This is a genomic window from Neokomagataea anthophila, from assembly GCF_018122595.1.
Classification (GTDB): Bacteria; Pseudomonadota; Alphaproteobacteria; order Acetobacterales; family Acetobacteraceae; genus Gluconobacter; species Gluconobacter anthophilus.
This window is the reverse complement of the sequence record NZ_JAGRQH010000002.1, coordinates 459,189-501,573: the sequence shown is the minus strand read 5'-3', so window position 1 is coordinate 501,573 and position 42,385 is coordinate 459,189. Positions and strand designations below refer to the sequence as shown.

At 54.4% G+C, this 42,385-nt stretch carries 43 protein-coding genes and 1 tRNA gene; 29 read left to right on the top strand and 15 right to left on the bottom strand.

The features are described 5' to 3' along the window. Positions 1–70: 70 nt before the first annotated feature. A tRNA-Arg gene (locus tag KB213_RS05185) sits at positions 71–147 on the bottom strand. A gap of 81 nt (positions 148–228) precedes the next feature. Further along, the gene (locus KB213_RS05180) at positions 229–606 is read right to left on the bottom strand and encodes a hypothetical protein (protein WP_211680914.1); all 378 of its coding nucleotides are present in this window, start codon (positions 604–606) and stop codon (positions 229–231) included. 134 nt (positions 607–740) lie between these two features. Here KB213_RS05180 and guaA point away from each other — a divergent pair, with 134 nt between their 5' ends. Next, the gene (gene guaA, locus KB213_RS05175) at positions 741–2,336 is read left to right on the top strand and encodes a glutamine-hydrolyzing GMP synthase (RefSeq protein ID WP_068172999.1); all 1,596 of its coding nucleotides are present in this window, start codon (positions 741–743) and stop codon (positions 2,334–2,336) included. 80 nt (positions 2,337–2,416) lie between these two features. Here the strand turns inward: guaA and KB213_RS05170 are convergent, their stop codons facing one another. Together KB213_RS05170 and KB213_RS05165 are read right to left on the bottom strand one after the other, a co-directional pair. After that, entirely contained in the window at positions 2,417–2,914 is a 498-nt protein-coding gene (locus KB213_RS05170; protein WP_211680913.1) for a P-loop NTPase family protein, read from the bottom strand. Between the two features lie 36 nt (positions 2,915–2,950). Further along, positions 2,951–3,523: an HNH endonuclease gene (locus KB213_RS05165; protein WP_068172975.1), complete on the bottom strand. Its 573-nt coding sequence runs from the start codon at positions 3,521–3,523 to the stop codon at positions 2,951–2,953. Between the two features lie 150 nt (positions 3,524–3,673). Between KB213_RS05165 and gluQRS the strand changes: the two genes are divergently transcribed. The 3 genes from gluQRS (at position 3,674) to KB213_RS05150 (ending at position 5,886) form a co-directional block, all read left to right on the top strand. Beyond that, positions 3,674–4,540 (top strand): tRNA glutamyl-Q(34) synthetase GluQRS, encoded by an 867-nt coding sequence (gene gluQRS / locus KB213_RS05160; RefSeq protein ID WP_211680912.1) that lies wholly within the window; start codon positions 3,674–3,676, stop codon positions 4,538–4,540. A gap of 71 nt (positions 4,541–4,611) precedes the next feature. Beyond that, positions 4,612–5,511: a GIY-YIG nuclease family protein gene (locus tag KB213_RS05155; protein ID WP_211680911.1), complete on the top strand. Its 900-nt coding sequence runs from the start codon at positions 4,612–4,614 to the stop codon at positions 5,509–5,511. Positions 5,512–5,541: 30 nt separating this feature from the next. Further along, complete coding sequence (locus KB213_RS05150; protein ID WP_068172962.1) at positions 5,542–5,886, top strand: gamma-glutamylcyclotransferase family protein; 345 nt, start codon at positions 5,542–5,544, stop codon at positions 5,884–5,886. Between the two features lie 50 nt (positions 5,887–5,936). Here the strand turns inward: KB213_RS05150 and KB213_RS05145 are convergent, their stop codons facing one another. Both KB213_RS05145 and argH read right to left on the bottom strand, forming a co-directional pair. Next, positions 5,937–6,074, bottom strand: coding sequence for a hypothetical protein (locus KB213_RS05145; RefSeq protein ID WP_169802066.1), 138 nt, complete (start codon positions 6,072–6,074; stop codon positions 5,937–5,939). Continuing rightward, a complete protein-coding gene (gene argH, locus KB213_RS05140) occupies positions 6,071–7,507 on the bottom strand; it encodes an argininosuccinate lyase (RefSeq protein ID WP_068172960.1) in 1,437 nt (478 codons plus the stop codon). The genes KB213_RS05145 and argH overlap by 4 nt, the downstream gene beginning before the upstream one ends. A gap of 195 nt (positions 7,508–7,702) precedes the next feature. On the opposite strand from argH, the gene KB213_RS05135 reads away from it, so the two are divergent. The 8 genes from KB213_RS05135 (at position 7,703) to KB213_RS05100 (ending at position 13,203) form a co-directional block, all read left to right on the top strand. Next, entirely contained in the window at positions 7,703–8,305 is a 603-nt protein-coding gene (locus tag KB213_RS05135; protein WP_211680910.1) for a TlpA family protein disulfide reductase, read from the top strand. A gap of 30 nt (positions 8,306–8,335) precedes the next feature. Next, positions 8,336–8,995, top strand: coding sequence for a TlpA disulfide reductase family protein (locus KB213_RS05130; RefSeq protein WP_211680909.1), 660 nt, complete (start codon positions 8,336–8,338; stop codon positions 8,993–8,995). A 54-nt stretch (positions 8,996–9,049) separates the two neighbouring features. Further along, on the top strand, positions 9,050–9,832 hold the full coding sequence (locus KB213_RS05125; RefSeq protein WP_211680908.1) for an N-formylglutamate amidohydrolase: 783 nt from the start codon (positions 9,050–9,052) through the stop codon (positions 9,830–9,832). Next, positions 9,829–10,671 carry a shikimate dehydrogenase gene (locus KB213_RS05120; RefSeq protein WP_211680995.1) on the top strand — a complete coding sequence of 281 codons (843 nt, stop codon included), beginning with the start codon at positions 9,829–9,831 and terminating at the stop codon, positions 10,669–10,671. The genes KB213_RS05125 and KB213_RS05120 overlap by 4 nt, the downstream gene beginning before the upstream one ends. 3 nt (positions 10,672–10,674) lie before the next feature. Beyond that, entirely contained in the window at positions 10,675–11,277 is a 603-nt protein-coding gene (coaE, locus tag KB213_RS05115; protein WP_211680907.1) for a dephospho-CoA kinase, read from the top strand. Next, the gene (gene dnaQ, locus KB213_RS05110; RefSeq protein WP_211680906.1) at positions 11,274–11,978 is read left to right on the top strand and encodes a DNA polymerase III subunit epsilon; all 705 of its coding nucleotides are present in this window, start codon (positions 11,274–11,276) and stop codon (positions 11,976–11,978) included. The genes coaE and dnaQ overlap by 4 nt, the downstream gene beginning before the upstream one ends. Then, positions 11,975–12,901, top strand: coding sequence for a glycosyltransferase family 9 protein (locus KB213_RS05105; RefSeq protein WP_211680905.1), 927 nt, complete (start codon positions 11,975–11,977; stop codon positions 12,899–12,901). Before dnaQ ends, KB213_RS05105 begins: the two co-directional genes overlap by 4 nt. Before the next feature lie 101 nt (positions 12,902–13,002). Next, positions 13,003–13,203: a hypothetical protein gene (locus KB213_RS05100; RefSeq protein WP_211680904.1), complete on the top strand. Its 201-nt coding sequence runs from the start codon at positions 13,003–13,005 to the stop codon at positions 13,201–13,203. Between the two features lie 274 nt (positions 13,204–13,477). Here the strand turns inward: KB213_RS05100 and KB213_RS05095 are convergent, their stop codons facing one another. Continuing rightward, entirely contained in the window at positions 13,478–13,885 is a 408-nt protein-coding gene (locus KB213_RS05095) for a VOC family protein (protein WP_211680903.1), read from the bottom strand. A 449-nt stretch (positions 13,886–14,334) separates the two neighbouring features. Here KB213_RS05095 and KB213_RS05090 point away from each other — a divergent pair, with 449 nt between their 5' ends. The 5 genes from KB213_RS05090 to KB213_RS05070 all read left to right on the top strand — a co-directional run bounded on the left by KB213_RS05090 (position 14,335) and on the right by KB213_RS05070 (position 20,006). After that, on the top strand, positions 14,335–15,108 hold the full coding sequence (locus KB213_RS05090; RefSeq protein ID WP_408903716.1) for an SDR family oxidoreductase: 774 nt from the start codon (positions 14,335–14,337) through the stop codon (positions 15,106–15,108). Positions 15,109–15,339: 231 nt separating this feature from the next. Further along, a complete protein-coding gene (locus KB213_RS05085) occupies positions 15,340–16,431 on the top strand; it encodes a glycosyltransferase (RefSeq protein ID WP_249110283.1) in 1,092 nt (363 codons plus the stop codon). Beyond that, a complete protein-coding gene (asnB, locus tag KB213_RS05080; protein WP_211680901.1) occupies positions 16,431–18,206 on the top strand; it encodes an asparagine synthase (glutamine-hydrolyzing) in 1,776 nt (591 codons plus the stop codon). The genes KB213_RS05085 and asnB overlap by 1 nt, the downstream gene beginning before the upstream one ends. Before the next feature lie 18 nt (positions 18,207–18,224). After that, positions 18,225–19,544: a dihydroorotase gene (locus tag KB213_RS05075; RefSeq protein WP_211680900.1), complete on the top strand. Its 1,320-nt coding sequence runs from the start codon at positions 18,225–18,227 to the stop codon at positions 19,542–19,544. Positions 19,545–19,622: 78 nt separating this feature from the next. Then, positions 19,623–20,006, top strand: a complete 384-nt coding sequence (locus KB213_RS05070) for a hypothetical protein (protein WP_211680899.1) — start codon at positions 19,623–19,625, stop codon at positions 20,004–20,006. Positions 20,007–20,026: 20 nt separating this feature from the next. Here KB213_RS05070 and KB213_RS05065 read toward each other — a convergent pair whose 3' ends face one another. Further along, positions 20,027–20,335 carry a hypothetical protein gene (locus KB213_RS05065; protein ID WP_211680898.1) on the bottom strand — a complete coding sequence of 103 codons (309 nt, stop codon included), beginning with the start codon at positions 20,333–20,335 and terminating at the stop codon, positions 20,027–20,029. Positions 20,336–20,501: 166 nt separating this feature from the next. Between KB213_RS05065 and KB213_RS05060 the strand changes: the two genes are divergently transcribed. The 6 genes from KB213_RS05060 to KB213_RS05035 all read left to right on the top strand — a co-directional run bounded on the left by KB213_RS05060 (position 20,502) and on the right by KB213_RS05035 (position 28,555). Further along, positions 20,502–21,182: a hypothetical protein gene (locus tag KB213_RS05060; RefSeq protein WP_211680897.1), complete on the top strand. Its 681-nt coding sequence runs from the start codon at positions 20,502–20,504 to the stop codon at positions 21,180–21,182. After that, positions 21,182–22,573 carry a PQQ-binding-like beta-propeller repeat protein gene (locus KB213_RS05055; protein WP_211680896.1) on the top strand — a complete coding sequence of 464 codons (1,392 nt, stop codon included), beginning with the start codon at positions 21,182–21,184 and terminating at the stop codon, positions 22,571–22,573. Before KB213_RS05060 ends, KB213_RS05055 begins: the two co-directional genes overlap by 1 nt. A gap of 18 nt (positions 22,574–22,591) precedes the next feature. Next, the gene (der, locus tag KB213_RS05050; RefSeq protein ID WP_211680895.1) at positions 22,592–23,980 is read left to right on the top strand and encodes a ribosome biogenesis GTPase Der; all 1,389 of its coding nucleotides are present in this window, start codon (positions 22,592–22,594) and stop codon (positions 23,978–23,980) included. A gap of 188 nt (positions 23,981–24,168) precedes the next feature. Next, on the top strand, positions 24,169–25,581 hold the full coding sequence (locus tag KB213_RS05045) for a sugar porter family MFS transporter (RefSeq protein WP_211680991.1): 1,413 nt from the start codon (positions 24,169–24,171) through the stop codon (positions 25,579–25,581). 158 nt (positions 25,582–25,739) lie between these two features. Next, positions 25,740–27,149, top strand: a complete 1,410-nt coding sequence (locus KB213_RS05040; RefSeq protein ID WP_211680894.1) for a sugar porter family MFS transporter — start codon at positions 25,740–25,742, stop codon at positions 27,147–27,149. An 11-nt stretch (positions 27,150–27,160) separates the two neighbouring features. After that, positions 27,161–28,555, top strand: coding sequence for an MFS transporter (locus KB213_RS05035; RefSeq protein ID WP_346266669.1), 1,395 nt, complete (start codon positions 27,161–27,163; stop codon positions 28,553–28,555). Here the strand turns inward: KB213_RS05035 and KB213_RS05030 are convergent. Continuing rightward, entirely contained in the window at positions 28,518–29,204 is a 687-nt protein-coding gene (locus KB213_RS05030; protein ID WP_211680893.1) for a class I SAM-dependent methyltransferase, read from the bottom strand. The genes KB213_RS05035 and KB213_RS05030 overlap by 38 nt on opposite strands. After that, positions 29,201–30,124 (bottom strand): 4-hydroxybenzoate octaprenyltransferase, encoded by a 924-nt coding sequence (ubiA, locus tag KB213_RS05025; protein WP_211680987.1) that lies wholly within the window; start codon positions 30,122–30,124, stop codon positions 29,201–29,203. The genes KB213_RS05030 and ubiA overlap by 4 nt, the downstream gene beginning before the upstream one ends. Before the next feature lie 86 nt (positions 30,125–30,210). Here ubiA and KB213_RS05020 point away from each other — a divergent pair, with 86 nt between their 5' ends. The 5 genes from KB213_RS05020 (at position 30,211) to KB213_RS05000 (ending at position 35,423) form a co-directional block, all read left to right on the top strand. Continuing rightward, a complete protein-coding gene (locus tag KB213_RS05020; protein WP_211680892.1) occupies positions 30,211–30,945 on the top strand; it encodes a 16S rRNA (uracil(1498)-N(3))-methyltransferase in 735 nt (244 codons plus the stop codon). Between the two features lie 96 nt (positions 30,946–31,041). Next, the gene (locus KB213_RS05015; RefSeq protein ID WP_211680891.1) at positions 31,042–32,430 is read left to right on the top strand and encodes a glutamate--cysteine ligase; all 1,389 of its coding nucleotides are present in this window, start codon (positions 31,042–31,044) and stop codon (positions 32,428–32,430) included. Positions 32,431–32,432: 2 nt separating this feature from the next. Beyond that, complete coding sequence (gene mbfA, locus KB213_RS05010; RefSeq protein ID WP_211680890.1) at positions 32,433–33,389, top strand: iron exporter MbfA; 957 nt, start codon at positions 32,433–32,435, stop codon at positions 33,387–33,389. Then, positions 33,389–34,036: a LolA family protein gene (locus tag KB213_RS05005; RefSeq protein WP_211680889.1), complete on the top strand. Its 648-nt coding sequence runs from the start codon at positions 33,389–33,391 to the stop codon at positions 34,034–34,036. The genes mbfA and KB213_RS05005 overlap by 1 nt, the downstream gene beginning before the upstream one ends. A 112-nt stretch (positions 34,037–34,148) precedes the next feature. Next, complete coding sequence (locus tag KB213_RS05000) at positions 34,149–35,423, top strand: SLC5/6 family protein (protein ID WP_211680888.1); 1,275 nt, start codon at positions 34,149–34,151, stop codon at positions 35,421–35,423. A 327-nt stretch (positions 35,424–35,750) separates the two neighbouring features. Here the strand turns inward: KB213_RS05000 and rsmI are convergent, their stop codons facing one another. Next, entirely contained in the window at positions 35,751–36,686 is a 936-nt protein-coding gene (rsmI, locus tag KB213_RS04995; RefSeq protein ID WP_211680887.1) for a 16S rRNA (cytidine(1402)-2'-O)-methyltransferase, read from the bottom strand. Here rsmI and KB213_RS04990 point away from each other — a divergent pair. Further along, positions 36,671–38,038 carry a penicillin-binding protein activator gene (locus KB213_RS04990; protein WP_249110234.1) on the top strand — a complete coding sequence of 456 codons (1,368 nt, stop codon included), beginning with the start codon at positions 36,671–36,673 and terminating at the stop codon, positions 38,036–38,038. The two genes, rsmI and KB213_RS04990, sit on opposite strands and share 16 nt — an antisense overlap. 49 nt (positions 38,039–38,087) lie before the next feature. Here KB213_RS04990 and KB213_RS04985 read toward each other — a convergent pair whose 3' ends face one another. The 4 genes from KB213_RS04985 to KB213_RS04970 all read right to left on the bottom strand — a co-directional run bounded on the left by KB213_RS04985 (position 38,088) and on the right by KB213_RS04970 (position 42,380). Further along, complete coding sequence (locus KB213_RS04985; RefSeq protein WP_211680886.1) at positions 38,088–38,468, bottom strand: hypothetical protein; 381 nt, start codon at positions 38,466–38,468, stop codon at positions 38,088–38,090. Between the two features lie 164 nt (positions 38,469–38,632). Beyond that, a complete protein-coding gene (locus KB213_RS04980) occupies positions 38,633–39,547 on the bottom strand; it encodes a lysophospholipid acyltransferase family protein (RefSeq protein ID WP_211680885.1) in 915 nt (304 codons plus the stop codon). After that, complete coding sequence (lpxK, locus tag KB213_RS04975; protein ID WP_211680884.1) at positions 39,544–40,515, bottom strand: tetraacyldisaccharide 4'-kinase; 972 nt, start codon at positions 40,513–40,515, stop codon at positions 39,544–39,546. Before lpxK ends, KB213_RS04980 begins: the two co-directional genes overlap by 4 nt. Then, complete coding sequence (locus KB213_RS04970) at positions 40,512–42,380, bottom strand: glycosyltransferase N-terminal domain-containing protein (RefSeq protein WP_211680883.1); 1,869 nt, start codon at positions 42,378–42,380, stop codon at positions 40,512–40,514. The genes lpxK and KB213_RS04970 overlap by 4 nt, the downstream gene beginning before the upstream one ends. Positions 42,381–42,385: the final 5 nt, after the last annotated feature.

The window sequence follows — 42,385 nt, the reverse complement described above, 5'->3', positions numbered from 1 at the left end:
ACCTCTAACCCCCAGATTCGTAGTCTGGTGCTCTATCCAATTGAGCTACGGGTGCAGTACTGCTATATTATGGTGCACCCGAAAGGACTCGAACCTCTAACCCCCAGATTCGTAGTCTGGTGCTCTATCCAATTGAGCTACGGGTGCGCTGTTGAGGCGGGTTTTAATGGGGCTGCCCCATTCTAGCAACCCCATTTTTTCATTTTTTTGTCTTTTTAGTGAAAAAAATTATTGGCGCGTCATGGTGATGTGCGCATGACAGCTGTTGGAACCGTATAAACCGCCAATTGTTTGCCCTACTGGATAGCCGTTGAACACCATTGTCAGGGGCTGGTGGTTGATATCCTGCATAATGAGTTCTGCATGATAGTGCTGACTATTAGCTTGATAATGCCCGGTGAGAACGAGCGAGCCATCTTCTGGTGTGAAGAGAATGTCTTTGCCGCGAATTTGTAGTGTTGAGCTGCGGGCGGTGGGGCAGGTGCCTTGATCTGTGATGAGTGTACCGATCCAGCGGCCCGAAGGATCATGCCCGGGGTCAGGGATTCCTGCGCAAGCAGTGAGGAGTCCGAGCAATACGAAAGAAGAAAAAAGCTGAAAACGCATGGCTATCCCGTTCAGAATAGGCAGAAGGTTGCCCCAAAGTGATGACGTGCACGAGACAACACCTTATAGGAGAGCTTTAGAGGGCACCATTGCCCAATGATGCTAACCCAATACGCGTGACGCGAGGCCCTATTTTGACCCAGCAGGATGCTAAACCCATCGAGACGCTTGACGAAACTCTGCATGAGGATCGCATCCTCATTCTCGATTTCGGTAGTCAGGTTACGCAGCTTATTGCGCGCCGTGTGCGTGAAAGCGGTGTGTATTGTGAAATCTGGCCCTTCACGGCGACAGAAGAAAAGATTCGTGCGTTTAAGCCGCGCGGCATTATTCTCTCCGGTAGCCCGGCTAGTGTGCATGACGAAAACGCTCCTCCCGTTCCGGCGGTTGTGTTTGAACTGAACTTGCCGATTCTGGGCATCTGTTATGGCCAGCAAGCCATGTGTCAGGCTCTGGGCGGTAAGGTCGAAACGCACGAGCACCGTGAGTTTGGTCGCGCTTACATTGATGTGGCTGAAGATTGCTCGCTGTTCCGTGGTGTATGGGCACGTGGCCGCCGTGAGCAAGTTTGGATGAGCCATGGTGACCGCGTAACGCAGTTGCCGCCGGGTTTCCGTGCTGTGGCGCATTCAGAGGGGGCTCCATTTGCGATTATTGCTGATGAAGGCCGTCGTATGTATGGCGTGCAGTTCCACCCGGAAGTCGTGCATACGCCGCATGGTGCTGCGCTGATTAAGAACTTTACGCATAATGTTGCCGGGTGCAGCGGTACGTGGACGATGGCTGGTTTCCGTGACCTCGAAATCGCGCGTATTCGTGAGCAGGTTGGTGAAGGCCGCGTTATTTGTGGTTTGTCCGGCGGTGTGGATAGTTCAGTTGCGGCGAAGCTGATCCATGACGCGATTGGTGATCAGCTGACGTGTATTTTCGTGGATCCGGGCATTTTGCGTGCGGGTGAAGCGGATGAGGTTGTTAAAACCTTCCGTGGTCGTTTCAACATTCGCTTGGTGCATCGTGATGCATCTGACCTGTTCTTGGGTGAACTGGCTGGTGTGAAAGACCCAGAAGTTAAGCGTAAAACCATTGGTCGTTTGTTCGTAGAAGTCTTCGAAGAAGAAGCCGCGAAGCTGGGTGGTGCACAGTTCTTGGCGCAGGGTACGCTGTATCCGGATGTGATCGAGAGCGTTAGCTTTACGGGCGGCCCATCTGTTACGATTAAGTCTCACCACAATGTGGGTGGTCTGCCAGAGCGCATGAATATGCAATTGGTTGAGCCGCTGCGTGAGTTGTTCAAAGACGAAGTCCGTGAGCTGGGCCGCGAGTTGGGTATTCCTGAGAATATCGTTGGTCGTCATCCGTTCCCTGGGCCGGGGCTGGCGATTCGTATTCCGGGTGACATCACACGTGAAAAGCTGGACCTGCTGCGTAAGGTTGATGCGATTTACCTTGAAGAAATCCGTCGTGCGGGCCTTTACGATGCAATTTGGCAGGCATTTGCAGTTCTCCTGCCTGTGCGTACCGTTGGCGTGATGGGTGATGGTCGTACATATGATCAAGCATGTGCGCTGCGTGCTGTGACCAGCACGGATGGTATGACGGCTGAAGTCTATCCGTTCGACTTTGACTTCCTGAACCGTGTCTCTGGCCGTATCGTCAACGAAGTGCGCGGTATTAATCGTGTGACGTATGACATTACGTCTAAGCCACCGGGTACGATTGAGTGGGAATAATTTATTCGTTCCTGAAGGGGAATGTATAAATTGGGAAGGGCGCTTCACATTCGTGGGGCGCTTTTTTTTGTGGTCTTCTGTCAGCGTGTCAGATGCTCTTGTTGATAAAATTGGGTGGGTGCATGGCGGGATGTGAGAGCGATTTTGGGGAGTGTATAGTGTTCGAAGTCGTGTGCGTAACGGCGGCGGTTTTGGCGTGTTGTGGTGGCAATGTGGTGCAGCATCCACCAATGGATGGCGTGGCGTGTGGATGAGAGAGCGCCAATACGGGGCGTTAGGCCAAGTGTGCGTTTGATATATCTGAAAAGGCTTAGTGGCGTGGAGGCATCTAGTAAAATGACGCCGGTCGCACGGGTAAGGCGTGCTGGTACTAGAAATGAATAATTACCCTCCATAATCCAATTTTCTTGTGCAATGGCTTGTTCATGCAGTGCGTGAAACTCTTGTTGGGGGCGGCGCACCCATGGGGTATTGGGTTTGTGTGCGAGTTGGTCCAGATAAATAGCGATACCGTTGCGTTTATGAGCAATGGCCTGTGCGAGGGTGGATTTTCCGCTATTGGATGGCCCCATAATCATGATTCGAGGGCCAAGGTCGGTGAGTGTTAAGATAGCCTATGCTTCTAGCTCGGTGTTCCAATAGAGATAATCGCGCCAGCTTTCATGGAGATAGTTGGGTGGGAAGGTGCGGCCATTTTCTTGTAGAAGGCGGCTGCTGGGCTGTACGGGTTTGCGCCGTGGGTGCATGCCGATTTCTTTGGGTAGGCGTGAACCTTTAAGAAGGTTGCATGGACTGCATGCGGTGACGACGTTTTCCCAGCTTGTGCGGCCACCTTTGGCGCGGGGGATGACGTGGTCAAAGGTGAGTTCGTGTGTGGGGAGTCGATCGTCACAATATTGGCACTCAAAGTTATCCCGGAGGAAAACGTTGAAGCGTGTGAAGGCGGGTTTGCGAGCCGCAGGAATATAGTCTTTTAGCGCGATAACGCTGGGTAGTTTCATGGTTCGGCTAGGGGAGTGTACCAAGCCATCATCATATTCTGATAAGACTGAAACGCGGTCTAGGAATACAGCTTTGATAGCTTCCTGCCATGACCATAAGGATAATGGAAAATAGGACAGCGGTCGGAAATCCGCGTTCAATACGAGAGCGGGGAAATGCTGACTACTGACAGGCACCACGCGCATCCTTTTGTTGAGGACGACACATGCATGAGTTTAGGGCGTAACGTATATAGTATGATACCAAACGCCGGATAGTCACGCGTCGTCGGCTACTTCGCGGAAGACTATTCCAGTAAAATATCGTGATTGCAAGAACTCTCAGATGAAACCTTCATGACGCTTTCTTTTCGAACACGTTTCGCTCCGAGCCCAACGGGATATCTGCATTTGGGGCATGTGGCTTCGGCGCTTCATGCACAACAGATGGCGTGTGGTGGTGCGTATCATGTGCGCATTGAGGATTGTGATCAAATGCGCTGTCGGCCCTTGTTTTCTGTGGCTTTGGAAGAAGATTTGCGCTGGTTGGGTTTGTGGCCACAGGGCGCGGTGCGCCGCCAGTCTGAGCATAAGCATGAATATCACGCAGTATTGGCGCAGCTGCGTGAGCGGGGCTTGTTGTATCCGTGCCGTTGCACGAGGGCTGAAATTCGTGCGGCATCGGGCGGGCGGTATGCGCCGGATGGGAGTGTGTATTACGCGGGTTCGTGCCGTGGGCGCTGTTATGATGCTGCGGGCGACTCTGTCGTGTGGCGTTTGGATATGCAGCGCGCGCTGGATGTCGTGCAGGAAGAGCCGGGCTGGTGGGAGTATGGGCGCGGGCGCATTATGGGGCAGGCAGCGGCGTTTGGGGATGTGGTCTTAGCGCGGCGAGATACGGGCGTATCGTACCATCTTTGTGTGACGCATGATGATGCGCTGTTGGGCATTAACCGGGTGACGCGCGGCATGGATATGTTCGCGGTGACATCCGTGCATCGGGTGTTGCAGGTGTTGATGGGCTGGCCGGAGCCAGAATATGCCCATCATGCGCTCATTATGGAAACGGACGGGCGCAAGCTGTCCAAGCGCGATGGTGCAATGGGGGTGCGCGTATTACGGGCGGAGGGGTGGTCCGCCGAAGCTGTTTTGGCGCATCCGCATGTTAGGTGTGTTTTGGGGGATAATGTCAGGGTTTCTTTTGGAAGGTGTGCAAGAGATTGAGTAGTGTATCGTGATAAATGGCCCGCCCTCGGCTGCTATGCTTTCGAACTTTGATGTGCCAAGGTTATTGAATGACGTATCCGCAAACAATACAGATATTTTTGCCATCGGGTGACCCCCAAGGTATTCGGGTTTCTTCGATAACGACAAGAATTGTTCAAGTGTTTGAGATTCCGCGCGTACAATTAAACGCTTTCTTGTCGATGCCAGAAGCTGATCATGTTGGTTTCTATGTTCTTTTTGGAAGCAATGACGAAACGGGAACTGAAAACGCTTATATTGGGCAAAGTGGAAATATAGGTTCTCGTCTTAAACAACATAATGAAAAAAAAGATTTTTGGGACCGTGCATTAGTATCTATTTCTCTGACGCGTAGCCTTACGGTCACCCACGCCTATTTCCTTGAATGGTTGTCTATACAACGTGCCAAGAGCGCCGATCGGTTTAAGCTTGAGAATGGGAACGCAGGCAGTAAGCCGCATACACCATCCCCGATGGAGGCTGAGTGCCGAGAGATTTTTGATACGGTAGATATTTTGTTTACAACTTTGGGGTTTCCTATCTTTAAGCCGCTTTTGGAAAAAGAAGATAAATCGGAGATAGAGGTTGCTTTAGAGCCACAAGTTAAAACGGTTTCCAATATCGAGTTAATACTTGAAGCGGATGGTGTGCATGCTCGCGCGCAGTATACTGACGAGGGTGTTGTTGTTCGGAAAGGGTCTTATGGGCGAACTGTTTCGACGGAAACATTTTCCCAAACAGCTAAAAGCGAGAAACGCCGCCAAATGGTTGAAGATGGTGATTTGCGCGTTGAGGGCGCCAAGCTCATTTTTGAGAAGGATGTTTTGTTCAGTTCCCCCAGCACGGCTGCAATTTATGTTTTCGGGCGCTCTGCAAATGGTTGGACCGAATGGAAAACCCTGGAGGGACGCACTTTGTCTGATGCGATGGGGCGTAATATCGCGCCATGATACCCTCAAGAAGAATAGGAAAGATCATTGATGAGTAACCGCGATATTTTGTTGTTCTCATACGGAACATTGCAGTTAGAGAGCGTTCAGCAGTCTTCTTTCGGGCGTTTATTAGGTGGTGAACAAGACGCCATGGTGGGCTACCGGAAGGATTTTGTTGAAATTACGGACCCGGAGGTTCTGCGGGCCAGTGGGCAGCGTTTTCATCCGGTGGTGGTGCCGACGGGCAAGGCAGATGATACGGTTGAAGGCATGGTTTTTGCCATTTCAGCCGAAGAACTTGCAGCGGCTGATGCGTATGAAGTGTCGGATTATAAGCGGGTAGAAGTGGCGCTGCGCTCTGGCAAGGCTGCGTGGGTGTATGTGCAGGCGTGATGCGCTGTGAACGTGCCTGCTCCCGCTCAAGGAAGCAGGCATGCTCTTAATTATTCAGCCGGGTAGCTGCGGGGGTAGGTAATATCCTGTGACGGTCCCGGTGCGTGGGGCGCGCCTTTCTTCCCGCAGGCGCTGAGGCCCGTGGCCATCAGCAAGCATAACATACCGAGTGTGAGAATGCGTTTCATGCGGCGGATTCCAATGCTGTGAGCCAACGCTCGGCTTGGGCTTTGACGTTGCTTGGTGCTGTGCCGCCAAAGCTGGTGCGGGAGGCGAGGGAGGATTCAACGGTGAGGACGTCAAAGATGCTGGCGTTAATACCGGGTTCGACGCTTTGCATTTCCCCTAGAGACAGGTCAGCAAGGTCGATATTCTTCTCTTCTGCCATGCCGACCAAGCGCCCGGTGACGTGATGAGCGGTGCGGAAGGGCAGGCGCAGTTCCCGTACCAGCCAGTCAGCCAGATCGGTCGCGGTTGAGAAGCCCATACCGGCAACTTCACGCATCCGTTCAGCATTGGGTTTCAGATCACGGATCATGCCATCCATAGCGGCGAGGGAAAGCGTCATGGCTTCGACGGCATCAAAGACGGGTTCTTTGTCTTCTTGGCTGTCTTTGGCGTAAGCCAGTGGGAGGCCCTTCATGACGGTGAGCAGGCCGATGAAGTCCCCCGCGATGCGGCCAATTTTAGCGCGGACCAGTTCGGCAGCATCCGGGTTGCGCTTTTGCGGCATGATGGAAGAGCCGGTTGTGAACGCATCGGACAGACGAACAAAACCGAACGGAGCAGATGCCCAGTTTACGATCTCTTCGGCCAAGCGGGATAAGTGCATCGCTTGAATGGAGAGGGCCGAGAGCAGTTCTAGCGCGAAATCACGGTCGGACACGGTGTCGAGTGAGTTTGCTGTCGGGCGATCAAAGCCGAGTGCCTTGGCGGTCATTTCCCGGTCGATAGGGAAGGATGTTCCGGCTAGTGCAGCAACGCCGAGGGGAGATTCGTTGAGGCGTGAGCGTGCGTCGTTGAGGCGGCCATCATCGCGGGACAGCATTTCAACATAGGCCAGAAGGTGATGGCCGAATGTGACGGGCTGGGCCACTTGTAGGTGAGTGAAACCTGGCATGGGCGTTGCATGGTGCTCAAGGGCGCGGCTTGCAAGTGAGCGCATGAGAGCAGCGGTTTGGCCGCGTAGTCCGTCTATGGCGTCACGCGTCCAGAGGCGGAAATCAGTGGCGACTTGGTCATTGCGTGAGCGCGCGGTGTGTAGGCGCTTCCCTGCTTCACCGATCCGTTCGGACAAGCGCGCTTCGATATTCATGTGAATATCTTCAAGAGCAGTAGAAAAAGGGAAGGTGCCTGCATCAATCTCGCGGCCAATTTCGGCGAGGCCCCGTTGAATGTCTGCTTCTTCTTCTGCCGTGAGGAGGCCAACTTTTTGTAGCATGGCCGCATGGGCCAAAGAGCCGCGAATGTCTTGCCGCCAGAGGATTTGATCAAAGCCGATTGATGCGTTGATTTCGCTCATGATGGAGGCTGGACCAGATGCAAAACGGCCGCCCCATTGTGGGTTTGCCAATTGAGCTTGGTCGTTGGAGGAATCGGGAGAAGAAGGAGCGTTTGTCATGATTACCGGTTTGAAAAATTCAGGATATCAAAGCGCAGAAAAGCGTTGACCTAACCCTACCGTTGCCCTTCCATCAGCGCAATGATTGGGCGTTTGTTTCCTGTGACCGTTTAAATGAAGTCGTTTCAAAAAAGCGCTTGAAAAAAATCTCTTATTTGACGTAGCTTTACATTAATTACTTGGAGATTTCGTTCTTTGTCATCAAATCCGATTAATAGGCGCAGTTTTTGGGGCGGGTTGGCGAGCCTCGGTGTGACGGCTGTTTTGACGCTGGCGGTGTTGGGTGGTGGACGCTTGACCGGGGCAGCGCATGCGGAGCAGCAGGACTTGCCAAGTCCGGTGCAAAGCCTTGTCGCGGGTGCACCTAGCCGAGATCCGATAGCCTTGTCGCTGTCCGGTCCGGATGGGCATCAACTCGCGTTGGAGAGCTATCGCGGTAAGCCATTTTTGCTGCATGTATGGGCGACGTGGTGTGGCCCCTGTAAGCAGGAACTGCCGAAGCTAAACGGATTTTTGGTGAAGAATCCGAATGCTCCAATAGTGCCAGTTGCGATCGCAAGCGGAGATGCGGCTAAGGTGGCTACGTTCTTAACGCAGGGGCAAGATACAGCCATTTCAGCATGGGTCGTTGATAAGGCGGCGTTTAAGGCATGGTATCATGCACCGTCTTTGGAAATTCCTGTAACGCTGCTGATTGATGAGCAAGGGCATGTTCGGGCGATTTCAGATGGCGGACTGGATTGGGGCGCGGCTGATGCAGCCACGCAATTAAGTAAGGTGCTGGCGCACGTTCAGTGATCTCAAAAAACATTTTTTGCAGGTGATATTATGACTGTTTCACGTCGGAATTTAATGTCGTGGGGTGCTGGCTTTGTTGGGGTTGGCGCGTTCGGGAGTGCTCGTTTTGTGCGGGCAGCTGAAGCAGCGGCCGCAGCGGATGACGCAGCACCCTTCCGTGTGGAATCATTTGGCCGTTTGGCACAACCTAAGGCTGTACCTGCTTTGTCAGTGCAGAACGAGCAAGGTGTAGAAGTGCCTTTGGCGCATTGGGTGGGGCGTCCGTTCATTTTGCACTTTTGGGCGACGTGGTGCGGGCCTTGTAAGCGTGAATTGCCTTCGGTGAACGCTACGGCCAAGGCTTTAGGAGCAAATGGCCCTGCTATTGTGGCGATTGGCGTGCGTGGCAGCACAATCCCGAAAGTGCGTGCATTTTATGACGCGCATGGGATTGATACCTTGCCAGTTTTGGTTGATCCAAACTCAGAGGCTTTGACGGCGAGTGCGGATGTGCCTGCTGCGCTGGCGGCTTTGCGTCAGACCGACCCGACCTTTAAAATTCCTGATGATAAAGCGCAGGGGATTGCGCAACATGCGGTGCCGCGTTCACTGGTTGTGAATGCAAAAGGTGAAATCGTGGCCATTTCCGTTGGGAATATGGACTGGTCCCCAGAGGCAGTCCGCCGTACTGTGGATGCTCTTGTAGGCTGAGGGTTGGTTATGCTCGGCCTGCGTTTGGGTTGATGACAGACGACAGAGCCGGGCATGTCTTTACACATTTTACCAGAGGGTGAGGGTCTCCTAACGGAGCATGATCCTCACCCGGTTGTGCGCTTTGCTGAAGATGCACCGTCTCCCTTTGTGCTGGTGAGTGACCATGCGGGGCGGGCTATTCCCTCTGCTTTGGGGCGGCTGGGCATTCCAGAAGCTGAGCATGAACGCCATATTGCTCATGATATTGGCATTCAGGGGGTTGGGCGTAGGCTTCGCCCGGCTTTAGGCGCGGCACTGATTGAGCAGTGTTATTCCCGTTTGGTGATTGATTGTAATCGCTCCCCCGGGCACCCGACCTCTATTCCGCCGGTGAGTGATGGAACGCCAATTCCGGTGAATGCTGCGTTGTCTGATCAGGCACGGCGGGCGCGTGAGAATGCGATTTTACACCCTTATCATGCTGTGATTTCGGCTGAGTTGGATGCGCGGAAAGCGCGCCCGACGGCTCTGATTGCGCTGCATAGTTTCACGCCGAGTATGCAGGGTGTTGAGCGGCCGTGGCATGCGGGTGTGTTGTTTAACCGTGATGCGCGTTTGTCCCATAGTGCTGCGGCTTTGCTGCGGGCGGAAGGGCTGTGTGTTGGTGAGAATGAGCCGTATGTTCTGACGGAAACATCAGATTATACGGTGCCGTTCCATGCGGAGGCACGGGGCCTGCCGTATTTGGAAATCGAGATTCGGCAGGATTTGATTGCTGACGAAGCGGGGCAGGTCGAATGGGCGGAGCGGTTGGCGCGGCTGTTGCCGAAAGCATGGGAGGCATTGGCGTTATGAGTGCTGAGCAAAAAATTACAGGTGAGACGCGTCTTGCGGGTGTGATGGGGTGGCCAGTTGAGCATTCGCGCTCCCCTTTAATGCATAATTATTGGTGTCGTACGCATGGGGTGAATGGCGCGTATGTGCCACTGCCGACGCCGCCAGAAGGGTTTGAGGTCGCCTTAAAAGGGCTCAAAGCAGCGGGTTTCCGCGGGGTTAATGTAACAATTCCGCATAAAGAAGCGGCAATGGTAGCATGTGACCGGCTGACAGATACGGCGCGCAGGGCTGGGGCTGTGAACACGGTGGTGTTCACCCCGGAGGGGATTGTGGGGGACTGCACCGATGGTAGCGGGTTTTGTGAAAATCTGGTTGCGCATGGTGTGATCCCTCAAGGGCGGGCATTGATTTTGGGCGCAGGAGGGGCGGCACGAGCGGTGGCCGCAGCTTTGTTGGACCGAGGGTGTGAGGTCTTGATTGCGAACCGGACCTTGGCGCGTGCGGAGGCACTGGTCGAGGCTTTGGCTGGAGGGGAGGCGATTGCTTGGCATGATTGGCCCGCTTTGCTTTCCGGGTGTTCTTTGTTGATCAATGCAACGGCATTGGGGATGAAGGGGGAATCACCCGACTGGACGGCTTTGTTGCGTGAGGCTGGGCCGTGTCTGGCTGTTGCGGATATTGTCTATACGCCGCGTGAGACGCCGCTTTTGCAGGCAGCGGAGGCGAAGGGGCTCAAAACGGTTGATGGTCTTGGCATGCTTATTCATCAGGCGGGTGTTGGGTTTGAAGCGTGGTTTGGTGTGAAGCCGCAGGTTGATGAAGCAGTGTTCGCGCTCTTGGCGGATAGCCTGCGTTAAACCATGCAGATCATCGGGCTGACGGGGGGCATGGCGGCTGGAAAATCAACGGTGGCGGCGTTGTTCCGTCGGGCGTTTATTCCAGTCTTTGACGCGGATGCTACGGTGCGGCGCTTACAAGCGCCGGGTGGGCGCGCTGTGTCCGATATTGCGCGCTTGTTTCCCGGTACGGTGCGGGATGGGGTTTTGGACCGACAGGCGCTGCGTCATGCTTTGGGGCAGCAATCGCAGGGTTTGAAGCGTTTGGAAGCGCTCATGCATCCGTTGGTACGTGCGGAGCGGCAAGCATTTTTGCAACATTGTCGGCGTACACAGTGTGATCTGTGTGTTTTGGATATCCCGTTATTGATGGAAATCGGGGAAGACCGGAATTGCGATGTCGTTGTGGTTGTTGAAGCGCCGATGGCCACGCGTTTGGCGCGGATTATGCGTAGAGGGCGGGCGGGCAGTATGAGCCTTGTTCAAGCGCGCCAATTATTGGCACGGCAGATGTCTGACATCGAACGCAGACGCCGCGCGGACATCGTGATACGAACGGGTTTATCACGCGGGCAGGCAGCTTTGCAGGTTCGGGTATTAGTGCAGAGATTACGAAAAGCAGCATGACACGGTCTATTCTCTTCGATACGGAAACGACAGGTTTTGACCCCGATACGGGGGATAGAATCATCGAAATTGCGGCTTTGGAGTTGGTCGATGATTTGCCGACGGGGGAACAATATCATGTGCTGATTGACCCTGAGCGGGATATTCCGCCAGAGGCCACAAAGGTGCATGGTTTCCGTATTGAGGACTTACAGGGTAAGCCAAAATTCCCGGAAATTGCGGATGGATTTTTAGCGTTTATCGGCGATTCCCGGATGATCGCGCATAATGCCCCGTTCGATTTTAAGTTCGTCAATGCTGAGCTTATCAAGTGCGGACGGGCACCGTTAGATTATGAGACGCGCGCAGTTGATACTGTGCTGATGGCGCGGAAGAAATATCCTGGTATGCCCGCCAGTTTGGATGCGCTGTGCCGTCGCTTTAATATCGATTTGTCCGAACGTGGCACCCATAATGCGCTGTTGGACTGCCGTCTTTTGGCGGAAGTGTATGTCGAGCTTATGGGGGGACGGCAGCGTGGACTGGGCTTGTCCGGGCCGTCTCGTGGACGATCAGGGCAAGGCGGTGGTGAGTATCTTAAAAGCCGCACGCCGCGCCCGATGGCGCCGCCAAGTGAAGAAGAACGTGCAGCCCATGCGGCCTTTTTATCCAAGATGAAAGATCCAATTTGGAACCGTTCTTCTGGTGAGGGTGAGGCATGAAAATTCTCTTTATTACAGCAAACCGTTTGGGGGATGCTGTGATCTCGACGGGTGTTCTGGACGCGCTGTCACAGCGTTTTCCTCAGGCGCGCTTTACCGTTGTCTGTGGTCCTGTCGCGGCCGGGCTTTTTCGGCCTAACCCGCAAGTTGAACGGGTTATTGTGCTCGAAAAGCGCAAGCATGACCGGCATTGGCTTGATCTGTGGCGCATGTGTGTGACCACGCGCTGGGCACGGGTCGTGGATTTGCGCGGGTCACTGATTAGCCTGACGTTGTGGGCCGGTGCGCGACAGATTGTGCGTGGTGGGCGAAGGCCCGGTCGTCGTGTGGTGCAGTTGGGGGATGCTTTAGGGTTCAGTCCCACGCCGATGCCTTGTCTGTGGTCCACACCAGAACAAGAGGCTCAAGCCGCAGCGCTTCTGCCCGAAGGGGATATTTTGGCCTTGGCGCCGACGGCGAATTGGGATGGAAAGATTTGGCCTGCGGATCGCTTTGTTGCGGTGGCTGAAGCCCTGCGGAGTGAGGGGTTACGGCCAGCGGTGTTTTACGGCCCGGGTGACGCGGAACGTGCCCGCGCGCAACCCGTGTTGGATGCGCTGCCGGATGCTTATGATTTAGGTGGTGACCATGCGTTGGGGCTGGTTGGGGCCTTGTTGAAGCGCTGTACGCTCTTTGTCGGTAATGACTCGGGTTTGATGCATTTATCCGCAGCGGCGGGTACGCCAACGCTCGGCTTGTTTGGGCCGTCTAAGCAAAGTGAATATGCGCCGGCTGGTGTCGCCGCTTTTGCTATTTCCGCGCCGGGACCTGAAGGGGAGGCACCGATTGCGGGGGTGTCGGAAGATGTCGTAATTGAGGCGGCGCGTGGTGTTTTGCAAGAATGTGGAACCTTAGCGTCGTATATGACCGGATCGAACACCTGATGCGCAGGCGGGTAGCCACATGGGTCTTATATATTGTTTTAATCCTGTCGGCAGTGCCGCTGATCCTGTGGAATGGTATAGGGACGGTAATGTGGTGGTTCATGGAACCATCGGAATTGGATGACCCTACTCTCTGGCATTCATGGAAGCTTTTGGTGCCGGATATCGTGCCGACCGTGGTTTATGGTGTGTCTGCGGCCATGTCTTTTGGGCTACTTAAGATAGCACGCCCGGTGTGTGGGGTTGTGGTGTCATTTGTTCCGGCGGCGTTGTTCGGCGTATTTTTATTCTTAAAGAGTTAAGTTCAGTCATTTGTCTGTTGGTGTATCCATGGAGTGGATATGCCCTGAGAGGTGACATGACGTCCGGAGGCGCGGGGTCTAGAGGCCATCCTATCTCAAACAGGGTTTCTGTTGAGGGGTATGGACATGGTAATGGCGCGTGATTTTATTACGGGGGTAGCGCAGTCTGCTAACGTGTCATCAAAGGTGCAATCCATGTGTTCTCGCCTTTCCGTTAGAGAGGGAAAGGCGAGTTTTTAACTTGGTGCGTAAAGCCATCGACTATAGAAAAACGTTACTCATTATCACCATGATAGACCTCTTCAGGGCGGATGGGGGTGGGTGTTGTTACTTCAACGAAATATCCGCCTTTTGCCTTAAAATAGAACGCCCATGCACCATGCGTATTATGCGGTGTCTGCACATCCCAGCCATCTTTGTTTAATCGTGAATACAGTGCGTCTACAGCCTCACGGGAATCCTGAATGAAGCCGATATGTAAGACGTCAAAACTTTTGGGGTAGTTGAATCCGCTGAGTTTACTTTCAAAGTGATTTACGATCAGTACTAAGCCGCTATCATCTTGCATGATAGCCATCTTTTTGCCGCGCGTGACGAGTGTGTGCAGACCGAAATATTGTTCGAACATTGCTCGATCCGCTTCGGGGGCGTGGCTATAGAGATTGATGTGATTTAATTTCATGGTCGTGTCCTTCGTTATTGATAAAAACGGACACGAGCCAATCGTTATGCAGACAGCAACGACCGACCACGAACGAGGGTCATTCCCGTTGTGTCCGGCCATGGCCAAGAGCGGTGTTATGCGCTCAAGCGTGACTGTCTCCGAAGAGACCACAGGTTATCACCATACCTGTATCGCTGTCTTTTTAGGCACTGAGTAATTTAGGCGGCGCGTATTTTGAGTCAAGTTCTCTTAGAGGCATGCCGAATGGCTGTGATTGTTGGTACAAGATGGGGTGTTTTTCTCAGTGTTATGTGTGGGTATAGCAGCAGGCGCGCTCGAATGTACTCGTGTGGTTGGGAGGCGTGATGGCGCGTTGTGCATGACTAAGATGTGACATGACGGCGTAGTGTTGGAGGTTTAGGGTTCTTGGTGTCTTAAACGGTCTCTTAGTGCTTGAGGATATGGAGATGGTAATGGCGCGTGATTTGTTTTCGCTCTCTGGTAAGCGTGCTTTGATTACTGGGGCATCTCGGGGCATTGGCCTGACTCTGGCCCGGGGTTTGGCGGAGGCCGGGGCTGAGGTCGTGCTGAATGGGCGCAATGCCGCCGCGCTGGACGTTGCACAAGCTGAATTGGAAAAAGACGGATTACAGGTGAAGACAGCCGTTTTTGATGTGACAGATCAGGCGGAAGTTCAGGCCGGGATTACGCAAGTGGAGAGTACGCTTGGCCCATTGGATATTGTGATTAACAATGCTGGGATTCAGCGGCGTGGCCCTTTGGAAAGTTTCGAGCGGGCGGATTGGGATGCGTTGATTACGACCAATCTGAATGCAGTTTTCTTCGTGGGGCAGGCTGTGGCGCAGCATATGATTCCGCGCGGTCACGGGAAGATTATCAATATCTGCTCCGTGCAAAGCGAACTCGCTCGGCCGGGTATTGCTCCTTACACGGCAACAAAAGGTGCGGTGAAGAATTTGACGCGCGGTATGGCGACGGATTGGGCTCGGCACGGCTTGCAGATCAACGGCATTGCACCGGGATATTTTGCAACGGAAATGAATGCAGCCTTGGTGAAGAATGAAGAATTCACGGATTGGCTGTGTAAGCGTACGCCTGCCGGCCGTTGGGGGCGGGTGGAAGAGTTAATCGGGGCTGCGGTGTTTTTGGCGTCTGATGCTTCAAGCTTTGTGAATGGTCATGTCTTGATGGTGGATGGTGGTATTACGGTTTCAGTCTAGGATTTGAAGTCGTCTTGTTCTGTGAACTGTTGAGATCTTCTGTTTCAATATAAGAGTTATTGGCTTTCCGATGAAGTCACAACCTTTTAGGGGTAAGCAATCTGGCTGGTGGGTGATGGTCTGGTTTTTAGAGGTCTGCCCTTGATGCGTTGCGCGGCATAGTTGATAAATAGAGCCATGGTATTTTCCGTATCTTCGGCTTCGTCCGAGAGTGATCGCTTTGAGATCGATATGCGTGCTTCTGTGGCGCATGTTATGGCAGGTTCAGCGCGTGGTGGGGCGGAGCTGTTCTTTGAACGCCTAGCGATAGCGCAGCATCAAGCGGGGCGTACGACCCATGCGTTGATCCGTACGGAACCGGGGCGTGAGGCTCGCTTGCGTGCAGCGGGTGTGCCGACGCAGTGTTTCCGTTTTGGTGGGCCAATTGATTTTTGGACACGAAAGCAGCTTAAGCGTGCCTTGGATGAAATCCAGCCTGATGTTGTTGTGGCATGGATGAGCCGCGCGGCTCAAAAATTGCCGGATGTGAGGGGGCGTTTGGCTGGGCGTCTGGGAGGATATTATGATTTATCCAATTATCGGCGCTGTACGGATTTAATCGGTAATACACGCGGTTTGGCCCGTTGGATGGTTGAGCAAGGTTGGGATGAAAGCCAAGTTCATTATCTGCCCAATTTTGCGACTGATTTTTCCGGTGTAATGCCGGAGCGGCCTTCGTTTTTAGCTCCCAATACTCCGTTCGCTTTGGCGCTTGGGCGTCTGCATAAGAATAAAGCATTTGACGTATTGATCCGTGCGATGCGCCATCTGCCGGGTCAGCATGTGGTGATTGCTGGAGAAGGGCCCGAGCGGGGAGCGTTGGAGGCTTTGGCGCGCAGTGAAGGTGTGGCTGATCGGGTGCATATGCCGGGGTGGGTGACGCAAACGGGGCCATGGTTGCGGGCCTGCACGCTGCTTGTCTGTCCGTCACGCATTGAGCCTTTGGGGAATGTGGTGATCGAAGCGCTGTCGGCGCGCGTACCGGTGGTGGCGAGTGCGATTCAAGGGCCGGAAGAAATTTTGGCTGGCACGGAAGATGGCTTGCTCGCCCCTGTGGAAGATGACCGTGCTTTAGCAGCGCAGATGGGGGAAGTCTTCGAGAATGCGGCGTTGGCTGAACGGTTGGCGGGCAATGGGCGCACGCGCTTTGAGCGTGAATTCGCAGAAGATGTTGTGATGGAGCAGTGGTCTGACTTCTTGGGGTGTGGGGAGGCGTATATTAGGCGTCCGCAACATGCTTATACGCTTAGGGGGCCATTGGGTTCACCGAAGGGTGCTCGCTAATGTGCGGCATTACCGGTATTTCTTGCCGCCCGGGCTTTAAGCCGGACCAAGAGGTGCTTGACCGGATGTCTGCGGCGTTATTGCATCGTGGTCCGGATGGTGAAGGGCGGTTAGATCTTGCGGGCGCGGCCTTGCGGCATCGGCGCTTGGCGATTGTGGATATTGCGGGGGGGCAGCAGCCTTTCCAGTATGGCCAAGCCGCGCTGATGGCGAATGGTGAGATTTATAATGATCCCGCCTTACGGGCAGGTTTCGCATCAGATTTTTTCCGGACGCAAAGCGATTGTGAGCCCCCTTTGCACATGTGGTTGCGCGATGGTGCAGGCTATACAGCTGAATTACGGGGGATGTACGCGATTGCCGCCGTTGAGAATCAGCATGGCGCGCATGAGATGCTGCTCTCTCGTGATCCGTTTGGGATTAAACCGCTGTATATTGCGGAGTTTGAAGGCGGCGTTGCGTTTGCCTCTGAAGCACAGGCGCTATTAGCGGGCGGTTTTGGTGAGCGCCGGTTAAGAGATGCTGCACGTGATGAGCTGTTGCAGTTGCAATTTACCACGGGTCCGAAAACTATTTTTCCCGGTATTAGGCGTGTCTTGCCGGGTGAAACGTTGCGGATCGTTGATGGGCGGATCGTTGAATCGCGCAAGCGTGACCCGTTGGTGGAAGCGGAGCGGCTCTCTGTTGAGAGTTTGACCGATGCGCAGGCTTTGGAGCGGTTAGATAAAGCGCTGACGGATAGTGTTTTGGCGCATATGCGGGCCGATGTGCCGTTAGGGCTGTTTTTATCCGGTGGGATTGATAGTTCCGCGTTATTGGCGGCATCGCATCGTTTGGGTTTGCCGCGCTTGCAGGCATGGACGGCTCGGTTCGAGACCGGCAGTACGGTGACTGTAGCGGATGAAACGGCTCACGCGGCGGCATTGGCTGGGCATGTGGGGGCTGAGCATCATATTTTGAGCATCACACCGGAGATGGTCTGGCGTGATTTGCCCAAAATTGTGGCGGCTATGGATGACCCCACGGCAGATTACGCGATTATTCCGACATGGTTCTTGGCCCAAGAAGCCCGTAAAGCTGTGACGGTTTTGCTCAGTGGAGAGGGCGGTGATGAGCTTTTCGCGGGGTATGGGCGGTATCGCCGGGCGATGCGTCCTTGGTGGCGCGGTGGCCGTGGTAGTTGGCGTTCGGGTACATTCGGGCGGAGTCTGGGTGGGCCGGGTATTGCGCGGGCGCGTCCATGGCGGACAGGTTTGGCGGCTTTGGAATTGTCCCAGCGCCGGGCGGGTTTGTCTGCTGTGCAAGCGATTGATGTGGCGGAGTGGTTGCCGAATGATCTGCTCTTAAAGCTGGATAGATGTTTGATGGCACATTCGGTGGAGGGGCGTACTCCGTTACTGGACCCGGTTGTTGCACGTGCGATTTGGCCGTTGTCGGATCATTTCAAGATTAGAGATGGTCAAGGGAAGTGGCTGTTGCGGCAGTGGTTACAAGATGCGCTGCCACAGGCGCGGCCTTTCGCGCCGAAGCAAGGTTTCACGGTTCCTGTTGGTGCTTGGATTGAGGCTGAATCTGCACGGTTGTGGCCGTTGGTGGCGCGTAATCCGGCTGTCGCTGCGGTGTTTGATGAAAGCCGAGTGCGGCGCATTTTTGAGACAGCAAGCCGCCGCGGTCATGCACGGCAGGCGTGGACATTGCTCTTTTTGGCGTTATGGCACCGCCATCATATTGAAGGTCGCAGTTGTGCTGCGGATACGTTTGAGGTTTTGGCGTAAGTTTGGGGAGATTTTTTGATGCATTATGATCTGATTATTCGCAATGGCCGCTGTGTGACCCCATGGGGTGAGCAAGAGGCGACGATTGGCGTACGTGATGGGCGGATCGTTACGTTATCTGCTACCGCGCAAGATGAGGCTGAGCGTGAGATTGACGCAAAGGGGCTTCATGTTCTGCCGGGAATGATTGATTCCCATGTGCATTTGCGTGAGCCGGGCAATGCTGAGATTGAAACGCTCGAAACTGGAACGCGTGCTGCCGCTCTTGGCGGTGTGACAACGGTGTTCGATATGCCGAACACGAATCCGAGCATTGTTTCGGCTGAAATGTTGGAATGGAAATACGGGCGGATTGGTGAGACTGCACATATTGATGTGGGGTTTTACGTTGGTGCAACCCGTGAGAACACGCCGGAACTGGCAACGCTGGAACGTGCTCCGGGTGTGTGTGCCATTAAGGTATTTGCAGGGTCTTCGACCGGTAATCTGATGATTGAGGATGATGCCGGGATTGAAGCAGTGATGCGTTCGGGCAATCGGCGCGTGTGCTTCCATTCGGAGGATGAATACCGCCTTCAGGACCGGAAAGGGCAGTTCCACGAAGGGCAGCCTTATGAAACGCATGCCGTCTGGCGTGATGTGGAATGTGCGTTTTTAGGCACGCGGCGTATCGTTGGCATTGCGCGTAAGACTGGTCGCTCGGCGCATATTTTGCATGTTTCAACTGCTGAAGAGCTCGATTATCTGGCGGAAAATCGTGATGTGGTGAGCGCGGAAGTGCTGGTGAACCACCTCACGCAATATGGCCCGGATTGTTATGAAAAGCTGGGTGGTCTTGCTGTGATGAACCCGCCATTGCGTGATCGTTCGCATTATGACGCGGCGTGGCGTGCGGTACGTGATGGGCGTGTGGATGTTGTGTCATCAGACCATGCGCCGCACCCGCTTGAGGCTAAAAAGCGTGCATGGCCGAATTGCCCGGCTGGTTTGACGGGTGTGCAGACGATTGTTCCGTTGATGTTGGACCATGTGAATGCAGGACGTTTGTCACTGCAACGTTTGGCCGATGTGATGTCTGCCGGGCCTGCGCGTATTTATAATTTGCCGAATAAAGGCCGTTTGGCTGTTGGGTTTGATGCGGATTTCACGCTGGTTGATATGGGGGCGCGCCGTACAATCACGAATGATTGGATTGCAACCCCAGCGGGTTGGACGCCGTTTGATGGTACTGAGGTTCATGGCTGGCCAGTAGCGACGATCGTGCGTGGTCAAGTTGTTATGCAGGACGATGCGATTGTCACGCCGTTGAGCGGCCGCCCTGTGCGCTTTGCCGGATAAGAAAAGAGCAGGGCACATGCCGTAATTGTGCCCTGATTTTTCTTTAAGGGAGGCGCGCTTTTTATACGGAGTAGAAGCATGTCTCCCCGCTTGTCTGGCATTTTTGTTGCGTTGTTATGTGTGTCTAGTGTTTCGGTGATGCCGGTATCAGCGGCAGAGGCTGGGTGGGGGGCCGCAAAATGTGGTGCTGAACCTGTGGCACCAGCAGTGCATGTGGCCAACGTGGCACAGTATAATGACAGTGTTGACCGCGTGACGGCTTATGAAAAGCAGGCACGGGCGTATAATGCGTGCGTTGTAGCTGCTGCGAACCGTGCGGAAACGGCGATTAGTGATGATGCACGGAATCGTATCGCGGAAGTTCATAGAGGCTCAACGGCGGTGCAGTCACGTATTGCTACAAATTTCCAAAAGCTGTCCGCTGTCTTAGCGAATGCGGGTAAGCATTTCGCCGCGAAATAAGACGTGAAGTTGTAGTGCCTCTATGGTTTTTTAGGTTGCAGTAGCGGTGTAGGGGCCGCTTGGCCGTGTGTGGGGCCTTCGTAGGTTTCGGTGGCTAGGTTGGGCGTGAGGTTTGGGTGTGCCCAGCAATCCGTGCCTTCAAAACCCGTGATGCAGTAAGGCTGCGGTGGTGGCTTGATGCGTTTTTTACAAAAAGATTCGTCATCATAAAGATAAGCGCTACTGCAGTCTTGGCCCGTCAGTGCGGAGGCGATGCGGTCTGGTGCGCAACTGCTGAGTGCGGCGAGTGGTATGACGGCGGCGAGTGCCAAATGGCGGAGGTGCAGCATGTGTGCATCGTACCGTTTGTTCTCTTAAAAGATGGTAAAGAAGGTGGGATTCAGCATTTTCTCACGGATAAAGCACCGTTTGTGGAGGTGAAGCGTTTGCCGCCAGCGGGCCGCACCTGTATGGTCCTACAGAAGAACGTGTAGAGCGAAGCCGACAGGGGATCAGGTGGCGGACGATTTTATTGCACAAATCCATGATGATATGCGCCAGCAGCGTTTGCGCGCGCAGGCACGTCGTTTTGGTGCCGTTGCTGCGGGTGTTCTCGTGCTTGCCGGAATTGCCGGTGGAGTGTGGGGCTGGCAACGTCACGCGCTGAAAACTGCGCAAGAAGCAGCGTCTGGGCGTTATTTTACTGCAATGTCTACGCTTGAAGCTCATGGCAGTGCCGCAGCCGAACAGCAGGCACAAGCGACGCTGCAGGATTTGGCAGCGCATGGCCCGAAAGGCGTGCGTACATACGCTGCGTTGCGCTTGGCGGACTATAAAGCACAGCATCAGGATGTACCTGCCGCGCAAGCTTTATGGGCACATGTCGCAGATGATGACACGGCATTGCCTGCTATGCGTACTGTCGCGCGTTATTTGGGGCTGAATGTACAGCAGCCAAATGCACAAAATACGGCATCTCTGCGCACAGGCTATACGGCTTTGGCACAAGGAAACGATGCTTGGGCGTCTTTGGCGCGTGAAGGGCTTGTTAGCCTTGACCTCGCGCCCGGTGCGACAGCACAGCAAAAGGAAGAAGCGCGCCGTCTTTTAAATCAAACTGTAAGCAGCCCGACAGCACCAGAAGGTGCGCGTAGTCGTGCAGAAGCTTTGCTTGAGACTTTGGGAGATGCAGGTTGATGCGTCGTAACCACACATCCATCCGGGCTAGTCGTCGTGGTTTGCTCCGGTTTGCTTGTTCCGGTGCGGCGGTGACCGCGCTGAGTGCGTGTAGTATCTTCGATGATGACGATAAGCCAGTGTTGGCTGGTCATCGTATTGATGTACTGTCAACAGGTGCAGGCTTGACGGTGGATCCTGATGATCACACGCCAATCGCCTTGCCTGCGGCACAACCTGTGACGTCATGGGCGCAAGTTGGGCGTGAGCCAGACCATATTGCTGTGAATGCTGCATGGAGTGGGCCGAAGCTGGCGTGGAGCCGTAGTATTGGTGCGGAAGTCAATCCGACGAGCATTCTGTCTACAGTGGCCATCATGCCGAATAAGCGTGGTGCAATTCAGTCTCCCCCAGTGATTGGGCAAGGACGTATTTTTACGGCCGATGCTCAGGGTGAAGTGAAGGCTGGGACATGGCCTGCGATGAAGCCGCTATGGTCTCGTCAGCCAAAAGGAACAGAATCCCGCTCGACCAATCTGGGTGGTGGTCTCGCGCTGGACGGTGACACGCTCTACGTTGTGACAGGTGTTGCTCTTGCTCTGGCGCTTGATGCAGCAACTGGCAAAGTGAAGTGGACGGCAGAACTCGGCACGCCGGGGCGCTCGGCACCAACAGTTGCGAATGGTCTGGTCGTTTTCGGCACGATTGATGAGCGCTTGATTGCGCTGGATGAGAAAACGGGCCAGCAAATCTGGACGTATCAGGCAACACAGGCAGATACGGTTGTATTTGGTCAAGCATCGCCTGCCATTGTGGATGGCGTTGTGTTGGCTGGATTTGGCAGTGGTGACTTGGTTGCTCTGCGTGCCACATCGGGTGAGATGGTTTGGAGCGATAGTCTCGGTGGGTCAAACGGCCTTGGCGCGATGCTCGACTTCTCTTGTGTGCGTGGTGCACCCGTCATCAAGGACGGTACGGCCTATGCGGTTTCCATGTCTCGGGTGCTGGTGGCGATTGATATGCGCTCCGGTCGCCGTCTGTGGGAACGTGAGGTGAGTGGTCAGTCTCCGCTCTGTCTTTGTGATGACTGGCTGTTTGTTGTCTCGACGGATCAGCAACTTGCGTGTATCGACCGCCTGTCTGGTCATGTCCGCTGGATTACGCAGCTTCGTCGATTCCGCCGTCAGGAAGTTCAAAAAGATGCAGTTCAGTGGGTTGGCCCAGTTTTGGCCGATGGGAAACTTGTTTGTTTCTCAACGCTGCCAGAAGAGGGTATGATCATCGCTGATGCGAAGACCGGCAAGATTCTCTCCCGCCAAAAAACACCGGCGGCCTGTGAGGTTGAGCCGATTGTGTGTGATGGGCTTGTGCTAGCCCTGTCGCAGGACGCTGTCCTGCGGGCTTATGGCTGATCGGATTTTCCGGACCGAATGACTGATACTATTTCTACGCCTGATATGCTGCCAACCGTTGCGATTGCGGGGCGGCCTAATGTAGGCAAATCAACACTGTTTAATCGTCTCGTCGGGCGGCGTCAGGCACTTGTGTCTGATATGCCGGGCGTGACCCGTGACCGTAAAGAAGGTGAGGCGCATATTCGTGGGCGCCGCATCCGGATTATTGATACGGCCGGGTTAGAAGAAGCTGCGCCAGATACGCTGTTTGGGCGGATGCGTGCATCTTCTGAAATGGCTGTGACGCAAGCGCAGTTGGTGCTGTTCTGTATTGATGCACGTTCTGGCATTACGCCAGCAGATGCGCATTTTGCACAATGGCTCCGCCGCCAGAATGTACCTGTTTTGCTCGTGGCGAATAAAGCTGAAGGTAAGGCTGGTACAGAAGGCGCGATGGAAGCGTTCTCGTTGGGTTTGGGGACACCTTTGGCGTTGTCCGCTGAACATGGGGACGGCCTGTCTGACCTTATGGGTGAGATCATTGACCGCTTGCCGAAGGCTCCACGTGTGGTGGAACGCCCGCGCCGTGGTGAAGGGGAGGCCGAAGAGCGCCCACCTGGGCCGCTGCGTTTGGCGATTGTTGGGCGTCCTAATGCGGGTAAATCAACGCTTCTGAACTGTTTGCTTGGTGAAGAGCGTATGATTACGGGGCCGGAAGCGGGGCTAACCCGTGATTCGATTTCCGTTGATATTCATGATGAGCATGGCCCGATCCGTTTGGTGGATACGGCAGGAATGCGTCGTCGTGCTCGTGTTGAACAGCATTTAGAGCGGATGTCTGTTTCTGCGTCGATCGAAGCACTGAAGATGGCAGAAGTGGTCGTTTTGACTATTGATGCGACTTTGGGCGTGCATGAGCAAGATTTGCAGCTTGCGCGTTTGATTGAGCGTGAAGGGCGTGCATGCGTTCTGGCGCTGAATAAATGGGATGCGGTTGAAGATCGTGCAGCAACGCGCCAAGCCATTGCTGACCGTATCGAAACATCCATGGCTCAGGTGCGTGGTATTTCCGTCGTGACTTTCTCGGCATTGACGGGGGCAGGTGTGCATCGCTTGTTGCCAGCTGTGCGTGATACGCATGAGGTTTGGAACTCACGTATTACAACGGGTGAGTTAAACCGCTGGTTCGAGGAAGCTTTGGAACGCCATCAGCCACCTTTGGTGGATGGTCGCCGCTTGAAGCTGCGCTACATGACACAGGCAAAGTCACGTCCGCCGACCTTTATTTTGTTCGGTACGCGTGCGGAGCTTTTGCCTGATTCTTACAAGCGCTATCTCGTGAATGGTCTGCGTGAGACGTTCCATATGCCGGGTGTGCCTATTCGTCTCCAATTACGCGGAACGAAAAATCCTTACGCAGAATAAGGGTTTTTGATTTCGATATTACTCTATGTCTGTAACAAGGAGATACGATTTTACCTAACAAAGCTTTTAGTCTTTGTTAGGGAAGATCAGGCCGGGGTTATCTGTAACGCTCCAGATAGCTTTGGCTCCATGTCGACTATGCCGTGATGGAGTTTGCATCACGGCAGCAGATTTGAGGACGTCACGTGATGGATGGAGTTGCAGCCACTGAGAGTGTGGATACTCTTAGTAGCCCTCAACGCAGCACGAAGCGCGCTACGGTTTTGGGTATTTTTGCTGCTCTGGCCGGGTTATTGTTCGGCCTAGATACCGGGGTAGTTTCTGGGGCGCTGCCGTTTGTAGCCAAAGAGTTTCATGCCAGCGATGTGCTTCAGGGCTGGATCGTGTCTTCCATGATGATCGGGGCGATGACCGGTTCTTTGGTGGCGGGGCGTATTTCAACGCGTTTTGGCCGTACGGGCGCGATGGTTTCTGCCGCAGTTCTGTATGTCAGCGGTGTTCTGATCTGTACGTTTGCGCCAGACCCGTATGTGTTGATGGGTGGTCGCGTGCTGATTGGCTTGGCGATTGGTCTCGGCGCTTTTGCGGCGCCGCTGTATATTTCGGAAATTACTGTTGAGTCTGCGCGTGGATCGATGATTTCGGTCTACCAGCTTATGGTCTCGTTTGGCATTTTCTTGGGCTTTTTGTCCGATAGTGTTTTGGCGGGGAGTGGACGCTGGCATTGGATGTTCGGCGCGATGCTCATTCCGTCGGTGCTTTTTTTGATTTTCACGCTGACCTTACCGCATAGCCCGCGCTGGTTGCTGATGCAGGGTAAGCAAGATCATGCACGGCGTGTATTGCGCGTTTTACGCTCTGATGACGAGGTCGCGGAAGCTGAATTGCGCGATATTCAGAGCGGTATGGTGCATAATAGCGATTCAGGTTTGGGCTTGTTTCGGAGTAATGCCAATTTCCGCCGGACGGTGTTCTTGGGCATGTTGCTGCAAATTATGCAGCAGCTGACGGGGATTAATGCGTTGCTTTATTATGCGCCGCGCGTTTTTGAAGCTGCGCATTTTGGTGCGAATGCTGCGGTATGGGTGACGACGCTCGTCGGCTTGGTCAATATGGCGCTGACCGGTGTTGCCATTGCGTGTGTTGATAAATGGGGCCGTCGTCCGCTTTTGCTGTTGAGCTGTAGCTTGGCCATGATTGCGATGCTGGGTGTTGGTGTTCTTCTGCTAACAGGAGCATCAAGTTTTCCGGCGCAGATGGCTTTGTGTGGTTTTGTTTTGCTCTTCGTCGCGGGGTTTGCAATTGGTGAAGGGCCGCTGGTGTGGACACTATGCTCAGAGTTTCAGCCATCTCGTGGGCGTGATTTCGGGATTGGCTGTTCTACAGTAACGAACTGGGCGGCAAACTGGGTGATTTCTAGCACTTTCCCGTTAATTATGGCCGGGCTTGGTACGTCATGGACGTTTATCATGTTTGCGGGTTTTAATGCGTTGTTTGCGGTGATCACCATGACACTGGTGCCGGAAACAAAGGGTGTTGCGCTCGAAACCTTGGAAAAGAATTTGTTCGCGGGGAAATCTTTGCGCAATATTGGGCAGTAATAGCGCGTGTGTGAGTAATTTTTGCGTTACTCACGAAAATGTGCGCAGAATTTTGGGGCGGTGGAGCATAAAATGCTCGCCGCCTCTTTTTTTGTGCTTATCGTAACGAAGGCTGTGAGGCGTTTTGGGGCCGGCGTTTGTATCAAGGATAGTGAGTTATGGTTGGCATTGCGTCGGTCCGTGTGGATGAAGGCGATACACCTCAGCGCAGTACGCGCCGTGCGACGGTACTGGGTATTCTGGCGGCACTCGCTGGGTTGATGTTTGGGTTGGATACAGGGGTGGTTGCTGGTGCACTTCCCTTTATCGCTCAAGATTTCCACGCCAGTGATGGGCTTCAAGGTTGGATCGTTGCGTCGATGATGGCTGGGGCTGCGTTCGGGTCTTTGTTGGCTGGGCGTATTTCTATGAAGTTCGGCCGTCGCGGTGCGATGATGGCAGCGGCTGTTTTGTTCTTGGTTGGCACAGTGTTGTGTAGCCTTGCGCCGTCCCCGGTGGTTTTGATTATTGGGCGTGTCTTTTTGGGGTTAGCTGTTGGTCTCGCAGCTTTTGCGGCTCCACTGTATATTTCTGAGATCACGGTGGAATCTGTCCGTGGGGCGATGATTTCGTTCTATCAATTGATGGTATCGTTGGGCATCTTCCTCGCATTTATCTCTGACAGTCTTTTGTCATCAGGTGGGCATTGGCGTTGGATGCTGGGTGTTATGGCGGTTCCAGCAACGTTGTTTTTGGGCATCGTTGTGATTTTGCCGCAAAGCCCACGGTGGTTGATGATGCGTGGACGGACGGAAAAAGCGCGTCGAGTGCTTCAGCTTCTGCGCTCTGATGAAGAAGTGGCGAATGCTGAACTGGCTGATATTCAGGCTCGTTTGAACCAAAGCAGTGATGCTGGCTTTGCGTTGTTTCGTAAGAACCGGCATTTCCGCCGCTCGGTTGCTTTGGGCATGATTTTGCAAGTGATGCAGCAGCTTACGGGGATTAACGCGCTGCTCTATTATGCGCCACGTGTCTTCCAAGCGGCTCATTTTGGTACGAATGCTGCGATCTGGGCCACGACTTTGGTTGGGCTTGTGAATATGGGCTTGTCTTTCGTGGCGATTGTCTGCGTGGATAAATGGGGGCGTCGTCCGCTGCTGATGCTAAGTTGTGCGATTGCTGCTTTCGCCATGTTGGGTATGGGCGTTTTGCTGGCGATTGGGGCGTCGAGCTTTGGTGCTCAGGTGGCACTGTGTGGCTTTGTACTGTTGTTCGTCGCGGGGTTTGCAATTGGCGAAGGGCCATTGGTGTGGACGCTGTGCTCAGAAGTTCAGCCGACTCGTGGGCGTGACTTTGGTATCTCATGTTCGACGGTTACGAACTGGGGAGCCAATTGGGCGATCTCCATCACATTCCCTCTGGTCATGACAGCATTGGGTGCATCGTGGACCTTTGTGCTTTTTGCAGCACTTAACGGTGTCTTTTTGCTCTTTACTCTCGGATTTGTACCAGAAACAAAAGGTGTTTCGTTGGAAGCCCTTGAGTCTAATCTCTTTGCGGGCAAAGCTCTACGCCATCTTGGTAAGTAGGACAGTGTACAGTGGCGGTAGCAGCAGGCGTTCAGGGCATTCCATCATCTTCTGCTGAGACTGGCCTTTATGGAGCGCGACGCATTACGGCCATGTCTGCTGTTTTGCTGTCGCTGCTGTTATCTGTACTGGATTATGCGGTGGCGAATGTTGCGCTGCCGGCTATTGCCCATGACATTCATACGCCTGAATCCAGTGTGATTTGGGTGGTGAATGCTTATCAGTTAGCAAATTTATCGTGTCTGCTACCGCTTGCGTCTTTGGGCGCACGGTTTGGATATGCCCGCATGAGCCAGTGTGGGATTATTTTGTTTTTGATTGCCTCTGTAGCGTGTGCTTTGTCCAAGACGTTGCCAGAGATTGCGCTGGCGCGTGCCCTGCAAGGTGTGGGTGGGGCGTGTATCATGAGCGTGAATTTGGCTCTGGTGCGCTTTATTTACCCAAAATCTGAGTTGGGCCGTGGCATTTCGATCAATGGGTTGTTCGTTGGTATCGGTGTGGCGATTGGCCCGACCTTAGGCTCTATCGTTTTGTCGATGGCATCCTGGCCGTGGATTTTTTGGATTAATTTACCGCTCGCTTTAGCGGCTTTGTTGATGGCGTGGTTTGCGTTGCCTGAAACGCCGCACAGTACAGCGCCCGTGGATATGGCGGGGTCGTTGCTGACGGTTTTGGCCTTTGCCTGTATTGGCATCGGGCTGGATGGTTTGTCCCACGGTATGTTGCCGATGGGCGGTATTGTGACGTTTGTTGGAATTGTCTGTTGGTGGCAGTTGCTGCGGTTACAAAAATGCCGGTCAGAGCCGATTGTGCCGGTCGATCTTTTGAAGCGTCGGGCATTTTTGTTGCCGTGCTTGGTCAGCTATATGAGTTTTATTGCATCCAATTTGTATATTGTTGCAATGCCGCTGACGTTGAACTTGATGTTCCACCGTGATCCCGCAACGATTGGTTTGCTGATTTCCCCATGGGCGGTGGGGGTGGCGCTGATGTCGTTTGTTGTGGGGCGGTTTTCAGATCGCTTCCCGGCATCAGTACTGAGCACGATTGGTATGGTGACGGTCACAATTGGGTTTGTGTTATTGTGGCTGTTACCGGCGGATGCGTCCAATACGGATATTATTTGGCGGACGCTTTTGGCTGGTTGTGGGTTCGGTACATTTCAGCCGCCGAATAACCGCGCCATTATGTTGAGTGCGCCAAAGGGGCGTGAGGGCAGTGCCAGTGGGATGCTGTCGGTGGCGCGTTTGGGTGGGCAGACGACGGGTGCGTTATTTGTGGCAGGCCTGTTTACGGCATCTGCCAATCCGTCCAGCCTATGTTTGGCAGGTGCTATGAGCATGGCCGGTGCGGCGGCTATCTTGAGTGTTATGCGGGATTTTTTGGTAGGCGATAAAGCGTCGTAAGGCGGGTATTGCTGCTTTCGAGATCTTGTAGGGTTGGAATAGAGGCTTGTGCGAGGACTTCAAGCGGTGCGTCTTTTAGGAAAGATGCCGTGCTGCTTGTGGGGCCGTAATGTCGGCCGGGGTCACAAAGCCAGACATCACAACAGGCTGTACAGCTTTGCAGCCAAGGCAAAATACGTGCTGCGATTGCTGCATCGTAGCAGACATCGCCAACAATCATGAGGTCACATGTAGGCTTGGTGCCGATGAGGTCATGAGGCTGTGCGGTGATGTGCACGGCGTTTAAAGCGGCATTGAGGTTGAGGGCGCTGAGGGCAAAGGGGTCAATATCATTAGCGCTGGTGTGTGCTGCGCCCGATTTTGCTGCGGCGATACCGGCTAAGCCGCATCCACAGGCAAGGTCTAGAACGTGCTTGCCGCGTACGTGCTCTGGTTGGTCCAAGATAGTGCGGGCAATGAGTTGGCTACCGGGCCATGCGAACGCCCAGTAAGGTGGCTCTAAGTCATGTTGCTCCAGAAAATCTGCGCTGGCTTGCCATAGCGGTGTGATTTCGGTGGCAAGGTAAAGAGGGATTTCTGGTACGAAGGGTGCGCGCGCTACGGTGGTATGGCTGCGGATAAAGGCCGTGGGGTCGGCATGTGGGTTCATAAGAGGCCAAGGCGTCCTAAAATAAAGGCAAGAGCGAAGACCATGCCGATGGGAACGTTTTGCTTGAAAAGCGCTAAGCAGGCCGGAGCATTATGGGGGTTAATGAGCAGAACTTGCCGCATGAGGATGACGGCACTGATGCTGAAGAACGCCCAGAAGCCAGCAGAGAGGCCGGCATGCGCTGCGGCGAGGCCGAAGGCAATCAGGGTTATGGTGTAGCAAATGCCAATAAAAAGGCGCGGCCATGCTGCCATGAGTCGTGAGGTGGAGCGAACGCCAATGCGCGCATCGTCTTCCATATCTTGGAAGCCGTAAATGGTATCGAAGCCGAGTTGCCAGATGATAACACCTGCGTAGAGTAGGATACCGCTGAGGTCTAAACGCCCACCTGCGGCGGCATAGCCCATCGGAGCACCAAAGCCGAAGGTAAAGCCCATGACGAGTTGTGGCCACCATGTGACGCGTTTGGCGGCGGGGTAAAGAGCCACCAAAACCAGTGCGAGGGGGGCAAGCTCCCAGCATAAAACCGGCAGGCAGAGGAGGATGAGCAACCCGCCAAGGAGCAAGAGGGCGAGCAGAAGCAGGCCTTGTTTGAGAGAGAGGGCACCACTGGCAAGGGGGCGGCCTGCCGTGCGGGCGACTTTGGCGTCAATATCACGGTCCCAGATATCGTTCACGACGCACCCGGCAGAGCGCATGATAAGGGAGCCAATGGCGAAGAGCGCGGTATAGATCAGGCGCGTTGAGAGAGGGGTTGGGCTATTGGCCAAGAAGATACCGAAGACGCCAGGTAAAAAGAGAAGCCAAGTTCCTACTGGGCGGTCAAGTCGTGCCAAGAGGGCATAAGAACGCCATGGATCTGAGAGGCGTCCGATCCAGCCAGAGAGGCGGATATCAGTATGAGGCGTGGCGGTTGTCATATTTTTCTGATGCGCTGGCGGGGGCAGGAGGTCAAGGGGTAGTGATGGTGTTTGCGATAGGGGCGTGAGCGCGCTATCCAGCATATATGAGTCGTGATGCACCCCGTTTATATTGCGCCCCGAATGACGCTCCTTTTGTAGAAGGGGGGAGTGTTACTCTTTTGCCTGGTCAGGCCCATTATTTGGGGTCTGTGATGCGGCAGAGTATTGGGGCGGTTATCCGTCTCTTTAATGCTGTAGATGGAGAATGGGAGGCGGAACTTTCAGCTCTGCGTAAGGATAAAGGGGCCGTGGTTTTACGGCAGCAGGTGCGTGTCCCACAGGAGACGAAGGGCGCAATTTTGCTCTTTGCGCCTTTGAAGCGTGATGCAACGGAATTGGTCATTCGTATGGGAACAGAACTCGGCGTCACGCGGTTTTTGCCGGTGATCACGGAGCGAACCAACATGCCGCGCCTTAATTTAGAGCGTTTATCGTTGATTGTGACAGAAGCCGCAGAGCAATGTGAGCGTTTGGATGTTCCGGAGATTGAAGCGCCGAAGCCTCTGTTGCAGCGTTTGGTAGAATGGCCGGTAACGGATGCGCTCTATGCGGCGCTGGAGCGCCAGCCGGGTGCGGCTGTGGCGGATGATGTGACGGGTACTGTCGGGTTGCTCATCGGGCCGGAAGGTGGTTTTTCTCCGGCAGAAATGCAGCGTTTGCAAGCGCATAATGCCGTGCGGGCATTGTCATTAGGGGCCTTGGTATTACGGGCTGATACGGCTGTGTGTGCGGGGTTGTCTCGTTTGGCGGTAAAGGCGCATAAAACGTATATAGAATGACAAAGGGTGACAGCCGCGCCGGACCTGCTACAACAGCGACTGAAAGCAGTTCTGTCATCATCGAACAATCGATCTAGACTATAAGGCCTGAAAGCAATGTCCAACCCCGGCACAACCAATAGCGCACCGATCGAAAACCGTGCGCAGCTCGTCGAGGTTCTGATGCGTGGTAATAAGCCGCAACGTCAGTGGCGCATTGGAACCGAGCATGAAAAATTTGGTTTTGTCCGCCCGGATATGGCGGAGGGCCGCACCCCGTATGCGCCGCCTCCTTATATGCCGCGTGGTATTGGTGCGCTTTTAGAAGCTCTTTCTGGCCCGGATTGGGAGCCTATCTATGATGGAGAGGCTGTTATTGGTCTTAAAGGGGCGAATACCCATAAAGGTTGTTCTATCTCGTTAGAGCCAGCGGGACAGTTTGAGCTTTCAGGCGCACCTTTAGAGACATTGCACGAAACGGATCAGGAAATGCGGGCGCATTTTGATCTGATTCGTGGGCCGGTCAAGGAGTTGGGGCTGGGCTTTGTTCCGGTTGGCTTCCAGCCTCTGTGGGGCCGTGGTGATATGCCCTGGATGCCTAAGAGTCGCTACGCCATTATGCGGCGTTATATGCCGACAGTTGGTGCGTTGGGGTTGGATATGATGACCCGCTCCTCAACGGTGCAGGTTAATCTGGATTTTTCGGATGAAGCGGACATGGCGCGGAAGATGCGCGTGTCTTTGGCGCTTCAGCCTTTGGTCAGTGCACTGATGGCCAATTCGCCTTTCGTGGAAGGGAAGGCGAATGGGTATTTATCCAATCGTTGTCGTATTTGGACAGATACAGATAATGCGCGTGCGGGACAGCCTCCTTTGTTCTTCGCGGATGATTTTTCGTTTGAGCGTTATGTTGATTGGGTCCTTGATGTTCCCATGTATTTTGTCGTGCGGGACGGCAAGAATGTTGATGTTGCGGGGGCGTCTTTCCGCCGTTGGTTAGAAAACGGGGAGGTGCCGGAAGGTTTGAAAGCCTATCCGGATCAAACGCCGACGATTGGGGATTTTGAAGATCATTTGACGACGGCATTCCCGGATGTCCGTTTGAAGCAGTTCTTGGAAATGCGCGGTGCGGATGCGGGTTCACCGCAAATGATGGTTGCGCATTCAGCATTGTGGGTTGGCCTATTGTATGACCCCGCGACGTTGGAAGCCGCTGAGCGTTTGGTGCGTGAGTTAGACTGGGGCGTGTATCAGCAATTGCGCGCGGATGTGCCTAAGCTTGCGATGGATGCACCTTTCCCCGGTGCTTTGCGTGCTTTGGCGCGTCGTGTTCTCGCTTTGGCAGAACAGGGTTTACGGGCGCGGGCGCGTGATGAAGCACAGTTCTTGGCCCCATTGCAGGCTATTGCGGATGGTGGGCCCACACAGGCAGAGCATTGGTTGGCGCTTTATAAGGGCGCATGGGGTGGTGATGTGCGGCCCATTTTCCAACACGCGGAGGTCTGACGATGCCGCGTCTTTCGGATCTGTCTGAAGCAGAGGTCTTGGCGCTTGCTATCGCCAGTGAAGAGGAAGACGGGCATATTTACGCAGATTTCGCGGAGATGCTGCGGGAGAATTATCCCGATAGTGCTGCGATTTTTGATGAGATGGCAGCGGAAGAAAGTCAGCACCGCCATGCGTTGATTGATCTTTTTGTACAGCGCTTTGGGCGGCATATTCCTTTGGTGCGCCGTCAGGATGTTCAGGGTTTTCCCGTGCGGAAAACGGCTTGGGCGATGAAAAACCGGGGTATTGAGGCTATTCGCTCGCTTGCGGCGGATATGGAACGGCAGAGTGCTCGCTTCTATCGGGAAGCTGCTGCGCGCACGAGTGATGCTGAAATCCGGCGTTTGTTGGGAGATTTGGCCGAGGAAGAAGACCGGCATCAGCGGCATGCACGCTTTTTAGAAGCTGAGCACTTGGATGCTTCAGGGCGGCAACGTGAAGAAGATCATAGTCGCCGGGAATTTGTGCTGCGTGTGGTGCAGCCGGGTCTTGTCGGGCTCATGGATGGCTCTGTATCGACATTAGCGCCGGTGTTTGCGGCAGCGTTTGCAACAAAAAATCCGCATGATGCTGTGCTGGTAGGCTTAGCGGCCTCACTCGGGGCTGGGATTTCGATGGGGCTGGCGGAAGGGCTGGCTGATGATGGAAAACTGTCGGGGCGTGGAGCGCCGCTGATACGCGGTTTGATTTGTGGAGCCATGACCTTTGCAGGCGGCATTGGTCATACTTTGCCCTTCCTTGTGCCAGATTTTCACCTTGCTTTTGCTGTAGCGATAGGGGCTGTGCTTATTGAGTTGCTGCTGATTTCGTGGATCCGTTGGCGGTATCAGGATACGCCTTTTGGTTCTGCGTTGGTGCAGGTTTTGCTTGGTGGTGCGCTTGTTTTTGCAACCGGTGTTGTGATCGGTAGTTCGTAATGATGATGTCTCGTTTTATGCGTTTTGCTTATGTGTCTCTGGCGGCTCTGTGCTGTGTTGCTCCTATGGGGGTGGCTCTGGCGCAGGGGGTGCCTGCGGTTTTGCGTCCCGTGGATCGTGGCTGGATTGATCGTATTCAGGATACGTTGAGCGGTTTGAGCACGTTGCAGGCGCGTTTTGCGCAGACGGCGCCCGATGGTGCTGTGACACATGGCACGGCGTCTTTGGCGCGGAGTGCTGGGCAGCCGGGGCGTATGCGTTTTGATTATGATGCGCCAAGCCCACTTTTGTTGGTGGGGAATGACGGTAAACTCGTATTCCAAGATCGGAGTATTGATCAGGTCACGACCATGCCGTTGGAGCGCACGCCTCTTGGTTTGTTGTTACGTCCGAACCCGAAGCTTTCTGGAGACGTGACGGTTACGCATTTTGTACATGAGCACGGGCAGGTGGATGTAGCATTGGTCCGCACGGCGGAGCCAAGTGGAGGAACGCTGACCTTGCATTTTAGTGACCAGCCTTTGGCGCTACAGGGTTGGACCGTTGTGGATGCACAGGGGCGTGAGACGAAGATTGCACTTTCGGATGTGAAGCTCGGTTTATCGCTTGCACCGTCGTTATTTGTGCTGCCACGTTCTTCAGATTAATACAAAATAAAATCGTTCTTTATGTAAAAAACAAAAAATACTAGTTTATCCCTTCAAAAAGCGCACTTCACGCAGGAAACCATGAGGTCCGGCTTCATGGGGGGATATTTTTATGTGTTCGCAAACAGTACCATCGCAGGGTGGTGGGCAGTCCGTCCGATTTGATGGAACCGATATTGGCTGGACGATTATAAGCATCGGCATGGCGATTGGTGCTGGCATTGTGTTTTTGCCAGTGCAAGTAGGGCTGGTGGGCATTTGGGTGTTTTTATTGTCTTCGGCCATTGGTTATCCGGGGATGTATTTATTCCAGAGGCTTTTCATCAACACGCTTGCTTCTGCGCGTGAAAGCCAGACCTACCCAGATATGATTGCGAGTTATTTGGGCCGTGGGTGGGGGCGTGCGCTCGGTGTTTTATATTTTGTGATGATTACGATTTGGCTGCTGGTGTATGCGACGGCCATTACCAATGACAGTGCGTCTTACCTACGCAGTTTTGGAGTGACGCATGCGCTTTTGTCGCATTATGCATGGTATCCGCTGATTTTAATGTTTGCGTTGGTTGGGATTGCCTCACGTGGGGAGAAAACCTTGTTTAAGGTTTCTACTCTACTTGTGTGCACGAAGCTCTGCATTATTGCTGTTTTGGGTTTCTTGATGATTTCCCGCTGGAATCTGGGTAATATTGGGGCTGTACCACCGGTTGGGACTTTGATTGGGCAAAGTGTGATTACATTGCCTTTTACGCTGACCTCGATTTTGTTTTTGCAGACTTTAAGCCCAATGGTGGTGTTTTACCGGGCGCAAGAACAATCACCAGAAGTGGCGCGGTATAAAGCCTTGCGGGTGATGAATATCGCATTTGCTATTTTGTTTGTTGTTGTCTTTTTCTATGCGGTATCGTTTTCATTAGCGATGAGCCATGCGGATGCTGTGGCGGCTTATAAGCAAAATATCTCGGCATTGGCGATTAGCGCACAGGTTTTCGGTGGAAGCTGGGCGACGTATATCGGCGTTGTGCTGAATATCTTTGCCGTCATGACGGCATTTTTTGGCGTATATTTAGGCTTTAAAGAAGCGTGCCAAGGGCTTTTTACGTCTATTGCCTCGAAGTGGCTGCCTGAGCAGCGTATTCAGCCGAATGCTTTAGCTACAGGAATTGCATTGCTGGCTGTAGCTTTGGCCTATGGAGCTATTGTTGCAAACTTGCCGGTCTTGTCTTTTACGGCGGTATGTAGCCCAATTTTTGGTTTGATTGGCTGTTTAATCCCCGCATGGCTGGTGATGAAAACTCCCTCCTTGGTGCGCTATCGTGGGGTCAGCCTGTACTTTATTGTGGGTGTTGGGGTTTTGTTGGTTGTGTCTCCGTTCTTGTCGCTGCTGTGAGGTGATGTTTGGTGTTCTTTTGCTCAGAAAGAACCGAAAAGCGTATGATTGTTTGGCGGCTGCGATTTTGATGGTGCATTGTTCTCTTACAAATGCTCCATCAAAATTTTACGGCCATGTCTCGAATGAATGTGCAGCATGACTGTTTGAGGGGACAATTTTTCGCGTAAGTGACTGGTTTTGCGATCATAGCTACTCATTTTGGGCAACGGCTTGCTGAGTGGGGAAGGGTGTCAAATCCTTGCTGGGGACCTAGCGGCCCCCGTTAATGGTACTCTTTGCACATATTTGCGGTAATGATCGAAGCAAAAGAGGGGCGTGTTGGCTTTACCCCTCGCGGGAGAGTTCTAGGGCGCGGCTATAAACGGTTCGCTTGGGGAGTTTGACCATGCCGGCCACCAAAGATGCGGCGTCTTTGACCGAGTGCTGTTGAAGAGCTTCACGCAGCAAAGTGCCGAGGTCAGCGGCGCCGGTATCGGTTTCGGATGCAGGGCCGATAAGCAGGGTAATTTCACCGCGCGGTGCATGTTCTAAAAAATGTTCGTGCACGGATTGAAGGCTACCGCGCACCATTTCTTCAAAGCGCTTGGTAAGTTCCCGTCCGACGGCGGCTTCACGCTCTGGGCCAAACACGCTGATGAGATCGGCGAGGGAGGCGAGAAGGCGGTGTGGGGCTTCATACCAAATAAGGGTAGAGCGCAGACCAGCTTGCTCTGCCGCGCGCAGAGCTGAGAAAGTGCTGGTACGAGCCTCGCTTTTAGGGGGAGGAAAGCCAAGGAAGGTGAAGGGATGCGGAGGGAGGCCTGACAAGGTCAGTGCGGTGATGACGGCATTGGGGCCGGGTGTGGTGCTGACGGGGATGTGTGCATCAATGGCCGCACGGACAAGGCGAAAGCCGGGGTCGGATACGAGTGGGGTGCCTGCATCGGAGACAACGGCGAAGCGGGCGCCTGCATGGAGCTTTTCTAGAAGAAACGGAATCTTCTCTGCTTCGTTATGATCGTGCAGGGTATAAGTTGGTGTGGTGATTCCGTGTGCGGTGAGCAGTTTGGCTGTGACACGGGTGTCTTCACACAGTATGGCTTCTACATTGCGGAGAGCCTCAATTGCTCTGGCGCTGATGTCGCCAAGGTTGCCGATTGGGGTTGCAACTAATATCAGGGAGCCTCCCCCAGCCGGGTTGGCCTCGGTGAGCGGGGCGTTCGATGGTGATACGGCCACCTCGCTTAAGGGAGTTTCAGCAGACCATGATTGCTCGGACATCTGTATCCTCGACCAAGAAGCGCAAAGTGTCTTTGCAGGAAGTAAAGCGTTCCTGCTTAGACCCTGTAGGGGCGGGTATGCCAAGGCATTTTCGTACGGTAATGGCGCTTGGTGCTGTTTTTGGCCTCGCAGCATGTGCGAATAATGGTGGTGAAGCACCCATTTCGGCTCCCGGTGTGCAGGCACCGTCACAGCTTGGGCAGGCGCATGCGCCAAGCGTCGGGTTGGTCTTGCCTTTGAGTGGTCGTTTTGGCGCAGTAGGCCAGCGTATGCGTGATGCGGCAAAGCTGGCTCTTTCTTCCTCTGGTGCACCTGTGCTTGATGTGCAGGATAGCAATGGTGTGGGCGGACCTGCTGCTGCTGCACAAACGGCGTTGTCTCATGGGGACGCATTGTTGCTGGGGCCTTTAACCGCAACGGAAACCGCTGCTGTTGCCCCTGTGGCAGGACAGGCAGGTAAGCCGGTCTTGGCTTTTACGAGTGATTCGACACAAGCACGGCCAGGTGTCTGGGTGATGGGCTTAACACCGGAGCAGCAGGTGCGCCGGATGGTCGATGCGGCCCGCGCCACAGGCCGCAAAGCCTTTGCGGCGTTTTTGCCAGATAATCCTTTAGGTCATGCGATGGCCGATGGATTGAAGGTGGCGTGCCGTGATGCATCTTTGAATGACCCGCAAATTGTGTTCCACACGGCAGATGCTGCGAATATCAGTGACAGCCTGAAAAGCTTGTCTAACATTGCAGCGCGTCAGCCGACGGCGTCTGTTGTGCCTGTTGCAGCTGGGCCATCGGCTATTGATCCGACGGCAGAAGGGGGGGCAGCAGGATCTGTGCCAGCATCGCCTACGGTAGGGCAGTCTACGCCTTCAGTGGCTCCGCCGCCATTTGATGCGCTGCTTTTAGCGGATACGGGCTTGGAGTTGGCTCAGGTCATTTCTGCACTACAGGATGATCATATTGCAGCATCGCAGGTGCAGATTATGGGGCCAGCGCTGTGGAAAGCGTTTGATACGAAGTTGAGCGCGCTGCATGGCGCATGGTTTGCTGCGCCGGATGCGCGTGACCGTAATGGCTATGTCGCCCGTTATAAGGCTGTGTATGGTCAGGCACCGTCACCCGTGACGGACTTTGCCTTTGATGCTGCGGCTTTGGCGAATGTTGTCGCGCGTACTGGCAGCGTCGATACGTCTGCATTGACGCATGGTAATGGTTTTATGGGTGTGGATGGGTTGTTTCGTCTGCGTCCTGACGGCCATGTGAGCCGCAACTTGGCTATTTTCCAGATCCGCCAAGTTGGGGGTTCGTCTATTGTGGTTCCAGCATCGCGGGATGTTGCATTGCGTCCTTCGTAAGGAGGACGTTTCCCTGCGTCGTCGTAATAGGGCGACGGCGCAGTGGACTTTAAGCGGCGTAAATTTCTGCCGTCGGTAAGACAGGGCGGATCGTATTAAGTGCGACTTCGAAGCTGGAATAGCTGCCCAGTTTATGCTCGCGCAATTGATCAATCAAAACCCAGCTCATCCCTTGTGGGCGCAGCATATAGGCTGGTTGTGGATTTTCCCGGACCCAGACGAGGATGTGCTCGATGGCGGCGTTGTCACGCGCATCGTCCTGATGGGTAGTTGTAATCTCAGCATCGAAAAGGCCCATGCGCAGCCCAGCTTCTAACCAACGTGACAGATATTCACGATGGCGTGGAAGAACCCCTTGGCGCAGAGGAACGATGTTGGAACATCTGGCAACCTGCTGAGAAACATGCTGGGAAGTTGCCTGTTGTGGCATCAGGGAAACCCTCCGCGATCTGGGAAAAAGCCCGGTTAAAAACTTACTACATGCAAGCTAAGGGGCTAAAACGCCTTTTCACAACAGGAAACTTCACAAAAGTGCCTTTTTGCGCAACAAACATTCATGGGTGTGACAATTCTGCCATGCAATAAACGCATAGCTCAGGGGGTTGTTGCAACCTGACGGTAGAGCGCCTTGTCCCAGCGGCGGTGCAATAAGAGCCATGAGCCCGGTTTTGCGCGGATCCAGCTTTCAAGGCGGTCATTCAGTGTTTGGGTGAGGGTCAGTACGTCTTGCTGTCGGTTATCGGTGGGTGTCGGGCTGAAGGGCGGATCAACGACGAGGACGAGTCGAGCCGGACCGTCACGACGGACATGGCCTGTGACAATCAGCGCATTATGGCGCAGGGCGAAAACGGCAGCTGCGGAGGCCGTCATGGCGGGGCGGCCAAAAAGCTTGGCTTCGACCCCGTCGTTCATTTTTTGGTCGCCAAGAATGCCGAGATGCCCTCCTTGGGACAAATGCCGCAATGCGCTGCGTGCTCCTTTGGCTCCTTTGGGGAACATAAGGGCTTCTTGCTGCATGGTGCTTTGGCGTAAATCACGGATGAGTTGGTCAACTAAAGGGTTGCTGGCGGCACGGTAAAAAGACGCGAAGGGGAGGCCATGATGCGCAACAGCGGGGGGCATCAGCTCCCAGTTGCCAATGTGGCCGGAGAAAAAAATGACAGGGCGTCCACTCTCACGGGCAGCGATAAGATGTTCTTCGCCTTCTATGGACCAGCCAGCGCCGTGAGGGGCGTTATGAGGCAACCGGCCGATATGGGGTAGTTCGGCAATAGTGCGGCCGAGGTTATCCCAGCATTCACGGACAATTTGGCGGCGTTTTTGGGCATTATACTCAGGAAAAGCCAATTGCAAATTGCGGTCTGCAATGCGTGAAACGGGGATAAGGGGACCAAAGGTTCGGGCGACGGCACCGCCAAGATTAGAAGCTGCGGCGGGAGAAAGGTGGCGGAGTGCGCAGAGTAGGCTTTGTAAGAGAGTATGCTCAGCGCGTTGTAGAAAATTGGTCATGTAAAGAGTTGGTCCAAAATTTTGTCAGGAGCGGTTGGATCTTCCCACAGAACATCGATGCCAATGATGACAGTATGGGCGCGGAAGGTCGGGGGCAGTTTCACGGCGTCTTTGGCTGTTGTGACGAGGGTTGTATTGGCTTCTAAACGCAGGGCATCCAAGCGCTGAATATCGCGGGGGGTATAGCTGTGGTGGTCTGGGAAACTCAGCGTGCGTACAGGGTCGACTCCCGCGTCTCTCAACATGTTGAAAAATTTGTCGGGGCGGCCAATGCCAGCAAAAGCAATGACGCGGACGCCTTGTAAGCGGCGGATTTCCGGGCCGGGAATGAAGCGGGCATGTAGGATGGGGAGAGAGGTTAAGCGGCGGATGTCTCTCTTATCGTCTCCAATGAGGACGATGGCTTGTGCTCGTGCAAAAGCAGCTTCGAGTGTTTCACGTAAAGGGCCGGCGGGGAGGACCTGTTGATTACCAAATCCACTTGCACCGTCGACGATGAGTAGGGAGAGGGTTTTATCCAAGGTCGTGTTTTGGAACCCATCATCCATGACGAGGCAATCTGCTCCCTCGCTCACGGCTAGTTTGGCCGTTTCACCACGGTTGGCACCAATCCATGTGGGGGCACATGCTGAGAGGAGCATGGGCTCATCGCCGACATCTCTCGCGGTGTAACGGCTGGGGTTTACGGCAAGGGGGCCGCGCTGCTTACCGCCGTGGCCACGGCTGAGAATATGAGGCGTATGGCCACGCGCTTGTAAACGGCGAACGAAATCAAGGGTAAGGGGTGTTTTTCCTGTGCCGCCAGTGGTGACGTTACCGCAGCAAAGAACGGGTACAGCAGCGTGATAGCCCGGTTGCGTGCTGCGCCGTTGTGCAACATGGCTGACGATGGCACTGGCGGGGCGAAGCGCACGTGCGGCGAAGTTGGGTTTGTCAGATGTCCAGAAGCGGGGGGGGCGTAACCTCATCGCTCCAAACTCTCCAGAATAGTGGCGGTTAATGTATTAACGATGCGGGCTTCAGGGACAGGTTTTAAGGTGGTAGTGGTTGGTCGATTCAGCCATTGGGCTAAGCTGTCAGCATTGTTGACTGTCTGCAATGTTTCCGCAAGCTGTATGACGGCTTCGCGCCAGTTGCTCATATGGGGGCCAGTTGCAGTAGGTACGCCAAGGCGCAGGGGCTCGAAAGGATTATGCCCGCCGCCGGGTGCGGTGAGCGAATGCCCGATGAAGCATGAATCGGCTAAGCGGTAAAATAATCCTAATTCACCGAGAGTATCTGCCAGAAAAACAGACATGGTCTTGTCAGGGTCATGTCCAGCCTGTCGGCTAGGAAGATTAAAGCGTGCAGCGAGCTCTGGGCCGCGATTGGGGTGGCGCGGTACTAAAATTGTTAGCAGTGTTGGTTGTTGTTGGCGTGCCTTTTCAGCTGCTTGGAGAATGATCTCTTCTTCACCGGGATGGGTGGATGCGGCCACAAAAATGGGGCGTGTGCCGATAAGATCACGGAGCCGTTTAAGCTCTGTAGGGTCATGGGGAAGTGGAGCGGCGTCTCGTTTGAGGTCCCCGTAATTATAAACGGTTTTGACGCCGAGGGCGCGGAAGTGTGCGGCATCTTCTGCACCGCGTGCGGCGACCCATGTAAGCCGTGAAAAGAGTGAGTGCACAAAGGGACGGAACCGCTGCCAGCGGCGGGCGGAGCGGTCTGATAGGCGACCGTTCACAACCATGATGGGAATATGGCGGCGGGAGAGTTCTGTGATGATGCCGGGCCAGAGTTCACTCTCTACAAAGACGGCACCTTGAGGAGACCAGCGCTTGAGAAAGCGTTTGATCCAGCGCGGCACATCATGCGGAATGAATTGGTGCGTGACCCGTATGCCAATGGCGGGGTGCTGCGCCATGATTTCGCTGCCGGTCACAGTTGCCGTTGTAAACAGGATATGCAGGGTGGGGTCTGCGGCGAGCAAGGCATCAAGGAGTGGGCGGGCGCAGAGTGTTTCCCCCACGCTGGCGGCGTGAATCCATAATGTACGTTGTTTTTTGGCGGACGCAGCTTGAGTGAGGCCCATACGCTCACGCAGTCGATTAGGAAGCTCCTTGCCACGACGTAATCGTAGCCGTGTCATGATGGTGAGGGCAGGAGCAAGCGCGGTGCCGATGCCTGCCCAAAGCTGCTCAATGATACTGTGATGTGCGTGCGCGCGTTGAGTTTCGGCTTGTATGTTCGCGTTGGATAGGGCGGCGCGTAGCGTAGCGGCGTCAGGTCGAAGAATCGGGGTTGTGGGAGCGATAACACCACGCCCAAAAGGTAGGGGAAGGCGTAAGCGGTCCCATGATGGGAGGTGTAGGCTCGTACAATCCATCCCAACAGGGATGAGCGGACGGCGCGCTATGCGGGAAAGGGCTTCTGCGCCGGGCTGGATGCTTTCTGCGGGCCCCCTCGGACCATCGGGTGTGATGCCGATATGCCCGCCGTCGTTGATGATGCGCAGTGCAGCACGCAGTGCGGCTGCACCGCCTTTATCTTTGCCGCGTCGGGCAGTGGAACCGTGAATGGCGGTGATGTTCCACGGCCGGATAGCTTCTGCAATGAGGCGGCCATCTGCATTGCGGGAGATAAAAGCGTAGAGGCGCAAGTCCGCGTTACGGGTACGCGCCCAAAACCAGAGGGCGGGGGCAAGGGTCAGGTGACGATGCCAAAACGCTACGACATAGCCTGCATGTGGCTGCGTGATTGCGGCACGCCCCGCAGATGTGCCGGTGATCTGCCACCGCGTGGTGCGCAGACAGAACCCAAGCCAGAGATGAATGGCACGCGCTGCAAGTGTCATGCTGC

Bases quoted from the DNA above. Each gene is read 5' to 3' on its own strand.
- KB213_RS05015 (WP_211680891.1), top strand. From the start codon at position 31,042: ATGTCCAACCCCGGCACAACCAATAGCGCACCGATCGAAAACCGTGCG.
- coaE (WP_211680907.1), top strand. From the start codon at position 10,675: ATGCAGATCATCGGGCTGACGGGGGGCATGGCGGCTGGAAAATCAACG.
- KB213_RS05065 (WP_211680898.1), bottom strand. From the start codon at position 20,335: ATGCTGCACCTCCGCCATTTGGCACTCGCCGCCGTCATACCACTCGCC.
- gluQRS (WP_211680912.1), top strand. From the start codon at position 3,674: ATGACGCTTTCTTTTCGAACACGTTTCGCTCCGAGCCCAACGGGATAT.
- KB213_RS04970 (WP_211680883.1), bottom strand. From the start codon at position 42,380: ATGACACTTGCAGCGCGTGCCATTCATCTCTGGCTTGGGTTCTGTCTG.
- argH (WP_068172960.1), bottom strand. From the start codon at position 7,507: ATGACAAACGCTCCTTCTTCTCCCGATTCCTCCAACGACCAAGCTCAA.
- KB213_RS05000 (WP_211680888.1), top strand. From the start codon at position 34,149: ATGTGTTCGCAAACAGTACCATCGCAGGGTGGTGGGCAGTCCGTCCGA.
- KB213_RS05085 (WP_249110283.1), top strand. From the start codon at position 15,340: ATGCGTGCTTCTGTGGCGCATGTTATGGCAGGTTCAGCGCGTGGTGGG.
- KB213_RS05165 (WP_068172975.1), bottom strand. From the start codon at position 3,523: ATGCGCGTGGTGCCTGTCAGTAGTCAGCATTTCCCCGCTCTCGTATTG.
- ubiA (WP_211680987.1), bottom strand. From the start codon at position 30,124: ATGACAACCGCCACGCCTCATACTGATATCCGCCTCTCTGGCTGGATC.
- KB213_RS04985 (WP_211680886.1), bottom strand. From the start codon at position 38,468: ATGCCACAACAGGCAACTTCCCAGCATGTTTCTCAGCAGGTTGCCAGA.
- KB213_RS05005 (WP_211680889.1), top strand. From the start codon at position 33,389: ATGATGATGTCTCGTTTTATGCGTTTTGCTTATGTGTCTCTGGCGGCT.
- rsmI (WP_211680887.1), bottom strand. From the start codon at position 36,686: ATGTCCGAGCAATCATGGTCTGCTGAAACTCCCTTAAGCGAGGTGGCC.
- KB213_RS05095 (WP_211680903.1), bottom strand. From the start codon at position 13,885: ATGAAATTAAATCACATCAATCTCTATAGCCACGCCCCCGAAGCGGAT.
- KB213_RS05040 (WP_211680894.1), top strand. From the start codon at position 25,740: ATGGTTGGCATTGCGTCGGTCCGTGTGGATGAAGGCGATACACCTCAG.
- KB213_RS05030 (WP_211680893.1), bottom strand. From the start codon at position 29,204: ATGAACCCACATGCCGACCCCACGGCCTTTATCCGCAGCCATACCACC.
- KB213_RS05090 (WP_408903716.1), top strand. From the start codon at position 14,335: ATGGTAATGGCGCGTGATTTGTTTTCGCTCTCTGGTAAGCGTGCTTTG.
- KB213_RS05020 (WP_211680892.1), top strand. From the start codon at position 30,211: ATGAGTCGTGATGCACCCCGTTTATATTGCGCCCCGAATGACGCTCCT.
- KB213_RS05075 (WP_211680900.1), top strand. From the start codon at position 18,225: ATGCATTATGATCTGATTATTCGCAATGGCCGCTGTGTGACCCCATGG.
- KB213_RS05180 (WP_211680914.1), bottom strand. From the start codon at position 606: ATGCGTTTTCAGCTTTTTTCTTCTTTCGTATTGCTCGGACTCCTCACT.
- KB213_RS05120 (WP_211680995.1), top strand. From the start codon at position 9,829: ATGAGTGCTGAGCAAAAAATTACAGGTGAGACGCGTCTTGCGGGTGTG.
- KB213_RS05155 (WP_211680911.1), top strand. From the start codon at position 4,612: ATGACGTATCCGCAAACAATACAGATATTTTTGCCATCGGGTGACCCC.
- KB213_RS05105 (WP_211680905.1), top strand. From the start codon at position 11,975: ATGAAAATTCTCTTTATTACAGCAAACCGTTTGGGGGATGCTGTGATC.
- KB213_RS05055 (WP_211680896.1), top strand. From the start codon at position 21,182: ATGCGTCGTAACCACACATCCATCCGGGCTAGTCGTCGTGGTTTGCTC.
- lpxK (WP_211680884.1), bottom strand. From the start codon at position 40,515: ATGAGGTTACGCCCCCCCCGCTTCTGGACATCTGACAAACCCAACTTC.
- mbfA (WP_211680890.1), top strand. From the start codon at position 32,433: ATGCCGCGTCTTTCGGATCTGTCTGAAGCAGAGGTCTTGGCGCTTGCT.
- KB213_RS05070 (WP_211680899.1), top strand. From the start codon at position 19,623: ATGTCTCCCCGCTTGTCTGGCATTTTTGTTGCGTTGTTATGTGTGTCT.
- asnB (WP_211680901.1), top strand. From the start codon at position 16,431: ATGTGCGGCATTACCGGTATTTCTTGCCGCCCGGGCTTTAAGCCGGAC.
- dnaQ (WP_211680906.1), top strand. From the start codon at position 11,274: ATGACACGGTCTATTCTCTTCGATACGGAAACGACAGGTTTTGACCCC.
- KB213_RS04990 (WP_249110234.1), top strand. From the start codon at position 36,671: ATGATTGCTCGGACATCTGTATCCTCGACCAAGAAGCGCAAAGTGTCT.
- KB213_RS04980 (WP_211680885.1), bottom strand. From the start codon at position 39,547: ATGACCAATTTTCTACAACGCGCTGAGCATACTCTCTTACAAAGCCTA.
- KB213_RS05100 (WP_211680904.1), top strand. From the start codon at position 13,003: ATGGAACCATCGGAATTGGATGACCCTACTCTCTGGCATTCATGGAAG.
- der (WP_211680895.1), top strand. From the start codon at position 22,592: ATGACTGATACTATTTCTACGCCTGATATGCTGCCAACCGTTGCGATT.
- KB213_RS05045 (WP_211680991.1), top strand. From the start codon at position 24,169: ATGGATGGAGTTGCAGCCACTGAGAGTGTGGATACTCTTAGTAGCCCT.
- KB213_RS05145 (WP_169802066.1), bottom strand. From the start codon at position 6,074: ATGAAACGCATTCTCACACTCGGTATGTTATGCTTGCTGATGGCCACG.
- KB213_RS05170 (WP_211680913.1), bottom strand. From the start codon at position 2,914: ATGATTATGGGGCCATCCAATAGCGGAAAATCCACCCTCGCACAGGCC.
- KB213_RS05130 (WP_211680909.1), top strand. From the start codon at position 8,336: ATGACTGTTTCACGTCGGAATTTAATGTCGTGGGGTGCTGGCTTTGTT.
- KB213_RS05125 (WP_211680908.1), top strand. From the start codon at position 9,050: ATGTCTTTACACATTTTACCAGAGGGTGAGGGTCTCCTAACGGAGCAT.
- KB213_RS05150 (WP_068172962.1), top strand. From the start codon at position 5,542: ATGAGTAACCGCGATATTTTGTTGTTCTCATACGGAACATTGCAGTTA.